Genomic DNA, 57671 nt, shown 5'->3' with positions numbered 1-57671 from the left:
GCGCGGCAGGGAAGATCCATGGACCTGGCAAGCCGCCGCGGCCAAAATGACCCTAAAGAAAACGAGTAGCGCGAGCACAAGCCAGGCCCTTGAATTGTGCCTGGATGCCGATAAATTCGGCGAAGTGTCCGATACTCTGCGCCAACTGTCCGATACTTCCACCGAAGTGTCCGATACCGCGCGCCAAGTGTCCGATACATCGCACGAAATGTCCGATACCCCGCGCAGCCCGGCCGGTTCCTCCTCCAAAGTGTCGGATGTCTGACACAAACCGTCTGGCAGACTGCTGTTCCTCCGCTGAAAGCGCCTGGGACGAAAGCGGGAAAGCCTGCCACATGAGCAGCCGCCAAAATACACATTGTCAAACACGGCGGGCTTGCTTCATAATGGATGAAACCCACCTGACTGGAAGGAGATGAAAACATGCTTGGACAAATCAGAAGGCAGCTGAGCCGGTTTTCAAAAACGGAGCGAAAAATCGCCGAGTATGTGCTGAACCACGCAGAACTCATCCCGACGATGACGACGAAGGAACTGGCCGCGAAAGCGGATGTCAGTGAGGCATCAGTTGTCCGGTTCACGAAATCCGTCGGCATCAGCAGTTTCAAAGCGTTCAAGATCCTGCTTGCCCAGGAACTCGTCAACACGGAAGAATACATCACGGACTTTTCCATCACCCAGAAAAAAGACTCACCGTACGAACTGTTCCAGAAAGTCGTCCATGTCAACCGGGGGGCGATCGACCTGCTGCTTGCGTCCATCGAAAAGAAGGAACTGGAGCGGGCAGTCAATACGCTGCAGAAAGCGCGCCGGATTCTATTTTACGGTGTCGGCGGTTCCGCTGTCGCTGCGATGGATGCACAATTCAAGTTCGCAAAACTCGGCTATCAGGTCGAATACCATGCAGACTTCCATTATATGCTGTCCATCATTCCGTTCCTGAGTGAAAACGATGTGTTCGTCGCCATCAGCATGTCCGGTGAGACGAAAGATGTCGTCGAACTGGCACGGTTCGCAAAACAGCAGAAAGCAGTTTTGATCGCCATCACGAATCTCAATAAGTCGCCGCTGTGCAAGGAATCCGATATCCAGCTCGCGACGCCGAATGTCGAGAAGGATTTCCGTGTCGGCAGCATCACTTCCCGTATGACACAACTGACAGTCATCGATGCGCTCTACATCAGTCTCGTCAACCAGATGGGCGAGTCGATTCTCGATCAGTACCAGAATGCCAGGGAACAAGCGGTGAAGTTGAGAAGATAATCATTTTTGCATAAAGTGAAACTTAGTTTCATATATTTTAGATATTCTATTGACTTGTAATTTCCTTCGTGCGTACAATAGAGTCAGAAAACGCATGAAGAGGAGTGATCGGATGCTTGAGAAACTCGGCACGGAAAAACGGAATCCACTGACGATGCAGCTGGATGAAATGTCCGTGGCTGACGTGCTGCAGGCGATGAACCGGGAGGACGCCTCCGTCACACAGATCATACATAACAAAATCGATGTTATCACGAAAACTGTCGAGGCTGTCACGGATTCCTTCCAGAAAGGCGGACGGCTCATCTATATCGGTGCAGGAACGAGCGGACGGCTCGGTATTTTGGATGCTGTCGAATGTGTCCCGACATTCGGGGTTTCACCGGATATGGTGGTCGGCTTGATCGCCGGCGGACTGAAAGCGTTTACGAAGGCGGTCGAAGGGGCTGAAGACGACCCTGACCTCGGTGTCCAGGACCTGAAGGAGATCGGGCTGAACGGCAATGATACCGTCATCGGCATCGCGGCAAGCGGCCGGACGCCGTATGTCATCGGCGCTCTCCAGTATGCGCGCGAGACGGCGGCCCATACGATCAGCATCAGCAATAACGAGGACGCAGAAATCAGCCGTTATGCAGATATCGCAATCGAGCTGCCGACCGGTGCGGAAGTGCTGACAGGGTCCACCCGTCTGAAAGCGGGAAGTGCCCAGAAGATGGTGCTCAACATGATCTCGACCGCCGCGATGATCGGCATCGGCAAGGCGTATGAAAACCTGATGATCGATGTCCAGGCGACCAATGAAAAACTTCAGGTCCGTTCCATACGGATCATCATGGAAGCGACCGGGGCAGATGAAGAAACTGCCGCACAGGCTTACGAGGCTTCCGGTCACCATGTGAAGACAGCGGTCATCATGATCCTGCTCGACTGCACGAAAGAGGAAGCGGCTGAACGTATTGAAGCTGCCGGCGGATTTGTGAGAAAGGCGGCAGCCCGGTCATAATTCCCGGTGGCTGACCGTACATACCATAAAGGGAGAAAAAGGGAGGGTGCAAGGATGAGAAAAGAACAGCAAATGGCCAATGGGATTCTCGAGCACGTCGGCGGTAAGGATAATATCCGCAAGATCGCCCACTGTATGACACGGCTGCGGCTGACACTGAAAGACGACGGCAAAGCCGACATCGCAGCACTGAAGAAAGTCGACGGCGTCATGGGGGTGGTCGTCGATGAAACATTGCAGGTCGTCATCGGACCGGGCACAGTCAACCGGGTGGCCGACGAAATGAGCCAGATCACGGGGCTCGGCATCGGAGAAGAATCCGAGCCGGAATACGACAGCCTGACATTCGAAGAGCGCGCGGCGGTCGACCGCGAACGCCGAAAAGAGAAGAACCGGACCCCGTTCAAGAACTTCCTGCGGCGGATCGGTAACATCTTCATCCCGCTGATCCCGGGACTGGTTGCATCAGGGATCATCAACGGGGCCGCGAACTTCGCGAAGAACGCAGGCGTCAACCCTGACCAGACATGGATGCAGATCCTTCTGCTTCTCGGTACGTCCGTCTTCACATACTTGGCAGTCATCGTCGGCTGGAACACGGCGAAGGAGTTCGGCGGAACGCCCGTACTCGGGGCGATTGCCGGGATGTTCCTCTTCAACCCGTTCCTTGCTGAAATCACGATTTACGGTGAACCGCTTGTCGTCGGGCGCGGCGGACTGTTCGGCGTCATCTTTGCCGCATGGCTCATGACATTCGTTGAGAAGAATGTCCGGAAAATCATGCCGGCAGCCGTCGATATCATCTTTACACCGCTGATTACGGTTCTTGTGGTCGGATTCTTCTCGCTGTATGCAGTCGTGCCGGTCGCCGGCCTGCTCGCAGACGGGATCACAAAAGGCCTGACGTCTGTATTGGATGTCGGCGGAGTCGTGGCCGGTGCTGTACTTGCAGGATTCTTCCTGCCGCTCGTCATGGTCGGCCTGCACCATGGTCTGACGCCGATCCACTTGGAGCTTATTAACACCTACGGCAACACAGCATTGCTGACGATCCTTGCAATGGCAGGTGCCGGTCAGGTCGGTGCCGCGATGGCGATCTTCGTGAAAACGAAAAACCGCCGTCTCCGCAACATCATCAAAGGTGCGTTGCCGGTCGGATTCCTCGGAATCGGGGAGCCGCTGCTGTACGGGGTCACCCTGCCGCTCGGCCGTCCGTTCATTACGGCCTGTATGGGAGCCGCGCTCGGCGGTGCATTCCAGGCGGTCATGCACACAGCGGCGACAGGTATCGGGGTCTCTGGTATCTCACTCATTCCGCTGATTGACGACGGCAAGTACCTGTTCTACTTCCTTGGATTGCTGATCGCATATGGCGGCGGATTCCTGTTCACGTACTTGTTCGGCTTCAAAGAGGAAATGGCACGCGATATTTAAATGAACAGAGCATTCATCTTCCGCCAATCGGGAGATGAGTGCTTCCTTTGTTTACACCGTAAAATGAATTTATCGGAGGGGTTACTCATGATCGGATGTTCAGTCTATCTTGGTACAGAACCATTTCACATACACGAAGAGCGGCTCCGCGCGATGCAGGCAGCGGGATTCCGCTCGATTTTCACATCGCTTCATGTACCGGAGAACGACGCATCGGCCTATAAGGAGGAAGTCCGGCAGCTCGGTGCGCTCGCGCGTGGACTCGGCATGGAACTGATGGTGGATGTCAGCCCGACCGCTCTCGGAAATCTCGGTCTGTCGTTCGAACAGGCGGACCAGCTGACGGAATGGGGCATCAGCGGACTCCGGCTCGATTACGGGATCGCGCCTGAAACGATTGCAGCACTTTCGCAGACGATGCGCGTTGCGGTGAATGCCAGCACCGTCACACATGATGAAATTGCGGCCATGAAGGCAGCTGGTCTGAACCTGGAGGCAGCGGAGGCATGGCATAATTTTTATCCGCGTCCCGAAACGGCTCTTGGCAAAGAGGAATTCACGCAGCGCAATGACTGGCTGCACGAAGAAGGTCTGACGGTGATGGCGTTCGCCCCGGGCGACGGTGCGCTGCGGGGACCCTTGTTCGAAACATTGCCGACACTCGAAAAACACCGCAGATCGTCTCCATTTGCTGCCTGCCTGGAGCTCTTGCGGGATACAGGAACGGATAAGGTGCTGATCGGCGACCCATCACTGAGCGGGGCATCCCTTGCCCAATATGCGGCTTATGGGGAAGGCATCATTCCGCTGCGTGCCGACAAGGCGGCAGAAGCTGACGGGGAAGCACTGAACCGTGCGGAGACCGTCCATACGAACCGCCCGGACAGCGCCCGGGATGTCATCCGCTCGACCGAATCCCGTCACGCAGCGATGGCATCCGGCCTCAACGTCCCTGTCCGTAACTGCACAGACCGATCCACAGGCTCCATCACCGTCGACAACGAGCGCTACATGCGCTATCAGGGGGAGCTGCAAGTGACGAAACGGGATCTGCAGCAGGACGAACGTGTCAATGTCCTTGGCCGTGTCGTTGAAGAGGATCTGCCGCTGCTCAAGTATATCGGCGGCAGCCAGAAGTTCCGCATCATCTGGCAATGATCATATTTACAAATGAAACCTCCAAGTCAAACACCGCCCGGTCAGATACAGATGACCGGGCGGTGTCCGTTTACAGCATAGTGTCGTCGTCCGTCTTCTTTTCAGTCTTTGTATGAGGATCTGAAAAGTCCGGTTCCTCCCCGAATTCCGTATTGAAATCGGGACGTGTGTACGATGTGTACTCGGAGCCGGTATCTGCCGCATCATCGGTTTCAAAGAGCAAGCCGATACAGACGATGCCGCTGAGGCCGACCAATGTGTAGACGATACGTGCCAGCACGGCATCCTGACCGCCGAACAATGTCGCGACCAAATCGAATTGGAAGAGGCCGATCATCCCCCAGTTCAATGCGCCGATAATGACAAGTGCCAATGCAATCCGTGTAACAATCCGCATGGGGTCATCTCCTTTAGCATAGTGGGATATCTTCCGGTTCCGGAAAACGATCCACCCTTACTATTTGCCGAATCCTGGATTTCATGCATGGAATGAAGGGAAATGCAGAACCTGGATGAAGAACCGTCCTGCTGACTGCCGGTTACCGTAAAAAGCGGCCGGGCGGATGGGGCAGTCTGCGTAAATTGGCCTCAAGGCGTTCCTCTTCTGCACGGAGCAGCAGCATGTGCAGGCGGCCGGCCTGTTGATGGATCGTATGTATGGACGCCGGTGCTTCTATTGAAAGACCGGATGAAAATGTAAGGACGGTCTTCTTTTTCTCCAGGAAGGAAGGCGTAAAGAAGTGATTGAACACCCAGACGCATGTTGAGTGGCGGGAAGAGCTTGTGGGGAACACGCCGATCCCGTCAGTAAGGATGAACGGAAGTTTCTGCCGTGACTTCAATATGGCGGCGGCTTCGCGTTTGCGGGCGGTTTTCGCTGAACCGCCCGCAAGGCAGGCCTGTTTCAGCAGTTCCACAGGCGCCTGTCTGGAAATGTATGTCCCGTGCATCGTCAGAATCATCGATCGGTTCCCAAGGTCATCGGAATATCCGGTCAGTGCTAATGCCTGACTGTCGAGCATGTAACTGTCACAAAGCATGCGGGTCATTCCCTTCTGCAAGTCGATGATTCCATTATACAAGTTCCGGCTCGATCGGACGGGAGATGTTATCGACAGTTTTCGACAGCGGAGCTGCCTGTCTGTCGCCAAGTAGCGCTCTGTCACGCCGTTTCAGGTGCTGGAACAGCGGGTAATTCAAGAAATAAACGAATTGGAAGGAGTCTGCCCGTGATGCCGTTCGATTATGAACTGGATTATAAGGAACTGGACTTGCGCCAGCACCCCGAACTGTACCGGGTCGGAAAAGGGGAACAGGGCGTCCTGCTCGTGGAACCGTATAAAAGTGAAATCCTGCCGTATTGGCGGTTCAAGACGCCGGAGATCGCCGAAGAGTCGGCGAATAAAATCTCCGAGCTGTTCGAAGAGTACAGGAAGGACGATGATTTTGTCGGGATGGACATGGCCCGCAAGTTCATCCAGATGGGGTATACGCGGGCCCGCCGCTATACCAACTACAAGGGTGGTCGGAAGTATAACGAGGACGGCACTGTAAAGCCGCGTCAGGAAGATCCGGAGAAGGCTGCTTCAGCTGCTATCTTCAAGGAACGCTGGGATGCCATCCGGGCGGATGAGGATTATCTCCGCAGGAAGAAAGAGCATCAGCGGAAGTATGGGTGAAAGCGGCCCCGCAGGCAGCCGTTCCCGAATTACAGGAAACGGAAAAAGGAGGAGGAAGTATGTACACGTTTCAGCATGCAATGCTGCTGGTCAATGACAACTCAGGTGCAGAGCGTACGGAACACAGGCTGACGGATGTCGTGCCGTCGCTGTCCAACATGGCGAAACGGCTGACGATCGCCCGCCCCGAGAACGAGGAGGAGTCGCAGGCATTGTGCAGACAGGCCGGAAAATACGACCTGTTCGTCATCATGGGCGGCGATGGAACTGTCCATCACTGCATCGACGTTATCGCACAGCTGGACGAACGGCCGCTGCTCGCCGTCCTGCCGGGCGGCACGTCGAATGACTTCTCCCGTACAATCGGCATGCCGCAGGACTTGGAGGAAGCTGCAGAATCACTCACAGGCGGAAAAATAGTCGAAACGGATGTCGGACGGGCCGGAAGCCGGCACTTCATTAACTTCTGGGGGATCGGCCTGGCCGCCGCCACGTCGAAGAACGTGGACTCCGGCACGAAACGGAATTTCGGGCCGCTCAGTTACATGACGAGCACGCTGCGGACACTGAAAGAGGCGGAATCGTTCCCGTTCGAAATCGTTGCCGACGGGGAACGGCTGATCGGAGAGGCGATCGCGATTTTCGTACTGAACGGTTCGTCGCTCGCGACAACGCCGATCCCGATCGCCGGCATCACGCCGTTCGATGGTGAGCTGGACCTGCTCATCTTCCGGAACACAAACCTGGCCACGCTGCGTGAACTGATGTCCTTGCGGAACGAAGACACCGACAATGCCGATCTGGACACAATTGAGTACGTCAGGGTGAAGCAGCTGAAAATCCAGGCGGCCGGCCAGCAGCTCGCCGATATGGATGGAGAACTGTACGAAGAATTGACGGGGGAGATACAAGTCTTGCCGGGTCATCTCCGGCTCCTCGTCCCTGAGACCGACATGGCGGAAGAATGACTGTCGCGGCTGGTGAGAAGGGCAGGGAAACGATCCACGAAACGGGGATTTTGCTCATGAAACTGTGAAAGTGATCATAAACAGGAATGCTCATAAATGACAACGAAGCGCTCATAACTTCACATATACGCCGGGCAACGGGGCCGCGGCGAAGGAGTTCTATGCCGCTTCGGAGCACTGGAACCGCCAGCGCTCATAAACTGCTGGAAAGTGATCATAAATTTGCAATACCGCTCATAAACCGGCCAAAGTGATCATAAATCGAGGATACCGCTCATAAACCGGCCAAAGTGATCATAAAATCAAATTCCCGCTCATAAATGCTGCCGAAGCGCTCATAACTTCACATATCCAACGGGCGGCAGAGCCGGGTGCCTGTCACAATCCTGATAACTACAAAAGACACACAAAGCCGCCAGCGGCCTGTGTGTCTTTTTGTTATCTGAACAGCTGTGCGGCCTTCACGGCCTTCTGCCAGCCGCCATACAGTGCATCGCGTTCCGGAGCATCCATCTGAGGCGTGAATTGTTCGTCCCGCAGCCAGCGTTCCTGGATCTGCGAACAGTCTTCCCAGAAGCCGACCGCCAGTCCGGCAAGATAGGCGGCTCCGAGAGCGGTCGTTTCCCTGATGGACGGCCGTTCGACCGGCACATCGAGCAAGTCGGCCTGGAATTGCATCAGGAAATCGTTCGCCACCGCGCCGCCATCGACACGAAGCGACTTCAAGGAAATCCCCGAATCCGCCTCCATCGCATCCAGCACATCTTTCGTCTGGTACGCAAGCGACTCGAGCGTCGCACGGATGAAGTGCTCTTTCGCCGTCCCGCGGGTCAGTCCGAACACAGCCCCCCGCACGCCGCTGTCCCAATGGGGTGTCCCGAGACCGACGAAGGCGGGAACGACATAGACACCATCCGATGACGTCACCCGTGCGGCATACGCTTCGCTCTGCTCGGCCGTCCGGATCATCCGCAGACCGTCCCGCAGCCATTGGATAGCGGAGCCGGCGACAAAGATGCTGCCCTCCAATGCATACTCGACCTTTCCGTCAAGTCCCCAGGCAATCGTCGTCAGCAGACCGTGCTCTGAGTGGACGGCTTCCTCACCGGTGTTCATGAGCATGAAGCAGCCTGTTCCGTATGTGTTTTTCACCATGCCCCTATCGAAGCAGGCCTGACCGAACAGGGCGGCCTGCTGATCGCCCGCAATGCCGGCAATCGGAACAGCGCGGCCGAAGAACCGGCTCGGTTCGGTGTGTGCATAGATTTCCGAGGATGGCCGGACTTCAGGCAGCATCCGGCGGGGGACGTCAAGCAGCGCCAGCAGTTCGTCATCCCACTCCAGCTCATGGATGTTGTACATCATTGTCCGGGACGCATTCGAATAGTCGGTGATATGCGCAGCGCCGCCGGACAGTTTCCAGACGAGCCATGTATCGATCGTGCCGAACAGCAGCTCGCCGCGTTCTGCGCGCGCACGTGCTCCTTCCACATGATCGAGGATCCATTTCACTTTCGTGCCGGAGAAATAAGGATCGATGAGCAGTCCGGTCTTGTCGCGGATCAGTTCCGAATGCCCGCCGGCTTTCAGGTCTTCACAAATATCCGATGTCTGCCGGGATTGCCAGACGATTGCATTGCAGATCGGATTGCCGGTCTCCTTATCCCAGACGACGGTCGTTTCCCGCTGGTTCGTGATGCCGATACCGGCAATTTGATCGGGGGAGAGATTCTTTTCGGATAAAACACCCGCGATGACGGACAGGATGGAACTCCAGATTTCAACCGCATTATGTTCAACCCAGCCCGTCTTCGGGAAATACTGCTTGAATTCCTGCTGGGCTGTATAGACAGCTTCACCATCCTGATTGAACAGGATTGCCCGCGAGCTGGTCGTCCCCTGGTCGAGTGCAAGCATATATTGTTCGCTCATCATGAATTCCTCCTATCTTCCGTCTTCCAATTCTTATGCAGCTACATGTGTTCAGTGTAGCACACCCCGTGTCGGAGGATTTAATGAAAAAACCGCATGAAGGCATCGCTTCATGCGGTCTGTCAGCCCTGTTGTTCCAATGGGACACTTATGATCTGCGATTATTCAGGTCCGGATCGATTCCGTGCACTTCTTCGTCCACATCGGATTGCTCCAGCTTTCTTCGGTATTCTTCCTCTTCAATAGCGGCCTCTTCCTCTTTCACAGGGAATGTCTCTTTCGGTTCATGTGTCTGACCGAAACCGGGAGCAGCTGTATCGGAAAGCCCCGAACGTTCGTCGCGCATTCCGCTGCCGCTCAAGGAACCTGTCTCCGTACGGCGACCCAGGTCTCCATCGACATTAACGGACCCCGTCTCACCGCGGCGATTGACCTCGACATCTTCACGGCGCAGCGTTTCATCGACATGCTCCGTATCCGTGACGGTTTTCTTGTTGATGACGATCTCCTCGGTGACGACCGGTTTTTTTGTCACTTCGACTTTTTCTTCAGTGACAGGCACGCGGATCGTCTGGTCGTCGAACGATGCCGATTGCTGTGTACCTGTTTCGTCAGCTCTGAACACATCCTGGCTGACAGGGCGGCGCTCGATCGTCACTTCTTCATGCTCGACGGGGATATCAGTCGACACGTTCCGCTGGCTGACGTTCTTTTCCAGCTCCACTTCGCCTTTCTTGACGGTCTGCTTGTCGACTTCCAGACGCTCCTCATGCAGATCCATTGTTTCCGGCACCTCTTCGGTCGTGCGGTCATAGGCGCCGCTGCCGCTGCGCAGCCGTTCCGTGTTTACGGTGTTTCCGCGGCTATCCTCCGTATGATCATAATCTCCATGCAGATGCGCTTCGTTGTTGACGTCGGACGCCGCCATGCCTGTCAGGTTATCCAATCCGCCGGTTGTATTATTCGCGTGTCTGGCTGAACGGCGCATCGAAGCATCAGCCGTTGTATCCCGGTCGGCTGCACCATAGGCCGGGCCTGTCAGATCTCCGCCGGCAATCGAGGAATCCGTCATTGCGGCGTCCGTCATGCCGGGGTCAGCCATTGCAGCCGTCTCAGGCGGGACGGCCGCCGCTGCTTCATCTGCTGTGAGCGAGTTCGCGCCAAGGTTCGGATCCGGCGCTGTATCTGCACCGGCACTGTACCGGTCCGTATTCCCGCGGTACAGATCCCCCGCTTCGCCTTCATCGACATAGAGCACGAGCCCGCCGTCGTGGATATCTTTTGTATAACGTTCTTTCTCCGCTTCCGAAAGGCCGAGATCATCGAACAGATGATGGACATGGTCTTCGCCTGTCATGAAGTTCATGAACTTATCCACCCATGACTCATCTGTCGTTTTGACTTCCGCATCCGTCCGTTTCTGCACCATTCGGACCGAATCATCGTTTTTAGCAATTACATAGATATTGTCGTCAGGTGTCCCTGATGCTTTCAGTTCCTGGATTTTTGCGTACAATTCTTCTTCATTGTGAAATGTCCCTACAAATCGCTTATCGTCATTCATTTTCAACTTCCTCCTCTGATGTTTTATGATTTTATTAAAATGATGCGTTAGGAAATAGATACCCGGGGTTGAGAGATTGAAAACCTGATATAGGAACGGAAATGAAATTGAAACAGTTCTGTCATGGGAAATTCCGGGCAGCCGGGTATTCTGCAAGCCGGCTGTAAGTCCACGCGCCGGACACGCATTTCCAAGTAGGCACGGGGCTTCCAGTTTGGTACACTTGTCACACATCTGTAAGACTGGCAGAACAGTTTATGAGTTAGGGAGTGGAACTATGGAAAATCTTGCGCTGATCAGTGTGGTGGCCGTGCTTGCGCTCGGCATCTTTTCACAGTGGCTCGCGTGGCGGATCCAATGGCCGTCCATCGTGATCATGTCGATTGCAGGTCTGCTGATCGGGCCGGTCTTCGGGCTGATCATTCCGAAGGCGGCCCTCGGAGACCTATATGGACCGCTCATCTCGCTGGCGGTTGCTGTCATCCTGTTTGAAGGCAGCTCGAATCTCGATATCCGCGAAATCAAGGGGATTTCGAAGTCGGTGTTCCGGATTGTCACGATCGGTGCATTCCTCGCATGGATCCTCGGATCCGTCGCAGCCCATTTCTTCGCTGGCCTTCAATGGGAGATCGCTTTCATCATCGGCGGGCTGTTTGTCGTCACAGGACCGACTGTCATCATACCGCTTCTGCGGAATGCCAAATTGAAGTCACGGACGGCTGCGGTTCTGAAGTGGGAAGGGATCATCGTCGATCCTGCCGGGCCGCTCCTTGCCCTGTTCGCCTATGAAGTCATCAAAGTGCTGAGCAATGACAATCTGACGATGAGCAGCCTGCTGAGCTTCTTCGGCGGTGCCTTCCTCGCGGTGCTGCTCGGACTGGCCAGCGGTCTGCTGATCAGTATCATGGCAACGAAAGGGCAGTTCCCGGAATATCTGAAATCACCGATCGTCCTCGCGTTCGTCCTGCTCTGCTTCATGCTTGCGGAAGTGATCATGCATGAGACCGGAATGCTTGCGGTGACGGTGATGGGACTCGTGATCGGCCGTTCCAAGCAATACGTTTCATCCATCGGGAATCTCGGACATTTTGTCGAAAATGTATCCGTCATGCTGACATCGACCGTTTTCATCCTGCTGACAGCGTCACTTCCGCGGGAGACGATCGCTCAGATGTTCACGTGGCCGATCTTCGCGTTCGTTCTGGTCACATTGTTCGTCGTCCGGCCGCTGTCCATCTGGATTTCCACAATCGGGACGGAATTGGAGCGTAACGAGAAACTGCTGATCGGCTGGATTGCGCCGCGCGGAATCGTTGCACTTACTGTCGCGGGGTACTTTTCCAGCATTCTTGTTGAGGAGGGGTATGAAGAAGCGAGTCTGCTGACGGCACTGACATTTGCGCTTGTCATCATTACGGTGTGTGTGCATGGATTCACCATTGGACCGCTGGCGAAGCGGTTGCGGTTAGCGAGCAGCGCACCACCGGGGATCCTGATGGTCGGCGCAAGCAGTTTTTCAGCCGCACTCGGTGCCCAGCTGAAAAAGATGGGAATCCCTGTACTGGTCATGGACCCGTCGCAGGGCCGGCTGAACCTGGCCGCCGCCAAAGGGGTCGAAACGTTCGAAGGGCAGATCCTGTCAGAGCAGGCGAGGTTCGGCGTCGATATGACACCGTACAGCACAATCCTTTCGCTGACGGGGGATGCTTCGTATAATGCGCTCATCTCCCAATCGTTCGCGCCGGAGTTCGGGTTCAACAATACGTTTTCACTGCCTGTGGCACAGCATCATCAAATGAACGATTCCGAACTGCCGATCTCCTTGAAAGCACATCTGCTGTTCAAGGAAGATGCGACATTCTCCGAACTGAACAGGAAAATCAATACGACGTTCGAGATCGGCGAAGTGCCGGTCGGGGAACTGAGCGAGGACGAGGAGTGGAGGGCGAAGCTGCCTGAACAGGTGATTCCGCTGTTCATCGTGAAGAAAAATTCCGCCGTGGATTTTGTCACACTCAGCAAGCGGATCAGTCTGGACGAGAGCGACCGGCTTGCCGTCCTTATGCCGAAACAGAAAAAGGAGCAGCCCGTCTAAGCGGCTGGCTCCTTTTTTCACACAATGTCGGCAACACGTCCGGATTGTTTCTCGAGTTCCGAGGCCGAGTTGGCCAGGTTGAGGAATTCCGAGATCACGTCCTCCACTTCCTTCTTGCAGTCATCTATATGGGACTGGGCATTCTTTGTCCCGTCACTGATGTGGGCGACTTCTTTCGTCATCGCTTCGATCCCGTCACGGACTTCGACGATGGACGCTTCGACATTGGAAGAGAGCTTGCGGACTTCCTTCGCGACGACGTCGAAGCCTCTGCCGTGTTCGCCGGCACGTGCCGCTTCGATGGCGGCATTCAGGGCAAGCAGGTTCGTCTGTGCAGCGATGGCCCGGATCGTTTTGACAATTCCTTGGATGTTTTCGGAGTATTTCTGGAGAAGTGCCAGTGTGGACGTGTTCTCCTGGGACACTTCGGAAATGGCGGCGATCCGCTTCAGGAGGTTTTCATTGCTCGCACGGCCTGCTTCGGCTTTGTCGGTCAATGCTTCCGCCATCTCTTTCAGCTCGGAGACGACTTCGACGGACAGCTGCTGCCGCTTCGTCACGTTGGTCGCCACTTTGGTCACTCCGAGGACGGTCCGCCCGTCAGTTGCGAAAACCGGCATATAAGTCGCTTCGAGCCAGACGGCACTTCCGTCTTTCGCCTTCCGCCTGATCTTTCCTGATGAGGCGCTCCCTTTCATCAGGTTCCTCCATAATTCTTCATACGCAGCACTCGCAGCATACTCCGGGAAACAGATCCGCTGGTGGTGCATGCCGATCATCTCTTCCGGCCGGTAGCCGACTGCGGACGCGAACTTTTCGTTGACATAGGCGACCCGGCGGTCCGTATCGAAACGGATGATGGCGAGGTTCCCCTCGAGGGCGTTGACGACTAACTCGTCAGAAACGTGTTCAGCTGTGGCGTTCAATGAATTTCCTCCTGCCTGATGTTGTATTCGATGGATAATCTTCCAATCATTCTACCATATGACCTAGTCGGAAAGTAGAAATACTTTCCGAGTCCTTGGATTTATAAGATTTCCATGCATATTATCCCTGTATGATTTACGTTGCATTGGGGAAAATGGATATAAGATGATCATGTGACATTGGATACAAGTCAAAAGTCTCATGCTCGACCTAACAATCTATATACCCGGCTTTCTTAAAACGAAACAAAAACAGGACCTGCCATGTTCGGCAAGTCCTGTGTTGTTATCCGGTCTTCACTTCGTGCCGGGTTTTTCATCCCGTTCGTAGAAAAAGTCTCCGCGCATCGGCTGTTCAGCCAAGCCTTCTTCTTCATGTCCGTCATTCCGGTTCACTTGGTTTTGGAACTCCTGCCGGCGGCGTTCCTGTTCCGGATCCAACCCGAGTTCGCCGGTCAGGTCCGTGATCTCCGCACCGTTCGTGATTGTATCATCAGCGGCTGAACTGTATTCCGGCGGCCGCAGACCCCAATCCTTTTCCGGATTATCGGGCCCTCCGTCCGTATCTGCTGCTGTCTCACCGAACGCCGGCTGTTCAGGCGGACGGCTTACGCCGTCTCCCGGCGGTGCGACCCATGTGTCCTGGCTGCGATCCGGTTCACTTTCCAAGGATGCCAATCCCTCTGCTGTTTCCATCTCCTGATGCTGGCCGTCTCCGTGGATGTGCTGTTCTTCGACGAGGAGCAGCATATGGCCGTCATTGACATCCTGATAGAATCCGGCACGCTCGTTATCACTGAACCCGAGATCATCCAGAAGGCTGCGGACCCGGTCTTCACCGGTCATGAAGTCCATGAATTTGTCCAGCCATGATTCGTGGGTCGTCTCGATCTCCGCGTCTGTCCGCCGCTGCAGCATTTTCACATCATCTTCCCGTTTGGCCACGACATAGATGTCCCGGTCGTCATACCCTTTCGTCTTCAGTTCCTGCACCGCAGAGAGCAGTTCCTCTTCTGTTTCATACATGCCGATGAACCGTTTGCCGTTTTCCATTATGTGATGCCTCCTGTCAGATTACTTGTGTACTGACAGAATACCCTCGGCGGGACTGCGGGAAACCTGGAAGCCCCGTTCACCTGATATTCGGATCAGACATACGAAACGGCAGCAGGGAATGGATTCCTGCTGCCGTCAACGCTGTCAGTAAGCGCCGTACAGTTTCTTTTCGAAGTCTTTCAGTGAGTGGACAGGGGAGATGCCCTGGCGTTTCAGCTCGTACCGGTTGTCGCCGAGCTTCACATTCCCCGGATTCGTTGTGAAGGCCATCCGGATGCCGGAAGCTGCGATCGCCTGTTTGCTCTCGGTGTTGAACTGGCCGAATGGATAAGCAAGGTACCGGATGTTCGGATCCTGCATATTCCAGGCCTTCGAGACTTGGAACCGGCCGAGTTCGATGTCGGCTTTGATATCCGCAGCACTTGAAGACGTCAGGTATGGCTCCCGTGTGCCGGGTCTCCGGAGGTGCATGCCATGCGTATGATGCTGAAATGAAAACACATCCGCTGTTTCCCGGATTTCCTTCAGACCGAAGTACTGGAATGCCTGATCATCCCACGGCTGCGCCTGCTGCTTGATGCGCGACGTGATGAGGAACGAAGTCGCCTGGAACCCATTCTCCGACAGGACAGGATATGCGTATTTCTGAAGCGACAGCAGTCCGTCATCGAACGTCAGCAGAACGGTTTTGTCCGTCAGGTTCTTCCGTAGCATGAGCCAGTTGTCCAAGTCTTCCGGTGCAATGGTTTTCCAGCCGTTCTGCTTCAAATAGTTCATCTGCTGCAGGAACGGGGCATAGTCGATCACCATATTGTTGTGGGCAAATGGCGTGGCGGCACGCTTCTCGACTATATGATGGTACATGAGGACCGGTATTCCCGGATCCGCTTTGACCGTGCTTTTCGGGATGAATCCTTTGCTGCCGCCGAAGTTCACGGCGATATGGGTTTTTGTCTCTCCGATCACCGGCAGCCGCTGTCCCGGATTGACATAGCCGAGCCGGAAACCGCCTTTCAGGGCGCTCGCTACGGACACCCGCTTCTGGGTGATCATTGTTTTACGGCCCTTCGGCAGGGAAGCGCCTTTTTTTACAGCCGTCGATGCGATGACCGATGACGGCACAGCGAGCTTGTCATTGCCGAAGACGAGATATGTATACCGGTCGTCCTGTCCGGCCAGCTCATACGGGACGCCCGCCATGAAGGTCGCTGTGCCTGTCAGCGCCTCTCCTTCTATAGTGTAGGCACCCGAGGCTTTCGATAGTGTGACTTCCGATGAAGCGGCAGCCGCTCCAGGTGAGGCAGCGAGGGAACAAAGTGCGGTGAACAGACCGGCTGCAAGGAGCGTCCGGTATTTCTTCTTAGACACATGCAACATTCCTTTTCCTATATTTCTGCTAAATATTTCATAATACGACTATCATTCAGTGTACCACAATAGTTTCATTGTTTTGGATGTAATTAGAAAATAGGCCGGAAAAAATTCTTGAGATAGTACAGACAGGAAAAACCCGGGAACCGATACCTGACGAATGCGCTCCTATGGTATACTTCTTGTCAGATTGTTGGATCGTCTGTATAGGGATAAGAGCCCGTCTGCGGCGCGGCTGCAAGACAAATTACAGCATTCAACTGCCAACTATTACGTATGCGGGGTACATTATGATCTTTAATTCGTTTGAATTCATCTTCCTCTTCCTGCCCGTCGTCTGGGCCGTCTTCTTCCTTGTCGGCAGGGTGGCGCCGCCGTTCGCCAAAGTCTGGCTGCTGCTGGCGTCCCTGTTCTTCTATGCCTATTGGAACCCAGCCTATCTGCCGCTGATCGTCAGCTCGATGATCGTCAACTACATCATCGGTGTGTTCCTCGGAAAGAACAGATGGCTGCCGACGCGGAAGGTGATCCTCACAATCGGCATCCTGTTCAATGTGGCGCTTCTTGGCTATTTCAAATACAGGGACTTCTTCGCGGAAAACATCAACCTGGTGTTCGGTACGGAAATCGGGCTAATCCAGGTGATCCTCCCGCTGGCGATCAGTTTCTACACGTTCCAGCAGATCGCCTACCTGGTTGATTCGTACCGATTGGAGACGAACGAGTACAATTTCCTGAACTACGGCCTGTTCGTATCGTTCTTCCCGCAGCTCATCGCGGGACCGATCGTGCATCACGGCGATATGATGCCGCAATTCAGCGACCGGAAAACGTATCGCGTCAACTATGAAAATATCGCGAAGGGCCTGGTCATCTTTTCAATCGGCCTGTTCAAGAAAGTGGCGATTGCGGATACGTTCGCTGCGTATGCGAACAGCGGATTCGGCTCACCGGACACGCTGTCGATGATCAGCGGATGGGTGACGTCACTGTCCTATACGCTCCAGCTGTACTTCGATTTCAGCGGCTATTCGGATATGGCGATCGGCCTGGCGCTGTTCTTCAACATCCGGCTGCCGATCAACTTCAACTCACCGTACAAAGCGCTCGATATCCAGGACTTCTGGCGGCGCTGGCACATTACGCTGTCGGGATTCCTGACGAAGTATATCTACATACCGCTCGGCGGGAGCCGGAAAGGCGTTCCGCGGACGTACGTCAATATCTTCATCATCTTCCTGATCAGCGGTTTCTGGCACGGCGCCGGCTGGACGTTCGTCATCTGGGGTATTCTGCATGGCGTCGCCAGTATCATTGCACGAGTCTGGAAACGGTCCGACCGTCAGCTGCCGAAAATCTGGGCATGGGGGATTACGTTCCTGTTCGTCCATCTGGCGTTCGTCATCTTCCGTGCACCTGATATGACGGTCGCCCTGCAGGTGTTCAAGGCGATGTTCGGATTTGCAGGGCTCCATCTGACCGGTGTCTACTCCGTATTCAATGAAAGCCTGCTGTGGCTTGGCTTCTATCTGCTGATCGGGCTCGGCATTGCGCTGTTTGCGAAAAATTCGGTGCAGATCATGCAGACCGAGAAGCGGACGCCGCTGATGATGGCATTCGTCATCCTGCTGCTCTATTACAGCGCGATGCAGCTGCAGCGTGTCAGTGAGTTCCTCTATTTCAATTTTTGAATGTCCCGGAGCCAATTTACTACAGGAAAGTAGGTGTTTCCTCTGTCCGATAAACGTTTTTCCCATACGGTGATCGCTGTGTTCCTCGTTCTCGCAGCGGCCACTGCGGGATTCAATTACTGGATCGATCCGCTCTGGCATTATGGCCATGCGAATGCATACAACAGCATCCAGAAAGTGACGAATGAGCGGGAGCAGAAAATCGCCATGCTCCATTACGGCCGGCACGATTATGACACCCTGCTTGTCGGCAGCAGCCGGTCGACGTACATCCATCCATCCGCATTCGAGGACTGGGATGTGTTCAATTTCTCAGTCGCCAACATGTCGATCCGGGAAGTGCACAGCATCATGCTGTACAGCCAGTCACAGCTGCCCGGCCTGGACCGTTATCTGGTCGGTATGGACTTCTTCAAGTCGAGTGAAAAGGAGGCAGGGGCGCCGCGTTCCCTTGCCAATTACGAGAAGAAGATCGACCAGCCGTTCTATCGCACGAAAAATCTGCTGTCCCTGGATGCTCTCGATGTATCGATCCAGAATTTCATCCATTCGGCTTCCGGCAATGTCGACGAAGAGCGTATGTATAACCGGAAAGGTGAGGCATTTGCGAAGCAGCTGACGAAAGAGGAGGTCGAGGAAAGCACGAGCCTCAAGATCGAGCGTTTCGAAGAGGAGTTCTACGGCAGCAATTACACATATTACAAAGATTATCCGATGATCCTGCAGAAAATAAAAGATGCCGCCCAGCCAGGTGAGCTGAGGGTCTATACGACACCGATTTCCACAGCGCTGTTTTCCTCGCTGGTCAGTACAGGCCTGTACGAGGATTACGAACGATGGATCAGGGATCTTGTGGAGGTATACGGCGGGGTCTGGAACTTCATGTATCCGAACACGGTCACGAATGACATCATGAACTACCATGACGGCCATCATTTCTATCCGGAGACCGGCACACTCATCGCAAAACGCATCCAGCACCCGGAGACAACGGAAGTCCCGGCTGATTTCGGTGTCTATGTCACGAAAGAGAACGTCGAATCCCACCTCCAGCAAGTGCATGAACTGTTGTGGGAAGCGATGATTGGAACGGATAATTCCAAAGTCACTGATTGAGCCTGTATTCAGATTTATCTGAAGTGGGTCTATCGTCTCTAATATAGTTTCGTTGTCTGCTACTTTGGGTACTCTATCAAAGACAAATCGAAACGTATAGGAGAGCTGGGGATGCGCGAGACAATACAGAGACTTCAGCGGACCATCGAGTCGCTTCAGCACCAGGGCAAGTTTGAAGAAATGATCGAATGCTGCTATCAGCTGCTGCAGGCGGCGACAGATATGGGCGACCATCATCTCCGGATGGAAGCCTACGCGAATTACGCCCTCGGCTTCTACAGACTGGGGGCTATCAAGGAGGCATTCCAGTACATCGGCCGGCATGCAAATCTGTGTGAAACCTGGGGGACCAAGGAAGACTATATGCACTCCAATCATATTTTCTGTCTGCTCTATGTATATACCGGAGATTATGAGCGTGCGAAACAAGTATTGGAGATGAGTATCGACTTAGCCGAGCAGCTGGGCAACAGCAGGCTCATCAGTGAGAATAGCAGTGAACTGTGCAATGTCCTGTGCCGGCTCGGTGAGTATGACAGAGCGCTGAAGGCGGGCAGACGCGGTGCGAGTGTTGCCGCTGATCTGGAACCATACTGTCCGTACCTGCTGCTGAAAGCCGCCCTGGCATCTGCGCATGCATACTATGGGTTGGAAGATATGGAGTCGTCCGCCGTGCTGCTGGAAATTGTCCAGCGCGACCCGCTGCTGGATACCTATCCGGCGGAACGGGTGAAAAGCATCCGGCTGAAGGCTGAGATCCAGCTCAGGCAGCGCCATCCGCGTAACGCGATGGCCAGCTTGGAAGAAGCCTCCCGCATGGCAGAGGCTTCTTCGGACCACAAGCAGCTCAAAGAAATCTTGGAACGGCAGGTTTCACTCGCTGAGCACTTTGGTGATTTCAAGCATGGTTTTTCAGTGCAGCGGAGATATATCCGGCTGCTGGAAGAGCTCCACGAGAAGGAAGTCATTAACGCTGTCCTCCAGCTGGATATGAAAGTGAAACTGCGGGAACTGGAAAAACAGGTCAACACCGATTTCCTGACTGGCATCGCAAACAGGCGGTCGGTCGAGGATCTGGCGGGTGGTTGGCTTGCCGAATCAGCAGGCAGTGCAGAAAACATCGTATGCATCGCTTTTGACATCGACAATCTGAAAGTCCTGAACGATCGGTTCGGCCACCCGTTCGGCGATCAAGCCATCCGTAAAGTGGCGGATCTCTGCAGCTCGCTCATGAGGAAAGGTGATACCACTGCGCGTATCGGAGGAGATGAGTTCGTCGCAGTGCTGCGTGATATCACCCTTCAAGATGGCTGCCGGAGAGCCCATGACATGCTGGAAGCCGTCAGATCAGCCCTTCTCCCATGTAATGGGGAAAACGTGATGCTGTCCATCAGTGCAGGAGTCGCAGAGAACCGCCGAGGCAGCATTTCCGACTTCGCCAAGTTGTATCACAAAGCGGATATCGCACTTTATGAAGCGAAGCGCAGCGGCAAAAGCCGTGTCATCTGTACATCTTGAACATCCCCCTCCCAACCGGTGCATACTGGACAGAAGAGGGGGTTTCTTATTGGAGCTGAGATTATGTCCCAGCTTAATAGGGAAAGAGATTTTAGAGGTACATACAGTACAGAGGGGGCGGTAATGAGTGAAACGGCTGAATGGTCTGCTTGGTGTGGGAATTTTGATGCTGTCTGCCGCGTCACCCGCATTGGCTGCACAACCGGATGACAGGGGAATCGGCACGGCGGTTCCAACGGATACTGAATGCTATGAGATCGGCGAGTACGGAAAGGTCTCCGTACAAAAGCAGCCCAATCCAGAAGAGTCCACGGCAGTGAAAGGCGGAGAGGAGGCGGAATCCGCTGATTGTTCAGAAGCGGACGAGCCGGTTTCAGAAAGTGACTGCCTACAGGAGATACCTCACAACGAGTTGGATACCGATGTGGCAACCGGAGAGGGAACGGAGACTGACGCGGACTCCTCTGAAGGGGTTCAGGACGGGCAGTTAGCGGCGGATGTGAAAGAACAGCCAGCTGGTGAGGAGACATACAGCACGGCATCTTCTGCCCCGCAGGAGATTTACTCTCCCGATTCACTTGACAACGCAACTGTCATGGCTTGTGGCGACTCCGCCGCTGCGGATCCATCCGACACAGCGCCGGCGGGTCAGCCTGTAAAAGACGAAGATGGCTCCGGACCTGCAATGACTGGATCCGCGGGACAGACCGAGAAGCCGGTGGAGGAGCAGAAAGAACAGGACTTGACAGAACAGGACGGGGGACAGGCTGCAGGATCGGAAGACGCGAGGCCGGCTGAAGCGGAAGGAACTTCAGAGCTTCCCGAAGATATACGTGGAATCGTAGAAGAAACACCTGAAACTGAAGAAGAGATGGCTGGAACAGAAGCAGCGCCCGAAACAAAAGCGGCGGTGGAGGAGGACGAGGCTGATCCGGGCGGGGAGCCCGAGCAAGCCGCCGTCTCCACGGCAAGCGCAGACAGCAGCCCGGTCATCGATACGGATATCGAGATCGAGACGGTCTATCCGTCAGGAAGCTATACAGGGAACGGCGGTTCAGAGATGGGAGACCGGGTTTTCGTCCCGGACGGCAATTCAGCGGATCGGACCGGTCCGCGGCCTGCTGCAGGAAACAACAGCGGCAATTCCTTCGGCGGGAGTAGACCCGATACCGGCATCAATCGTCCTTCTAATGATTCCGATGCCGGCTACAACAATTCGCAGTCGAAGGGCACAGGCAACAGCAGCCTGCCCAGCCGACTGCCGAAGACCGGGAGCCCTGTAGGCCGATCCGATCTCCTGCTTGGCGGCATTCTGCTCATTGCGGGGGGCGTTCTGATAAGATTTTTGGCCGGATGGAGAAAGCCGGTCCGATGACAAGGAGGGGATGGGAATGAAACATGCTGCCCGCTGGACGGGAAACATTCTTGTGCTCGCCGGGATCGGTCTGCTGATCTGGCAGTTCACCGGGATCAGGGAAACAAAAGGCGTCAAACACGAACAGCTGGATGCATTCGCTAATCTGAAAGCGGCTGCAGAAGAGTCTGGACAAGCGACAAAGGAAGCGGCGGCAGCTGGGGGCCAGCAAACAGGGAAACAAGCGGCGGAAAAGAAAATCGGCGATATAGAAGGAGTCCTCGACATCCCTCAAATCGACATTCACGCACCGGTCGCATATGGAGCGACTCCCGAGATACTGGACCGTGGATTCGGTGCGATCCCGCGAATGGATATGCCGGGGGAGACAGGCGGCAGCTATGCCATCGCCGGCCACCAGTCGCACGTATTCGGCCAGTTCTTCAACCGGCTTGATGAACTGACAAATGGAAGCCGTTTCAGCCTTGAAACTGTGGACGAGGAGCAGACGTATGAAGTGTACGACATGCGGATTGTCGATCCGGAAGATGTCCAGGTGATCGGTCCTGAGCAGGGAAAGGCGAAACTGTCGCTCGTCACCTGCTATCCGAAAAACAGCGATAAGCACAGGCTCGTCGTTATGGCGGAACGCGTGGATGAAGAGGCTGGAGAGTGAGATGAAAAAGAGCAATGGCTGCGGCCATTGCTCTTTTTCATGTGGTCAGAGATCAGCTGCGTTACTGATTTTGTATCCGCCGTACTCATCGGCCAAGATAGTATATTGTTTCCGTTTCTCGAAAAAGTTCTGTTCCCCTCTGCTGTCCGCTACCGAATAAGACAGATACATCGTCACGAAGGACCGGTCATCTTGAATCTCAATCTCCGTGATCTCACTCTCGTAAAACTCATAGATCCGGTCATCGGCAGCGACTTCATCGACAAAACTTGCGAAGGCCGCAGTGCTGGCGGTCCCCGGAAGGAAGTAGTGGGAGATCGGTGAAAATCCTTCTTTATAGACGAGCGCTTCTTCATAATCCATTCTGAAGCTGGACATGAAATCATACAGGCCGTCATCCGCGAAAACTCCGGCTGCTGATTCGTCTTCGTACGTATCGCTGTACTCGTCATAGTCGTCACCATAGTAGCTGTCGGAGTCATCGTAAAAATCGGTGTACTCGTCGTCATACGCGATATCACTGTCAAAGTTGGAACTGGCCGTGTAGCTGTCATAGATGCCGAATAAGGAGGCGACAGCGGATTCACTCATCGGAGCCGCCGCCCACCGGTTCACCAGATCGAGTACACTGTACATCGGTATCGAGAATCCGAACAGGTTATTCTCCTTGTACAGCAGGGAGTTGATACCGATGACTTTTCCAGTCTTGGCATCCAGAAGGGGTCCGCCGCTGCTGCCCTGGTCGATCTGTGCATCGATCTGATAGATTTTCTCGTAGACGAATCCGAGCTCCATATCCCGGTTCAGACCGGTCAGATAGCCGACGGATGCCGAATTCTCAAACCCTTGCGGACTGCCGAGTGCAATGACTTCGGTACCGATCGGTGTTTCCTTCGTTTCACTCACAAGCGGTGCCAGTTTGGAATACGCATCCGAACGTATCAGTGCCACATCATATTTATCGGAAATCCCGATCACTTTGCCAGCGGCGTCTTTTCCATCCGAGTTGCGGACGACGACATCCGTGAAGCCGGCAACAACGTGTGCGTTCGTGACAATGAGACCGCCCTTTTTATACAGGAAACCGGAGCCGAGTCCGTCCCGTGTAAATATCGTGAACACACGCGGCAGCGACTCTTTGATCACTTCTGTTTTTTCCTTGTCAGGCGGTACAGATTTTATTGGCGCAGCAGGCCCCGAACTGACAGGTTTGAGAGGGGACTGGCTGCCGGCTTCAGCCTGCTGTTCGAGTGCGGGAGTCTGTTGTTTACCCTGATTCAGCAGACTTCCGAAATCCCAGTCTGTGTAATAGCCGATGCCTGCTGCGGATCCTGTTAAGATGAGCAGGCAGCTGAGCACGACAGGTATCACCCAGCCCGGGGTCTTTCTGGCTTTCAGCGGTTTTCCGCAGCTGGAACAGTACACCGCTTCCCGTTCGTTCCGAGTGCCGCAATGCTGACAATACATTAAAGGGATGCCTCCTTTTTCAATTGAGCTGTTGCTTTTATAGTATCATAGTTTTAGGTTTTTTGAACTACTATTAGAGGACGGAATTAAAAGAACTTCGAGGATATACATAGGTTAAGTGTTTAATTCAAGAATTTTATAAAAATAGTTTACAGTCGCCGGCATTGATATGTCAGCTGTTGGTAACAATAACGCCGGAATTGACATGTTTATGTGCAAGTGTTGTGGGTAGAGGCGGAATAGCGGAGGCCTGATATCGGGTTCTTCCATCTCCAGTTCGAAAGGAGGTGACTATGTGAAACGTGTATTTGCAGTCTTTTGTACTAGTTTTCTATTGATGTGTCTGCCGGCATTCGTCTATGCGGATGAAACGGACGACAGCCAAGAGCCAGCGAAAGAACGGAAAGGGCTTGTCGGCGGACTGCTGAACCAGGTGAAGAACACAGTGGATGAAACACTCAGCTCAGCCGGAGGGCTCGTGGAAGAAACCGTCCGATTCACGGGAGATACGCTCGACCGGACAGTCAAGTTCACAGAAGATACGGTGAATACGGTCGTTGATCCGAAAGAGAGACGGCCGGTGAAGAATATTGTGGAAAGTACGACGAACTTTGTCGGTGAAACAGTCGAAAGCACCGTCCCAGTTGTTGAAAAGACAACGGAGACCGTTCAGAACGTGACGGAGACAGCTGTGAACGTGACAGAACCGCTGCCTGAAGTGCCGGTCGTGACACCGGTTGTCGACAAAACGACCGAAACTGTCACGGAAGTCACCAAGCAGGTGAAGAAGACAGCGGATGAGACAGTCGGGAACACAGTGAAGACGGTCGCCAAGCCGCTGAAGAAACCAGCAGCGACAGAGACGGCACCGGCAGATAAACTGGACAAACCTGTCAAGCAGCCTGTTCAGCCCGGACAGCCAGCTTCAGAGGAAATAGATCCGTCTGACGAAGCAGAACCGGTTGAAAAGCCGTCGGTGCGTCCTGAAATTCCGCAGAAGCCTGTCGGACAGCCAGAGACCGTAAAGCCGCCAGTCCAAGAACAACCATCGGATACACGGGTTCCTGCCGAACCTGAACAAGAAAAAGCACAGGAACCGGCAGTGACCAAGCCGGAGACTCCGCCAGCGGCTTCCCAAAAGGAACCGGCGGACATACCTGCGGCGCAAGCGGAATCCGGGGACGAAGGCATCCCGGTGAAGGAAGCTGTTCCGGCAGCCGTACAGACGGCTGAACCTCTGGCAGATGAGTTCACGGATGTCCGCCCGGAGACTGTTCAGATGGACAAAACGTCCGAGAGTGCTGAGCGGAAGGCGGATGATCGGAGTCTGGAATCAGCAGCCCGAAATTCCGCTTCAGCTGTCCCTCTGAGACCGGGAACTCTGACAAAATGGAAAGCGGATGTTGAGCTTGTGACAGGTTCTTCTTCCGTCAGTATTTCAACATCTGCTGCTGCATCAGGAAGCGGAGTCACCGCAATCCCGGCAGACGACTGGCGGATGGCTGCGGAAATCGTGCGGCAGAAATGGTACTTGGAAGATATCATAGGATCATTGCAATGGATACACGCGCCACCCGGACAACCGCCCCAATCCGCTCCTTTTTTATACGTCTAAAAAACTATAAAAAAGGAGAGGAAGTATAATGGAAAAGAATTGGATGAAACTCGCAGGGATGATGGTGTTAGCCGGTTCGGTGTTCACAGTGCTGCCTGCTGCAAGTTCGGCAGATGAAGGGGATACTGCACAGGCGGAGAAATCTTCGCATGTGGTGGATCTTCAACTTGATGGACTGCCGATTGTCGGCGATGTCAAAGTCCAAGTGCCGAAGCGGACAGAGCAGAAGGAAGAATCTTCACTAGTGAATGTCCAGGTGAGTGACGGAATTGCTGACAATGTGCAGGCGGAAGTGGCACCTGTCAAAAAGTCTGCAGAAACCGAGAAAAAATCCGCGGTTTCTGTGAATGTCGATACAGCCGTCACCAATGAGGTGCAGGCAGATGTAGCGATGAAGCAGTCCGGCTCTTCAGAGACAGAGGCGAACACGAAAGAATCCCTTGTTTCAGTCGAAGCGGAGGAACTGCCGGCCGCAGGCAAGACGACGGTCGATGCAGTTTCGAAGAAATCGGGTGAAGCAGACGGATCTTCAACAAGCAGCCAAGGGATTGTACAGGCAGACCTGAAAGATTCTGAGTTGCTCGGAAATACGCACGCAGGTGTCGCCGAGACGAAGTCAGAAACGGATGGACAGCAATCTGCCGAGCAGACCAAGGCGCTCGTTGAGGTGACTGTCGACGAATCCCCAATTCTTGAGGATACCCATGTCGGTGTGGTGGATGAGCATACGTCTGTAAATGAAGATGGTTCGTTCACGAAAGATGAAGGTGTCGTGAGTGCGGATGTCGGCGAAGCGCTCAGCGGTGTCGTGGAAAATGTACACGTCGGAGTGGTCGATAACCACGTCACAGCGGACGGAGACGGTTCGTACACACAGGACGGCGGCGTTGTGGAAGCTGTAATACCAGAAGCAGCCGGTCTGTTGGAAGACACGCATGTCGGTGTGCTGGACCATCACACATCTGTAAATGAAGATGGTTCATTCACGAAAGACGAAGGTGTCGTGAATGCGGATGTCGGTGAAGCGCTCGGCGGTGTGTTGGATAAAACGCATGTCGGTGTGCTCGAGAACCACACGGCAGTCAAAAACGACGGAACGGCCAGCCAAGACCGAGGTGTTCTAGATGTACTGATCAACAACGTCCTGGGTCTCGGCGGTCTGCACCTTGGCGTTCTGGATGATCACCGAGCTGAAACGGAGAATGGAACGGATCGGAACAGCGGGGTATTGCAGCTGGGTCTGCTCGATCAGCTGCTCGGCGACACATCTGTCAATCTGCTTGGGAAGAAAGAGCAGACTACAGACAAAGGCACTGCGATCAAAGAAGGCGTCGGCATGATTACGCTTGACCTGCCTCTTCTTGGTGCAGTCAACCTAGACTTGCTGACAAATTCGTCATTCAAACCGGCAGCAGCCGATCCGGATGAAGAAACCAGTGACCCCTCAGAACCTGGGGACACCGGCAGCACGCCGCCAACGGACAACGATGGCAATGGAACCGTACCACCGATGGACAACGACGGTGATGGAACCACCCCGCCAGCGGATGGAGATGACAGCCCGACAGAGCCAGAAGGATCGGATTCGGATGATACGGACAATACCCCCGTACCTCCCGTTGAAAACCCGGATGACTCCGGTAACGAAGGATCGGATTCCGATGAAGGGACAGCCAACCCGGATGATGACGCTGTGACAGAACCGGAAGGCGGAACCGATAATGGTGAAGGCCCCGGAACATCGGACCCGGACACCACTCCGGATAACGGAATGGATGGAAACGATGATGGTGCAACTGTCCCGGAAGGCGGTTCGGATGGCAGTAATGGAACTGACGGAACCGGCCAAGGAAACGGAAATAACCCGGGGATGAATGGCGGGATGGATTCGGTTACCGATTTGAATGGCTCCGGCTCCACGGCTGTGCCGGGTGCTTCATCCGGAAATTCATCGGATGGAAATGCCGGTATGGTGAACGCAATCCCGGCGCTCAGCCAAGCGGGCGGAAGCATGTCATGGCTGATGCCTGCCGCGGGCGGAAGCATGACAGATTCAGTTATGGACACTCTTCCAAAAACAGGAGGACCGCTCGATGCACTCAGCGTGACACTGCTCGGTCTTCTGGCAGCTGGTGCAGGACTAACCATGCGCAAGTGGGCAGTGCAATAAGTTTTCAAGAGACGGGTTCCTGATCAGAATCCACTCTCTGCTGTATATGAAATTTCTGAAAGTACCACCTGAACCGGACGCGGAACAGGTGGTGCTTTTATAATGGGGAGTCATTTGGAAATAAGACATAAGTATGGAAGTGTTGACGGATTTTAGAAATCATTCGTATGACTGGTAAACTACTGGTATACTGAACAGACAAACAGCTTAGGAGGAATGCATATGAAACGTATCTTGACCCTGGCAGCCGCGGCTGTCTGCGCATTGACGATTGCTGTCCAGCCGGCTGCAGCCGCAAGTTTCCCGGACGTCCCGAAAGCAAACCGGTTCAACGATGAAATCCAGTACCTGACGGGCCAGAAGATCATCAGCGGCTATACGAACGGCAGCTTCCAGCCGAAAAAGAATGTAAGCCGCGCAGAAGCTGCCATCATGATCGGCCGCATGCTCGACTTGAACGGTGCAAAACGCAACACAAAATTCAAGGACGTCAATGCCCAGAATGGCGCGAGCGGCTACATCGCTGCGGCGACAGAGAAAGGCATCATCAGCGGATATAAGGATGGTACATTCCGTCCGAACCAGTCCATTTCGCGTGGCGACATGGCGATCATCATGAGCCGTGCATTCGGTATTGAGACTGGCACCGTACAAGAGTTCAAGGATATCAGCGACAATATGAAATCCTACCATGCCATCCGCGGCATCGCCGGTGACTTTATCACGACAGGCTATCCCGACGGCACATTCCGTCCGCAAGGCACTGTGACACGTGAGCAGTTCTCGGCATTCCTGGCGCGCGGCCTCAGCCCGGTCTATAAACAGCGTACTGTGAATAAAGACGGCTATATGCCGGACATGACGAAGAAATATGTGTACGCCACTAATCAAGGCGATCTGACTATGGAGTACAAGAAGACGAAAGGTCAGTTCGCGGAACTCACCTACACAGGCTTCTTCTGGGTTGGCGAGCGTCCGGCCACGAAAGAGGTATATTATATCCACATCGAAGAAACTGACAAGATGCTGGTGACGGCTTATCCGTTCTCGGAGTACTATACAGATCTCGTCTACCCGGTCAAGACAGGAACTACCTGGCAGAATGGCCCGGCTGATGCGGATATCGCCAAAATCACTGGTGTCAATAAAACCGTGAAGACCCAGTACAAAACATTCACCAATGCTGTCGAAGTGACTGAAAAAGGGACGAAATCCTATTATGTCAAAGGGATTGGTCTTGTCCTGTCAGTGGATTCTGCAGGGAAAGCACAGCGGAACCTCAAAGCTATCAAATAAGCCGAAAGCGCCGAAGCAATCTTTCGGCGCTTTTTCCATCTCTTCACGAGTTTGATATAATGAAAGCATGATAGAAACTAGGAGTGATTGCATGAAACGATTCGCCATGTTCGCAGCCGCCATTACGCTGTCGGCTGGGCTCGCTGTGCAGCCTGCCGCCGCAGCCGTCAGTTTCCCGGACGTCCCAAAATCCAGCCGATTCCACGATGAAGTCCAATATCTCGTCTCCCAATCCGTCATCTCGGGCTATCCAAACGGCAAGTTCATGCCGAAAAAGGATGTCACCCGTGCAGAAGCTGCCATATTCATCGGGCGCATGCTGAAGATGGACGGGACGAAACGCGCGACGAATTTCAAGGATGTAGGTAAAAACCAGTCTGCGAGCGGCTATATCGCCGGAGCGGTGACAGAAGGGATCCTGAGCGGCTATCCGGACGGCACATACCGGCCGGATGCGTTCATCTCCCGAGGCGATATGGCCGCAATCGTGGACCGGGCATTCGACCTGCAGTTCACCTCGCGCTTCCTGTTCTCGGACGTCGGACCGAACATGCGGGCATCCGAGTCGATCCGCAAGATTTCAGCAGCCGGTATTACAGCTGGTTATCCGGACGGCACGTTCAAGCCGACGGGAAACGTCTCGCGGGAACAGTTCTCCGCATTCCTCGCCCGCGGCCTGTCCGCTGAGTTTAAGCAGCGTGCCGCCATCGCGGACAGCTTCGCTCATGACAAAACCAAGCAATACACATACACCGGGCCGAACGGCGACCGCCTCCTGTCCTATGTGAATAGCAGCACAAAAGTCAACGGCTCCCGTCTCGGGTTCGTCTGGCAGGAGAAAGACGTCAGGACCGGCGGAACGGAATACTTCGTGGAAGATGAAAGCTACCAGGGCTTCGCGACCGGCCTGCTGCAGTCGGATTATTACATCGAGCTGCTGTATCCGATCGAAACCGGCAAGTCGTGGAGCTACTATCAGGAGAAGAGTACGTACACGGCAGTCCACAAGACAGTGGACACGCCATATCGGACGTTCGCAAATGCCGTGGAAGTCACCACGTCCACCGGATATAAGAATTACTATGTCAAAGGTGTCGGTCTCATCAAGGTCGTGGATAAGAACGGTCACATCGTCTCCGTGCTGAAGGCGGTGAAGTGAGAGTCTCCCTGTACGCGGCGGGCGGCATGCACCCAGCCGGCGCATGCCGCGCAAGTAAGGGTTTGACAAGCCGAAAAGATCTGATTGGTGTGCTCCGCTTAAGCGAAGCATTTTCTGGGGGGAGAGTATGCTGGAAAGGGGACATAGGTTTGCGGAAGTGATCATAAAAACTGGAATGTGATCATAAATTTCTGGAAGTGATCATAAAAACCTGAAAGTGATCATAAAACCGGAGAAGTGATCATAAACCCAGAGAAGTGATCATAAATCCTCAAAAGTGATCATAAAACCCAAATAGCGCTCATAAACCTCGAGCCGAGTCACCGATCAGCTGATGCTTCCCATCCAAAAAAGCCGCTGCACCCTGGATTTCCAGGTGCGCAGCGGCTTTTCCGATTCACTTAACAGCATCTTCACCGTACCGTTTGCCGAACAGCAGGTCATACTGCAGCAGCTGATACTCTTTGCTCAGTTTCTTCGCCTTATCCGGCGTGTCCCGATGGAGGCCGCCGTCAGCGTCGATCTTCAGCTCACGGGTGAACGCAGGGAGCTTGTCCCTGAACTGCTCGAGCAGGCCGTAATAGAGCGGCTTCCGGATTCCCGCCATGTCGAACACGGCCGGGCCGAGCTGGTTCGGACTCAAGTGATCGATGTCCGGGATCGGCGCGTCAAAGTTATTCCACAGCAGGAGCGGTGTCGACCGGGTCTTCTCGAAATCCTCAAGCCCCCATTGACTTTCACCGGCGCCCCGCGGAACGAAATCAGCGACTTTATACAGACGGTAATCCTGACCGATGGCCGGCAGGTGGTCTCCGAAGAAGGCGACGACGGTCGGTTCATCCGAATCCTTGAAATGCTCGAGCAGCTCCTCGAGCGCCTTGTCGGCATCGTACACGCCCTGCGTATAGGAGCGCAGCAGAATGTTGTAGACATCATCGATACCTTCAGGGACTGTCGTCTTCACATCGAACTTGTCATATTTATCCTCCGCATAGCCGGTATGGTTCTGCATCGTCACAGCATAAATGAACATCGGATCATCCGACTGTTCCGTCCGCTCGATGATCGTCTTCGTCACCTGCTCATCGGAGATGAACGGACCCTTGTAGATCGGATCCTTGAACGATTTGTCATCGAGGAATTCATCGAACCCGAAATGCTGGTAGACGGTCTCGCGGTTCCAGAACCACTTCGCATAGGGATGGATCGCAAGTGTATTGTAGCCGAGGCCTTTCAAGTAGTTCGGCATGGCCGCGGGCTGGTCTTCTTTCACATACTGCTGGTACGGAACGGATCCGACAGGCAGGAAATTGTTCGAGAAGCCGGTGAGCACTTCGAACTCGACATTGCTTGTACCGCCGCCGAACGTCGGGGACAGCAGCCAGCCGGTCTGATGATCGCGGATGAACGGCATCGGATCAGGAACGAACTGGATCTTCTCCAGCAATGTGGGATCCCAGAACGACTCGCTCATGACGAAGATGATGTTCGGTTTCCTGCCTGATTCAGCGGGCAGGTCCGCCGCCGTCCTCTTCAGATCCGCAACAATCGATTCGATGGAGGACTTACTGTAGCCGCTCGGCGCCAGGACGATGGCACTCTGCATATTGAGCATGAAGGCGCCGTAGAAGCCGTTCTGCTTGTAATTCCGTTCCTGGTTGAACGTGATGTTCGACATAGCAGCTTCCTTCATGAGCTGGTCCATGCCGGGGAATGTCCGGTAGAAGACGAACGCTGCCAGGCAGACGGCGCCGAGTGCAGTGAATACAAGCCGCACCCACCACGGCAGGCGCATGATCGGCTTCGGCCGCCTCTTCAGCATATAGATGAAGAGACCGATCAGCATAAGCAGCACGACGACAATGCCGGCAAGCGCCACGCCGACATTCGCCTGCTTGTAAATGTTCGGCAGCAGGTTGAGTACATTGTTATACAGCAGCAGATCCCACGGATACAGGTTCTCTCCGAGAAAACTGAACTTGAAGTAGCTGAATACCGCCAGCAGGATGGCGATAATGTTCGCCAGCAGAAAACTGATGACGAACCGGTTGATGATCCCCATCAGCAGCAGGAACAGGGCATAGACGATGAGGACGTTGAGCAGGTAGGCGGTCGTCCGCTCCTGTGCCCACACCGTCGCTTCTTCGAAGGAACCGAGCAGGAACGTTTCAACTGCGATCACGAGAAGCGGGAACCAGATGACGGTGAACCCCATTGCGAGGAACGACTTACTATCGAATTTCAGTTTCACAGGTAGGCACCTCCGGACAATTTCATTCCCCTATTGTAGCATATGTTGGCAGAAAGGCGCTTTCCGGCAGATGAAAACCCTGCAGCCGGGAAGCTGCAGGGCTCGGTCAGTTCACTTTGAATTCGGTGATGCTGTCTTTCACCATGGTGACCCCTTGCTTGTTCTTCGCAAAGTGGGTGACGACAAGACGGTAGTTTTTGCTTTTCGCATAGCCGGCTGCCGGCGCCTGGATGGTCACTTTGCGCGCATCCGAAGCGGCTGGGGTGACGGTAACCGTCTGGCGTGCACCGAATTCATCTTCCAAATAAACATATCGGTCTGTCAGATAGGCCGGGTCCATCGCCTGGGTGAATTTCACGGTGAATGTCTTATCCTGACGTTCTGCCCGTGCGGAAGCGGACGGCTGGAAGGCGCGTTCCTGATGCGGCTTGGATGAATACCGTGCCTGCAGCTGATCGAACAGCAGGAACCCTTTGTCCTTCTTCGCCGATGACCGTTCCGCCAGGTAGATCTTATCGAGTGTCAGCGGAGCCGGAGCGGATGCAGGGATGGCGGCTGTGACGTACTTCCATCCTGTCCAGTCCTGTCCGTCTTCAGCGGTGAAGTTGACGACGGTTTCCTTGCCATTACCGTCCCGGAGCGAGCCGCGGAGCCAGTGCTTATTGCCGTCGCCATAGACCCAGACGCCGAGTTCCTTCGGCCTGGATGCGAGAGGCAAGCCGCCAGTGAAGTTCAGATAGGCGGCGGAGATGCCCTCCTTATTGGCGGTGAAATCGTAGTTCAGGCGTACGGACGCTTTGCCATCACGGGCCTGGATCGACTTTTCGGCAGCAAGTGAAGCTTCGGCACGAATGCCGGTCGCCTTGAGACCTGAGTCCGATTCAAACGAGCTGAGCGAGACAGGCTGATCGGTCACTGTCACCTGTACGGTTTTTTTCGTACGTCCGTATGTGGCGGTGATGGTTCCGGTGCCTTCTTTCGCCCCTGCTGTGAATACCTTCCCATCCAGTGTGCCGATGCCGCCGGAAGCCATCAGGGAAATGGCGTCCGGATTGAAGATGACGGCCTGGTCCTTCGACTTGCCGGACGCTTTCAGTTCGATCGATTCTCCAGTCCCGAGCATGAGGACGGACGGCGACAGGTCGATGTCATCGATGGAATCCGTAACTGTCACGGGGACATCCGTCACAGCATTCTCATAGCCTACTCTGACAGAGCCTTTGCCGGCTTTTTCGCCGATGAACCGGTTGTTCTCAATTCGGCCGATGCCGTTCGAGACAGCGAGAAGTTCCACTTTTTTCTGATCAATGCTGCGGACGACGTTTAAATATTGATCGAGTGCTGCGTTCACTTTGAACCCGACGGATGCGCCGATGCCGACTTGTCCGGGTTCCGCCTGGCTTGCAGTCATCGTGGCCGCTTTGTCATACGGTGCCGTACTGACCGCTTCCAGGATGGCGCTGACGGAACGATCGATGGAGCCGGACGGACGGTTGGCAAGCGTCGGATAGACGTTGCCCGGTTTCCGGGTCACCATCGTCGTCGAACCGCCGCCATCCAGGTTCAAGGCGTTATAGGCGCCGATCGAAACCAAGTGGTTGGCGAACTCCGCCATCGTCATGCCGGAACTCTTGCCGCGTACTCCCGAATCGGCTGTGACGAGGTAGACATACTGGCCGGTCTTGTCGGTTGCGACTGCCGTGCGGGCTGTGCGCTGTTTCGCCTTCAGGCTATTCGGATCGATGGTCATATCGACTTTTCCGTTCTGGACGAGGAGCGGGCCTGAGGCGAGCATGTACCGTGCATCTTTCCAGGTATCATCGACCGAGTAGGCGATGGATACTTTATCGCCCATCTTGATATCCCGGATCTTGGCCGCTTCCGTCCCTTGCGCGGAGAGGACATACCCTTTTCCATTTGCCGGGACTGCAGCAGGGTCCTTTTCGCCGTGCGGACGGATGGCGGTGACGGTACCGGTCACTTTCTCACCGAGCGCAAAGCCGCCTTCGACTGACTTGGTTGTCGTCACGACGACTTCGAGACCGGTTCCGTTCGTCCGGGTAGTCGCATACGGCCAGGTCGATGTGAAGAGGATGCTTTCATTATCATTTCGTACCCGATTGAAAGACGTCATGGTGACAGACTTGCCGTTATGTTCGATTGTCGGAGACAAGGTGAATTTCCCGATTTTCCCCCGGTTGCCGTTCGTCACGCCGAACGCAGCTGGTGTCTTCATGAAATCATTATAGTTGGTGGATACCGCGCCGATATGCTGGATGATGCCATCGTTCATAAGCAGGTAACTCGGATAGCCGTTCTTGAAATGGAACAGGGATGCATTGACTGCCCCGACGACATGATGGTTGATCTGCGTGTGGGCGGTGGCGAGTGAGTTGACCGTGGCCAGTTTGTGGAATGGGTTGTTCAGACCGATCTCGACGGTGGTGTATGGCTTGGCCATATTAACATTCAGCTGGTTGATGGTCTGTGGATAGCCGTTGACCTTGACTGCCTGCTTCGTGTGATAGACCCCTTGTGACACGGACGCCGCGTCCGCCGCTGGCAGCAGGGCAGAGCTGAACAGTGCGACGGCCGCAATGCCCGACAGCAGGGTGCGTTTGAATGACATGGAAAAACTCCTTACTTGTTGGTATGCGTCAAGTATACGTGAAATTGGTCGGATAAGGGAATAGGACTTCCAATCTAAACCAGTGGAAAACATAAAAAAGCCTGGAGACACAGGGGGTCTCCAGGCTTTTTTTCGGCCTCAACAATTCGTGCTATATTCGATAAAACAGGGTTTACCTACACTTACTATCTTACCACACTTTCAAGAGAACACAAACACATTCGATAACTTTTTTTCAAGTGAGAGCAAGTATGTCTTCCGGCTTATTTTTTGTAAGGTTACTCAGGATACTTCTTCCACTTCGGGCGGCTCGATTTTCGAAAGCCCCTCGACTTTATAGATGAAAATCGCGAATTCTCCGCGTGTGATCGGGTCTGTTGCGCCGAACTTGGACGGCGACTTCCCTTGTGTGATCCCGTTTTCCACGAGTGCGCCGACATAAGGGGCGAATCGCGTATTCACATCGCTGAACGGGAGAGGGGCGACCGACAATTTCAGGTCGTATGCGGATGCGATGACCTTCGCCATTTCGTTACGCGTCATCGTATCGGACGTGCCGAATTGTGTCTTAGTCTTCCCGGAAATGACACCGCGGGCTGCCAATGCATTGACAGCCCATGCCCGGTTTTTCGGCACGTCAGTGAACCCGGCATCGGGCAGAGTGCTCGATTCGCTGAAGCCGAGCGCTTTTGCGACCATGACAGCTGCATCGATCCGTTTGATGGACAGGTTTGTCCCGAATGAGGTGCTGCTGACACCTTGGGCATAATTGTGGCTGACGAGGTAGTCGACTTCAGTTTTATAGCGGGACCCGACATCGGTGAAGGCGGCGAGTGAAACGGACGCCTGCAGTGTGAATGCAAGCATGCCGGCTGCCGCAGCGGTAAACAGTTCTTTTTTCAAATCAGTGTTCCTCCTTTGAATCTGTCGCTTTGCCCCAGTTTACTAGTTTTTGCCGGCTGTGCAAAGGGGCAAAGGAATCATGGGTCCGATCCGCCGGCTGCTGGCGGAGGTGTATCGGACAGATCACCGGAGATATCGGACACTTGGCGCGTCGTATCGGACAAATCGCCGAATATATCGGCAGCCTGACACAATTCACCGCAGGCCGGCCGGCTGATCAGGCATGCCGGCCGGCGTTCTGTGCTATACTGCATCTATTGAAGAAGGACAGGAGAGGATCCCATGAAACCAGTCAAGAAAGTGATCATCCCGGCGGCAGGGCTCGGCACCCGGTTCCTGCCGGCGACCAAAGCGATGCCGAAGGAGATGCTGCCGATCGTCGATATGCCGACCATCCAGTACATCGTCGAGGAAGCGATCGAATCGGGTATCGAGGACATCATCATCGTAACAGGGAAAGGCAAACGGGCGATCGAGGACCATTTCGACAATGCACTCGAGCTGGAAGAGAACCTCATGCAGAAGGAAAAATATGATCTGCTGGAAAAGGTCAAAGAATCCGCGGCGGTCGACATCCATTATATCCGCCAGAAAGAGCCGCTCGGCCTCGGACATGCCATCTGGTGCGCGCGGAACTTCATCGGTGACGAGCCGTTCGGTGTGCTGCTCGGCGACGACATCATCCGCAGTGACAAGCCGGCGCTCAAACAGCTGATCGAGCAGTACGAAGCGACCGGTTCGAGCATCATCGGCGTCAAGGAAGTGCCGCACGAAGACATCCATCGGTACGGCGTCATCGACCCGGTCACGACGGATTCCCGCCTCATGCAAGTCCGCAATTTCGTCGAGAAACCGAGCCAGGACGAAGCGCCATCCGACTTCGCGATTGTCGGGCGCTATGTGCTGACGCCGGAAATCTTCAACATTCTGGATGAAAAACAGATCGGCAAAGGCGGCGAGATCCAGCTGACCGATGCGATCGAAAAACTGAACACGCAGCAGGATGTCTATGGGTATGCGTTCGAAGGGCGCCGGTTCGACGTCGGAGAGAAGCTCGGTTTCATCGAAACGACGATGACGTTCGCACTGGAACGGGATGATCTGAAGTCGGACGTCCTCGACCTGATGGAACGGCTGCTTGCAGACTACAAAGCGAAAACGGAATAATAAGCTGCAATAGAAAAACCGCATGGTGTCAGGATCACTCCCCTGATACCATGCGGTTTCTTCATTCCTACAGCACGAGACAGACGGCGCCGGCCATGATAAGCACGACACCTGCAATCTTGCGCTTCGTGATCGGTTCGCCGAGCAGCACATAGGACAGGATGAACGTCCAGATGTACGTGATCGACGTCAGCGGGAATACGATCGTGTATGCCATATAGCGCAGTGCGAAAATATTGAGCACAGCGCCTGCGCCGTAACTGAGCAGCCCGATGATCAGACGGCGGATCAGCGCCGGACGTTCAAACTTCAGATCGGTGCCGGACGCGAGTTTCAGGAAATAGCCTCCGAAAGCGCCGCACCATGTCATGACGAGCAGCATCAATGCAAGCAGCCAGTTAATGACTGTCACCCCCTACGAGCCAGACGCCGGCCAGGATGAGGACCGTGCCGGCCAGCAGCGGAAGGCTGAGCGGTTCATCCAGGAAGGCGACACCGTAGATGAGGGCGATCACGTAGCCGACCGTCAGCAGCGGATGGAGCACGGACAGCCGGCCGAAACGGAAGGCGACGGTCATCAGGACAGCGCCGAGACCGTACAGCACGAATCCGGCCCACAAGTGCCAGTCGAACAGTCCGCCGCCGGCAGCGAGTTTCCAGAAAAACTGTCCGCTCGCTGTGCTGAACGCGGCTGCAATCATCAGTACGATGCCGATCGGTGAAGTCGTGCGGGTCTCAGTCATCGTCAGTCACCTCCATCGGTTCAAATGGCACGAGGCTGATCAGCAGGAATGGCAGCATGATCATCGAATTGGCCAGCAAGTACCGGAAATCCTGTGCCGGGATGCCGACAAACACGGCTCCCGTATTCAATGCGACCGGCAGCAGCAGCAGCCATGCACGCCAGTTGTTGCGCAAGTAGGCGATATACGTGAACAGCAGGGCAAGTGCTGTATAGAAGGCCGGGCGCCACAGGAACGGGATGGACTCATCCGCGTCTTTCAGATAATTGTACGCATGGAGACGGCGTTCTTCATTCAGCACAGGGTTGACGAGCCCATACTCGTTATTCCGGTAGATATGCGTCACGTATTTGCTCGTATACCCGTCTTCCGGCTGGTTGATCTGCCAGACGAGCGATGTCTGTCTGAACAGCGCGCCCGCTGCGATCTCCGGATTCTGTTTCACGAGCTGGAGATACGTCCGCCCGTACCGGCCCCAGTCGTCATAGATCGTGAACCGGTTGTAGTCGCCCCACGAGAACTTGATGGAGTCGACGCTGTACGGGTTGTATTTCTCATGCCACTTGTCGATCGGGAAGATCCGGTTGACGTAGTCCCTCTGTTTGTCCGTGATGTCCCCGCCTTCCGTCACGATGGCCGCGATCTGCTGTGTCGGGATGCTCAGCATCTCCTGCGGGTCGGACGGATGGACTTCAAGTTTCGTATAGACGGGATGGACGACAATCTGATAGATGAGCACCATCACAGCTGCCACCGGGAACAGCTTGAGCCAGTACGGCCGATACATGATGAGGATGAAGGCCGTCACGATCAGGAATACCGGGAAGCCGTTATGACGGAAAAACATCACCATGAAGCCGGTCAGCGCGTACAGGGCGAGGAACGGCCATCCGGCGAGCACCCGTCCGCCCGTCCGCACGATCTTGAACATGAGGATCGAGAACAGGAACAGGGCGGCACTGTAAGCGACATCTTTCCAGAGGGTGATGGAAGAGATCGCATGGACCGGACTGATCGCGAAAACGATCAGCACGAGCCAGATCGCCCATTTCGGCACCCGGGCTTCCTCCAGCGCGCGGCCGGTGACACCGGCAGCCGCACTGATCAGAAGGATCTGGAAGATCGCGACGATGGCAGGCGACTTCCAGATGGACAGCAGAACGCTCAGAAGCATCGTATGGACAACCGGATGCCAGTCCGTATATTTGTGTGTCAGCGCCTGATCCCATTGCGCCAGTGAATCCGGCGTCATCGCACCCGGATAGAAAGCTGCCAGGAAATAGGCGGAGACGAGCAGGGTGGGGAGGGCATACAGCAACACTTTCCAGACGGAAACCCGCTGACCCTTCGGCTGCAGCCGCACGGAAAGCGCTCCGTAAATGATGGCAGTAACAATGGCCAGCACCCCGAGCGTGACACCGAGCCAGACGGCCAGGATGACGACGATATGGTTATCGGTCAGGAACGGCTGCTCCCCGCGGATGCTCGCGGCGATGTAAAGCGGGAACAGTATGCCGAATAGAATGTAGCTGATCCGTTTGGCGCGCGTCATCGCCCGAAGCATCGGCCAGAACCGGAGGGCGAGCCAGACGAACACCGCCATGGCTGCGGATACGAGCAGGATCGCCCATACAGGCGTATTCCGGATCGGTGTGAAGAAGAAGATCATCGAGCCGCCGAGATACAGGCCGAGCAGAACGATCACAGCCCAGCGCACAATCTTCATGGGCATGCGCTCACCGTCTTTCCGCAATGCGGTTCAGCTGCAGTTCATAATTTTTGCGGTGCGTGCCCGCGACAGTATCGAGGATCAGCCCGCATGCGAACGACAGCATCGCAAGCATCACGAAGCCGACAGCGAGTATGGCGGAAGGCACTTTGGCGATGAACCCCGTCTGGATGAATTCCACGATGACCGGCGTGCCGGCAGCGAGTCCGAGCACGAGGAAGACAGCCGCCCACACGGAGAAGAACAGCAGTGGCTTGTAATCTTTGAATAAAGTGAAGATCATACGCAGAACTTTCAATCCGTCCGTGACCGTATTCAGTTTTGACTCGCTGCCCTCGGGCCGATCCCGGTAATCGATCGGCACCTCTTTGATGAGGAACCGGTTATCGAGTGCATGGATGGACATCTCGGTCTCGATTTCGAATCCCGGGCTTGTCACCGGCATCGACTTGACGAACAGCCGGTCGAACCCGCGGTAGCCGGTCATGATGTCCGTAATGTTGCTTTTGTACAGCTTATTGATGAGGCCTTTCACAAGGTTGTTGCCGAATCCGTGGAATTTCCGTTTGTTTTCATCGAAATACGTGCCGTTCGACAGGCGGTCGCCGATCACCAGGTTGGCTTCGCCTGTTTCAAGAGGTGCCAGGATCTCGTGCACGAATTCCGCCGGGTATGTATCGTCACCGTCGACCATGATATAGTAGTCTGCTTCGATATCGCGGAACATGGACCGGACGACGTTGCCCTTTCCCTGGCGCGGCTCGAAGCGGACGACTGCCCCATGCGCTCTCGCTACCTCGGATGTACGGTCCGAAGAGTTGTTGTCATAGACATAGATTGTCGCGTCCGGCAATTCACGCCTGAAGTCATCAATGACATTGCCGATCGTCTGCTCTTCGTTGTAACAGGGGACTAAAACTGCAATTTCCATATGTGCTCTCCTTTATTCGTTGTAGCTTAGTGTGCATTTTACCATGAACCGGCCGGTTAATACAGTGCCGCCCGCCGTTCCGGCAGCAGAGAGCGGCGCTTTGAATCCTTTGCTGTCCGCACGGCATCATCGTATACTTGGGGTAGAATGGCTGAAACTGGCTGCAAGCCGGCTGATAAGGAGAGAAACTGCGATGACAGACATCATGACAGCATACGAACAATGGAAGAATGCCGGATTGGAAGAACAGCTGACGTCCGATTTGGAAGCGATTGCAGGGAACGAGAGTGAGATCACCGAACGGTTCTACCGCTGGCTCGAGTTCGGCACAGGGGGCATGCGGGGCATGCTCGGAGCCGGCACGAACCGGATGAACATCCATACGATCCGACGGGTTGCAGAAGGGCTTGCCCGGATGATCGGGCAATACGGACCGGCAGCGAAGCATCGCGGGGCTGCCATCGCGTACGACACACGCCACCAGTCAAAGGGATTCGCGGTGGAAACTGCGCGGGTGCTCGGAGCGCACGGCATCCGCACATTCGTATTCGCCGAGCCGCGGCCGACGCCGCAGCTGTCGTATGCGATCCGCGAACTGGACGCATTCAGCGGCGTAGTCATCACAGCGAGCCACAATCCGAAAGAGTACAACGGCTTCAAAGTGTACGGGGAAGACGGAGGGCAGCTGCCTCCGGAGAAAGCGGATGCGATCGTTGCTTATATGGGAGAAATCGATGATCTGTTTGCGATCCCGGTACTCGATGAGGATGAGCTGAAAGCCGGAGGGCTGATGACAATCCTCGCCGAAGGGATCGATGAAACGTACCAGAAGCAGCTGAAGCGCCTGAAATACGGCGATTTTCCGCGGGACGATGTCAAGATCGTCTATACACCGATCCATGGGACAGGCAGCGTGCCGGTCCAGCAGGCGCTTGAGAACTTCGGCTATACACAGGTCACAGTCGTGCCGGAACAGGAACAGCCGGATCCCGACTTTTCGACAGTGCCATATCCGAATCCTGAAGAAAAGGAGGCATTCCGGCTTGCCATCCAGCTCGGCGCGAAAGAGGACGCGGATCTGCTGCTGGCAACGGATCCTGACGCCGACCGTCTCGGCGCAGCCATCGCCCTGCCGACCGGCGGCTATGATCTTCTGACAGGGAACCAGCTCGGCGCACTGCTGCTGCGCTATCTGCTTGAACAGCGAAAGCAGGCGGGCACGCTGCCGGACAACGGACTGCTGCTGAAGACGATCGTGACATCCGAGATGGGAAAAGAGATTGCAGCACGATATGGAGTGAAGACGGAAGACACGCTGACCGGCTTCAAGTACATTTCCGAGAAGATCGAAGAATATGCGGACTCCGGGGAGTATGAATTCCTGTTCGGCTACGAAGAAAGCTACGGCTATCTGGCGGCCGATTTCGTCCGGGACAAGGATGCCGTCCAGGCCGCAGTCCTCGCTGCGGAAGCGGCAGCCTACTACAAGAGCCTCGGCAGTTCTTTGCATGCGGAACTGCAGGCCCTCTATAAGGAAGTCGGCTATTACCGGGAAGGGCTGCAATCCATCACCGTTCCGGGAAAAGAAGGGACGGAGACGATTGCCAGGCTGATGGATTCGTTCCGTGCCGATCCGCCGGAAGAGATTGCGGGACAGCAGGTGGCAGCTGTCGAGGATTACGAGACAGGTATCATCCGGAACGCCGACGGAGCCGAAACAACGACCGGACTGCCGCGGGCGAATGTCCTGAAATTCCAGCTCGCCGATGGGTCCTGGTGCTGCATCAGGCCGTCCGGCACCGAACCGAAATGCAAGTTCTATATTGGCGTCTGTGCAGAAACGGGCATGGAAGCCGTAAAAAAGCGGGACGCACTCGAGATTGCCATGGCGGCGCTCACAGAGGAACGGCGCAAGTGAATCGGCAACTGCTGTGTTGGATGAAAACCGTATGGACCGGGCGTATGCACACCGGCTCCCTGCGGTTTTTCTTTATGGAAACAGAAGGAGGTATTTTTGTCCGTATATAGCATTCCTAGATGTTATTTTCTGTGAATTAGAAGTTTTTATATGTATGAAAATATGAAACTATATTTCAGGGGAGTTACGAGTCTGGAAATATTGACATGTACCCGTAATGTTTACCTGTATGCATTTAGAGGGTAGTGTCGTATAATAGATTCCTATTCTTCTTTTGAGGGGATAGAATCGAAGTTCCGCTAAGAAAGGAAGATATTTCATTATGAAAAAAACTACTAACTATTCGAAATTCGTTGCAAGCGCAGCGACAGCGACACTCGTTGCGTCCGCAGTCGTGCCGGCAGCATTCGCACAAGATATGAAATTCACGGACGTAGGCGACCGTTACAAAGAGGCTGTCACCTTCCTGTCTGAAAACAACATCACACAAGGGATCAGTGACACACAGTTCGGCACACAGCAGAGCATCAAACGTGTAGACGTGGCGGTTCTCCTCGCAAAAGCGACACTGACAACAGAAGAAATCGAAAGCGCACCGGCATCAGGCTTCTCGGATGTCCCATCACGCGCAGTGAAATATGTGAATGCATTGAAAGCGAAAGGCATCGCGAACGGGAAGACAACGACATCATTTGGCGCAAACTCTCCGATCACACGCGGTGAAGCGGCAATCATGCTGTCGAAAGCATATGGCATCGAAGGCGATGCAGCGAACGTTAGCTTCAGCGACGTAGCACCGCGCTACAAAGATGCGGTCGCAGCACTGGTCGACAACAATATCACGAACGGGAAAACAGCAAACCGCTTCGGCACTGTCGATTCAATCACACGCGGCGAACTGGCCATCTTCCTGTACAAACTCGAAACACGCGACGAAACTCCGGCTCCTGAACTCAAAGTCGAAGGCGTCGAAGCTGTCAGCGCAACACAAGTCCAAGTGAAATTCACAGACGCTGTCAACCCGGCAACCCTCTTTGCTAACGCAAAAACTGGAGAGTTCAAGGATGGCGTGTTCACGATGTCACGTGTGGGCAATGCCAATGAAACAGGCGAACTGACAGGGATGCTCTCGACTGACGGTAAAACACTGACTGTACAGACAAAGAATGCCCTGGAAGGCAAATACACTGTTATTGCTAACGGATTGAAAACAATGGATAACAAAGATATCGAGAAGTATCAGGAAATCGTTACCATTGCTAAAGATGAAAAGGCACCGACGGTCGTATCTGTCGACAAAGTAAACGCCTCCCAATACAATGTTGTCTTCTCTGAACCTATGAAAGATCTCGGAACACTTCGTTATACTAATGAAAACGGCACAGTATACGGTGATGACAATATAGACAACTCTTTCAATTCTGGTGACAGTGAAGTGCTCTTCACGTTGCCTTCTGGCATGGACGCTGGCAAGAAGGTGAACGTGGAATTTGCAAATGCGAAAGATATGGCGGACAACACCATTGCTGCTAATTCGGCAACTGCCACATTCACTAAAGGTGAAAAGGACGGCACACCGCCGACAGTAGGTAACATCGCACAGACAGGCGCTAAAGAATTCACTGTGGAATTCTCGGAGCAGCTAGCAGGCAAGCCTGAAATTAATCTGTCGGGGGGTACTGTGAAGACTGTCGAAAAAGACGCTTCGAACCCATTGAAATATGTAGTAACTACCAATGAAGTGCTCGATGGATCTCTAACTGTCACAGTTAACAACTACACTGATTTAAGTGGAGAAACAGGCGCAGAATCATCACGCCTTATCACATTCACAAAAGACACTGCTGCGCCTGAAGTGACTTCAACTAAGGTCATCAAAGACAAAGACGGCGACAAAGAATTGCTGGAAATCACTTTCGACAAAAAAGTAAATGTCTCAGAGGATTCAAAAGTGAAAATTGCCGGAACATATCTTCGTACAGACGGAGTTACGCAGAATGTAAATAAATCTGCGGTTGTAGCAAAAGTTGAAGATGACGCTGCTAAAGTAGTTGTGGAATTGGGTACTCTATTAAATGATGCCGATTCAGAAGGCGCAAAATATAATGTCAATCTCTCATTCGAAAACCTGGCATCAGCTTATGACGTAGACGCAGCTGCAAAAGATGTAACGTTCACACGAGGTAAAGATGCTGCAGCCGAGAATGCTGAACTGGTGAAAGTCACAAAAATCGAGCAAGACGCAGTTGACAACACAAAAGTGAACGTTACGTTTGATAAGAAAGTAGACGGAAGCACTGCACTAAACACAGCGAACTATTCGATCAATGGAGTAGCTGTGCAAAGCGTAACTCTTAACGAAGTTGTTAAAGGTAAAGGTAAGGCAGTTACACAAACGGCTGTACTGCAATTAGCATCTGGTTCGATTGCAGACACTGGTGACAGATTCGTGAAAATCAGCAATATTAAGGCTGAAGGTTCAACGAAATCAATGGAGCCTATAACTGAGAAAGTAGAATTTAAAGAAAATGTTGCACCTGTGATCGAGTCAACAGTCATGACCGTTAACGGCACAATCGATCTAACATTCTCCGAGGCCGTTACAGGATCGCCAATCAATATGGAGATTTTGGCAGGCGATAAGACTGTCGCTAAGAAAGTCGAAACAACGCTAAATTCTAAAGATAAAACTAAAGCTACTGCGGTAGTGACTGGCGGTTTCTCTGAAGAAGAGTTAGCACAAACAATTACTATCCAGCCTGCAGCTGGCAACAAACTGACTGATGGAGTAGGAAATACACTCACTACAGGTGCTACAGTGAAAAGATCACGATAATGTGTAGCGATGAATATCCTGCTTAAAACACACTGGTAAAACAATAACAAAAAAAGCGGGCCGGCTCTGTCAACTCAGAGCCGGCCCACTTTTTTTCTTCTTACAACTTATACTTCGCATTCTGATGCTCCACCCGTGCATCATCGAGGAACTTCTCCTGTTCCGCCGCATCATTATGCTCCGGCAGAATTTCACCGGTGTCCATCCGCTTGCCGATGTCCTCGGTCAGATTGCCGGCATCGTGGTCGGCCATATCCCAGAAGTCGCCTTTGTCAACGTATAACAGGAACGAGCCATTTTCAACCGCTGCAATGTAGCGGTCGGCTTCGTCTTCGGTCAGGTCCATGCGGTGCAGCGCTTTGCGCGCTGGCTGCTCGTCACTCAAGAATGACGTGAACCGGTCCCACCAAGAGGCTTCGGTTTCCTGGATTTCCGCATCTGTGCGGCCGCGGACAATGGACACATCCTCCTTGTCCTTCGTGACGACATACATATTTTCCTCTGCAATCCCCATGCGGTGAAGTTCATTGATTTTTTCGAGTAATTCCGTCTCACTTTCAAATATACCTGCGAATTCTCTGTTCATCTATCAGTTCCTCCATTCGTCGGTCTCTCATACTGAGTCCTTGCCCTTTCTCGGAAGACTTGAAACAAATTGAAAAAAGATGCCCATCTGGCAATGGATGGACATTCTGGATTCCGTCAGTCTGCCAGCTGATCCCGATGGTATTCGGAAAACTGGGTGACCCGGACATTGGCTGTATTCAGTTCATGGTAGATCCCCCGGCTGTCCCAGAACGAAATGTACCGGTCGCGTTCGCTTGCGAGCAGCGCCACGACATCCTCGGCATTGTCATAATGGACAAACCGGCGGATGTAATGGTCCTCATCGAAGAAATAGGTGATCTTGTACTCCTGCATACGTCAGCATCCTTTCTACAGGGATTCCATGGCGTTTTCAGCATGTGGTCCGGCGTGTTCTGCGCGGTGTGAACAGCCGGATCACGGTCAGGAAGACGATTGCGCCCGACAGATCGAGCGCGACATCCTGCCAGGTGGCGGTCCTGCCGCCTGTCAGTGACTGATGGAATTCATCCGCAGAGGCGGCAGCGAACGACAGCAGCAGCGCCAGGAAGAAACGGAGACGCATCTTCGGCAGCAGCCAATACAGGACGGCAGCCAATGCGCCGAATGTGAAGAAGTGCGCCGCCTTGCGGATCAGGAACTCGAGAAAGTAATAATACCCGCGCTCTTCCACGGAGATGGTTTTCCCCCAATAAGGAATTTCGAGCTTTGCGAGCGGTTCTTCCAAAGGCCGGTCCGGCAGCAGGCGTTCGAGATCCGGAACGATGGTCTGCTGGTCGTAGGTCTGGCTGGAAGAGATGAAGAGACCGGCAATAATACCGATGAGGAGTATGGCGACAAGTTTTTTCATGGTGCGAGTATACCATAATTGCTGATTCTTTGCAGACACTTCCGGGCCGTCCGCCTGAATCTGCCAAGTTAGCAAACAGGCCGGAAAGGGAATAGGAGGAGCAACTACTTCAACCATTGAAACGGGGAAACACGATGAAACGGCTACTCTATTTCGACTGGCTGCGTATTCTGGCGGCAGTTGCAGTTGTTGTCATCCATGTCTCGGCAGGTGTCGTGACGGACCGCTCGCAAAATTATACAAGTCCCTGGATGGCCGGGAACTTCTACGAATCCCTCAGCAGATGGGCCGTGCCGATGTTCGTCATGATCAGCGGGGCACTGATGCTCAGCAGCCGCAGGGAGATCCCGACAGCCGAGTTCCTGAAGAAACGGATGGGCAAGATCGTCATTCCGCTGCTGATCTGGAGTGTGATCTATTATGCCAATGAAGTCCGTAAAGGGGCATACAGCTTTTCCATGTCCGATTTTGTGGAGAGGCTCGCGACGGGGGATATCATGTATCATCTCTGGTTCCTTTACATGATTGCCGGACTCTATCTCATCACACCGCTGCTCAAGGTGCTTGTCCGGAATGCAAAGAGGACGGATATCGAATATTTCCTGATTCTCTGGCTGATCGCTTCCGTCATCATGCACTGGATGACGTACATGGTCGGCTACCGGATTGAAATCGAACTCTTCTTCGTCTCGCATTACGTCGGGTATTACATGCTCGGCTATTATCTATTCACCTATGATCTGCGTCCCGCCGTCCGGAAACTCATCTATGCCGGCGGACTGGCCGGCTGGCTGATCACATTCTTCATGACGTACCGAGGATCGGTTTCGAGTGATGACCCGCTCGAGTACTTCTGGTATGACGAGCACTCACCGAACGTCTTCCTGATCACGATAGCCCTGTTCGTCCTGTTCAAGTACACGGCAGTCGGCAGGACGCCGCTGCCCTGGGTCGGCAAAGTGATCAGTGAAGCGAGCTTCGGCATTTACCTGATCCATGTCCTCGTCATGCAGACGCTCCATGAGAAGTTCGATTTCGTCTGGTTCAATCTTCACCCGGCAATCGGAATCCCGTATAAGACGGTGCTTGTCGTTGCAATCAGCACGATTCTCGTCTATATCATCAAGAAAGTGCCTGTACTCAGGGGGATGATACCGTAAGTGATTGTGCTGTACATGCAGCAGGCACCCTTCAAATCTGAAGTTTTCCTATGTTTATAGTTTCCTTGAGGTGGGTAGAAACTACCTGAGCGCTGGAATAGGATAACGAACCTATCTGCGAGGCAGATAGGTTTTGTTCTGTTTTATTCGAAAGAAAAGACGCGTCCATAAACCATAGAGGAGCACAATGGATGAAATTCATCGACTATCTTAAAACTAGGCACGAATTAAAACCCGGCGTCCGCCCGTTATCCGACGTGTCGGCAGAGCAGTACGACAACCGGCTGCATAACTTGAAACGGCACGGGATCTATTCAGAGGAACGGGAAATCACGGATGGGATGCTGGAACAGATCGACAGGATCTATAAAAACGGGCAAAATCACTATCCCCGGGCTATGGCATACTATATCGAATTTCTGAATTACCTTGACGATCACAAAAACGAACCGTCACCAAATTAGCCGCACGGTTCTCACCGGTATGCCGTCTTCCTGTCTCACATTTCCTTTAAGCCCGCATACACTGTCAGGGAACAGGCGAATTGGAGGAGATAGCATGACAAACCAGAACTGGGCGGAACCGAATCCATACTGGGCGAACCACTGGCAGAACCCGCAATACCGGAGGATTTCGATGGAGCAGGCCATGTCTGCCGCACTGCAGCAGGTGCCTGGGCAGGTCGTGAAAGCGGAATTGGAATATGAACACGGCACATTGATCTACGAAGTGGAAATCCGGACTGCAGATGGCCACAAATTCGAAGTGGAAGTGGACGCCAATACCGGGCGTGTGCTGCGTGTGAAACCTGACTGATATACTAGTCGCCGATGAGCAATAACTGTTCATCGGCGGCTTTTTTAGTTAATTACATTAATCCACGTGAAGTAACTTATTAAAACCCTATTATACAAAAGTTCAAAAACTTCAATTAAGGGGTTGTAATGAGATTGATTGTGTAATAAAATATTAGAAAATATTGAATTTTGGGAGAGTGGTAATTTGACTGCAGATCGATTAGTCATTGCAGAAAGAGGAGGGTATCAGGAGAGCGCACACGACGGCCACATTGCCGTGGTGGATCCGAACGGAAATCTGCTTTATAGCTGCGGCGATCCAGAGCGGGCGACATTTGCCCGTTCTTCTATGAAACCGCTTCAGACGATTCCTCTTATTGAAACCGGAGCTGCTGACTACTATCAGTTAAGTGCGGCAGATATTTCGCTCGCCTGTGCTTCCCACAATGGCGAAGAACAGCACACATCCAGAGTGAAGGATATTCTGGGCAGACTCGATCTTGAGGTAGAGGATCTGAAATGCGGCACCCACCCGCCTAGATGGAAAGACACTTACGAGCAAGTGATCAAGTCTGAGACCCCTATAACACCTGTGTATAACAACTGTTCAGGAAAACATAGCGGTATGCTGACCACCGCCAAATATATGGGAGAGTCTACCGAGGATTATTATGTTCTGGAGCATCCCGTACAGCAGCGGATCCTTGAAGTGATCAGCGATCTTTCAGAGGTGCCGGTCAGTGAGATTGAAATCGGAATTGACGGGTGCGGTGTTCCGGTCCATGGAATTCCTCTCGATCGTCTGGCGTTATGTTTTGCAAAAATGTCGAAACCGGACACCTTTCCTGAAAAGCGGAAGCAGGCGATTGAAACGATTACTTCTTCTATGATGGCAGTGCCTGAAATGGTTGGGGGGACCGACCGATTCTGTACAGATTTCATGAAAGTGATGGGCGGCAGGATGTTCGGTAAAGCTGGTGCTGAAGGCGTCTACTGTATAGGCGATCTTGAAAGCGGTATCGGAATTGCCATCAAAATTGAAGACGGCAATGGACGTGCTGCCTATCCTGCAGCAGTTGAAGTACTGAAGCAATTAGGATTACTGACGGAACAGCAGGAAGAGAAACTGGCATCCTATCATCACCCTGAACTGCGGAATGCGCGTGAAGAAGTCATCGGGCATTTGGAACCCGCTTTCAAATTGAAAAAGGCAACATGCACTTTATCATAAGAAACCAAAAGGGGAGAAGAAGATGAAAAAGACGTATGGCTGGTTGTCCGCATTTGCTCTGATATTGCTGCTTGTGCTTGCTGGATGCAGCGATTCCGGCAAAGAGGGAAGCGCGGAAGGAAGTGGGGGGGACGGCAAGAAGGCTGTCAAAGAAGGGAATGACCTGGTGATCGCAGTTGCGGATAACTTCACGACGCTGGATCCTCACGATACGAATGACACTTTGTCCAACTCAGCAGAGAAGACCATGATGGAAGGGCTTCTTGGCTTCGATGAAAACATGAATGTAATTCCGCTGCTGGCCGAGGAGTATGATGCGAATGATGAAGCTACGGAGTTTACATTCAAATTGCGTGAGAATGTAAAGTTTCATGATGGGACTCCTTTCAACGCCGAAGCTGTCAAAGTCAATTTCGACAGATTGGCGGATCCGGATAGCGGATTGAAGCGTCACAGTCTGTTTGCTTTGATCCAATCCACTGAGGTAATCAGTGATTACGAAGTTAAATTCACACTGTCTGAACCATTTGGTGCCATGATCAATACATTTGCTCACCCGGCTGCACTGATCCACAGTCCGAAGGCTCTTGAAGAGTATGGAAAGGACGTCGGCAAGCATCCAGTAGGGACCGGGCCTTTCAAGTTTGTCGAGTGGAAACCGAGCGAAGGGCTGAAGATCGAAAAGAATACGGATTATTGGAACGAAGGATATCCGAAGGTCGATGCAATTACATTCAAGCCCGTTTCCGAAAACGGTTCACGGATTGCCATGCTGCAGACAGGAGAAGCCGATTTCATCTATCCTGTACCGACAGAGCAGGTGGAAGGGGTAAACGGGAAAAACGGTATCGAAGTTGAAAGCAAGCCGTCCATCGTCGTCCGCTATATGGCGATGAACACAATGAAGGAGCCATACAATGACATAAAAGTCAGACAGGCTCTGAACTACGCTATCGACAAAGATGCTTTCATCAAAGTCGTCATGAACGGACAGGGCGAAAAGCTGGATTCGGTCATCGCGCCTGATGTCCAATTCTACTCGAAGCAGGAGCTGTATGACTTTAACCTTGAGAAAGCGAAAGAGCTTCTGAAGGAAGCGGGCGTTAAAGAAGGTATGAAAGCGAAACTGTGGGGCGGCAATAGCTCCAGCACAGTGAAAGCTATGGAATTCCTTCAGCAGCAGCTGGCAGCTGTCGGCTTCGATGTGGAAGTGGTACCGATGGAATCAGGTACGCTGTCAGACAAGATCTGGTCTGTCCAAAATGCGGATGATGCGGAACTTGAGCTGTACTATGGCGGCTGGTCGCCATCGACAGGTGATGCCGATTGGGGAATCCGTCCGCTTGTCGGTGGAGAAGATGCCTTCCCTCCGAAGTCCTATAATGTTTCGTACTATGATAATGATGAAGTGAATAAGCTCATCAGTGCAGGCCTGCAAACAGCGAACGAAGATGACCGGGCAAAAGCATATGAAGATGTCCAAAAACTTATTTGGGATGATGCTCCGTGGGTGTTCCTGTCAGCGGACAATACGCTTGCCGGCAAGAAAAATTATCTGAAGGGTGTATACCTGCTTCCAGATGGCTCTTTGAGCGTCTCTGAGGCTGAGATCGAGTAAGGATGGATACGGGGGGCGCTGATGCTCAGCGCTCCTTCTTTATCTAAAAGGGAGGTCTGTACATGCTGCGGTTTCTTGGTAAACGATTATTGCAAGTCATCCCGATACTCATTCTGGTTTCGATTTTCATCTTCTTGTTTGTACATATGATACCCGGCGATCCGGCAAGACTCGTGGCGGGGGAAGATGCGACGATCGAAGATGTGGAAATGGTGCGGAAAGAACTCGGACTCGATAAACCGGTCACTGAACAATATTTCACCTATATGAAAAACCTTTTCAAAGGTGATTTCGGAAACTCCCTCAAAACGAACCGATCCGTCAGTTATGAAATTGGTGAACGATTCATGCCCACTTTCTGGCTGACCGTATGGAGTATGTTATGGGCAGTTGCAGTCGGACTGTTCATCGGCGTGGTTTCTGCCACCAAACGCAATAAGTGGCAGGATTATCTTGGTATGTTCGGTGCTGTATCAGGATTGTCACTGCCTTCTTTCTGGCTCGGTCTGATGCTGATCCAGCTGTTCGCAGTTACACTCGGCTGGCTTCCAAGCGGCGGGATGGAGTCGTGGAAGAGTTATATTCTTCCCGCATTCACACTCGGAACAGGAGTGGCTGCGGTGGTCGCGAGGTTTACGCGGTCCTCGCTGATGGACGTATTGAAAGAGGACTATATCCGTACCGGGCGTTCGAAAGGATTGAATGAAAGAAAAATCACATGGGGGCATGGATTACGGAATGCGCTGATTCCCGTGGTGACGATGACAGGACTGCAGTTCGGATTTCTTTTAGGTGGTTCCGTCGTCATCGAATCTGTGTTCAGCTGGCCGGGGCTCGGCAAATTGCTGATCGACTCCGTCGCATATCGTGACTATCCGGTGATCCAGGCTGAAATGCTGATCTTTGCCTTGGAGTTCATCCTGATCAATCTGGTGGTCGATTTGCTGTATGGCGTTTTGAATCCGCAAATCCGCTATGAATAGGAGGGTGCTTTGTGATAGATGTCAAGTTATCGAACAAGGAAGCGTACTATCAGCAGACGCTTGAAAATATCCCATCCAAAACACCTTTTTCTGAGTTTTGGAGGAAGTTCAAGAAGCAGAAATTGGCTTTCCTGTCGTTTTTCTTTGTGATTTTCCTCATTATTATCGCGTTTGTCGGTCCTTTCATCACGCCTTACGATATTACAGAACCGGATTATGAGAATGTACTGTCCGGTCCGTCTGCCCAGCATTGGGCAGGGACCGATGCCTATGGGAGGGACATCTTCAGCCGGGTGCTGGCGGGAACGCAGATTTCCCTGTATGTCGGTCTCACATCGGTGCTTCTTGGTGCAATCGGAGGCACGTTCCTCGGTATCGTGGCAGGATACTATGGAAAGAGGATAGATTCAATTATCATGAGGATTTGTGATGTGCTCCTTGCGTTTCCCGGAATTCTGCTGGCGATAGGAATCATTGCTATTCTCGGCCCGGGCCTAGGCAACGTAATCATAGCGGTCGCTATATTCAGCGTGCCGATGTTCGCACGTATTGTGCGAAGTTCGACACTTGCAGTGAAGTCCACGTTATACATTGAAGCAACAAAATCTATCGGAACAAAACCAAATCGGATTATCTGGAAGCATATCTTTCCCGGAACAGTATCCAGTATCATCGTCTATTTCACGATGCGGATCGGCTCTGCCATCTTGACAGCAGCAAGTCTTAGTTTCCTAGGACTGGGCGCGCAGCCCCCTTCACCTGAATGGGGAGCAATGCTGAGTGGGGGACGCGACTACCTGAATATGGCTCCTCACGTGACGATTTTTCCAGGGCTCGCTATTTTCGTGACCGTTCTCGCATTCAATCTACTTGGTGACGGTCTAAGGGATGCGCTCGATCCGAAGATCAAAGAGTGATCACTCTATGCGTGAGGAGGAAACTGCTAATGAAGGAAAAAGTACTGCAGGTAAAGAATTTGCAGACGCATTTCAAGAGCGATGAGGGAACTGTAAAAGCTGTTGATGGTGTGTCTTTTGAAGTCGGCAAGGGTGAAACGCTTGGAATAGTCGGCGAATCGGGAAGCGGAAAAAGTGTAACCTCCCTGTCTATCATGAGGCTGCTGAAAGACACTCCGGGACAAATTGCCGGAGGGGAAATCCTGTACGAAGGAACAGACCTGACCAAGATTAGTGAACGGGAGATGAGAAAGATCCGCGGGAATGATATTGCGATGATTTTCCAGGAACCGATGACATCTCTTAATCCGGTTTACAAAATCGGCAGGCAGCTGGAAGAGTCCATCATCCTGCACATGAAGGTCTCCAAAAAAGCGGCCAGGGAACGTGCGGTCCAAATGCTGAAAGCCGTCGGGATTTCAAGACCGGAAAAGATTGTCCATGAATTTCCCCACCAGCTGTCAGGAGGGATGCGGCAGCGTGTCATGATTGCCATGGCCATGGCCTGCAATCCGAAAGTGCTGATCGCCGATGAGCCGACGACCGCCTTGGATGTCACAATCCAAGCACAGATTCTGGAACTGATGAAAAGTCTGACCAAGACAACAGATACGGCGATTCTCCTTATCACCCACGACCTTGGGGTTGTTGCGGAAATGTGTGACAGGGTGGTCGTTATGTACGGCGGCAGGGCAGTGGAAGAAAGTGATGTCGTTACGATCTTCACCAATCCGAAGCATCCATACACGCAGGGACTCTTGGAATCCATCCCTAAAATCGGGGAGCGTGTGAACCGGCTGCAGTCCATTCCGGGTAACGTCCCAATCCCATCACACATGCCGATGGGGTGCAAGTTTGCACCAAGATGCCCGTATGCCATGGATATTTGCTGGGAGAAGGAGCCGACCTTGGACAAAGTGACAACTAATCATTCCGTACGCTGCTGGCTGCATGAGGAGGTGCCGACAGATGAACCAGACCTTGTTGGAAGTACAGAACGTTAAAAAATACTTTCCGCTCCCATCGCGGCTGTTCAGCCGGAAAAAAGAGTTCGTCAAAGCAGTGGACGGCGTTTCGTTCACTGTTAACAAAGGCGAGACACTCAGTATCGTAGGGGAAAGCGGATGCGGAAAATCCACAACAGGCCGCATGATCATGAAACTGCTGGATATAACAGAAGGGAAAGTGCTGTTTGAAGGTCAGGATATAACCAATATGACGGACGACCAAATACGTCCCTTGAGGAAAGAATTCCAGATGGTGTTCCAGGACCCATATGCTTCGCTTAACCCAAGGCTCACTATAAAAGAAATTCTGGAAGAACCGCTGATTGTCCATAACTTCCACAAAGAGAACCGAAGCCAGCGGGTGACGGAACTCTTGGAAACTGTTGGGCTCAGCCGTTATCATGCAGACCGGTATCCCCATGAATTCAGCGGCGGGCAGCGGCAGCGGATCGGCATAGCACGAGCACTTGCAGTGAATCCGAAACTGATTATTGCAGACGAACCGGTATCCGCACTGGACGTCTCCATTCAGTCGCAAGTATTGAACTTGATGAAGGATCTGCAGGAAGAGTTCGGACTGACGTATGTATTCATCGCTCACGACTTAAGTGTAGTGGAGCATATTTCCGACCGGGTGGGTGTCATGTATCTGGGGCGTATGGTGGAATTGGCGAGCCGTGATGCACTTTTTGAGAAACCTCTCCATCCGTATACGAAGGCTCTTTTGAGCGCTGTTCCCATCCCGGATCCTACTATAAGACGAGAACGGATCATCTTGAAAGGCGATATACCGAGTCCGGCGAATCCTCCATCAGGCTGCACCTTCCATACACGCTGTCCGTATGCCCAGGATATGTGTAAACTGAAAGTACCGGAATTCCGCGAACTGCATCCGGAACATTATGTGGCCTGCCACTATGCTGAGGAGCTTGAGAAAATATAACATGCAGAAACTTCATATTATCTCCATTCAAAAAGAATACTTAGACATCGTAGCCTATCAGCTGTTTGATATATTTGGCGATAAAATGGAGCTCTTTCCGATTACCCTGCAGCAACTGACAATGGAGACGGCAGCAGCAGGGGATCTGGTTGTTCTTTCCAAAGAAGTACTCAGAGGAATCACATCCCCATTCATCCCTGAATCATGTAAAGTGATCGTGGCGAACCGGGAGGTCAATATTGCCGCAGCCGAGAAATTGACAGAGCTGCCGAATGGCCAGCAGATCTTGATTATCAACGATACGATGGAACATTCAGAGGAAACCGTCGAATCACTGAAGCATATCTTTTATGAACATAGTTATCGAACGTACGACCCTTCTGGCGCAATACCGGCGAATGTGGACTGGATTGTTACGCCGGGCGAATCCGAACTGGTGCCGGCGGTGTTCGAGAATGTCATCGACATCGGCCCAAGAACGCTGGATTACAGGACAGTCAAACAAATTGCTATGGAGCTTGGCAGTCCAATTCCGGAACTGGTGCTGATGAACCGGTACTTTAAATCTCAAGTCACGATAGCCCATAAGGCAATCAAAACGGGCACACAGCGGGAGAGGAAACCATCAGGCGGCATCGAACCTGATTCATGGAATAACTCCAAAATCGTATTCACAGCTGAAGATATAGAAATGATAAAAGAAAAGATCGAACGTATCGGATTTTTGGATGAAAGTCTGATGATCCTGGAAATCTACAAAGATGGCAAGGATGCATTTGAACTGTTAGGCCGGGCAAAAGTGAAGGACCGTCTTGCTGAAAGAGGGATCAGGCTTTCTGATCAGCAGCTGAGAGTCCGCCTTGAAGCGATGCAGGAAGAAAAATTGATAAACGCGCGTATCGGAAGAGGAGGAACAAGGATTTCGGAAAGAGGTGAATCATTCCTCGAATTTTTCAGAGATCCTAAAATAGCAGATTCATGAAAGAGCATGCGGGGAAGCTGTGACGCTCACTTCAGATGATTGGCTGAATTGCTGCCGTCTAATACGGGATCGGTGCTGTGTTTGCCAATTCAATCAGCGGAGGGGCTTTCGGAAAAGGAGGAAATGGACGTGAAGCCTTTGATCGGCATTACTTGCCACAATGACCTGGAATACCGCTATATGCTGAACCATGCGTACGTCCAGTCGATTACAGAAGCAGGCGGGGTTCCTGTATTGCTCGCTATGGGAATGAAGACAGAGCCTGAACTGCTCGCTGAACGGCTGGATGGCTTGCTGCTGTCAGGCGGATTTGACGTAGATCCGCTATGTTATGGTGAAGAACCACATGGAATGCTTGGGGATATATCACCAGGCCGGGACGCGCAAGAGCTGGAGCTTGCCCGAAAGTTCTTGGAAACTGATAAACCGGTCCTCGGTATCTGCCGCGGTCACCAAGTGCTGAATGTTGTACAAGGCGGGACACTGTACCAGGATATCTATTCGCAAAGGGATCGGGTACCGCTTCAGCATGCCCAGAAAGCGACGAGAGAGCACCTATCCCATAAAGTCACGGTCACGCCGGATTCCAGACTTGCCCAGATTTTCGGAGCACAGACGATATTGGTAAATTCGTTCCATCATCAGAGTGTCAAGGAGGTGGGAGAATCACTGGCTGTGACAGGTACCGCAAGTGACGGGATTATCGAGGCAATTGAAAGCAAAATCCATGCATTTGCGGTCGGTGTCCAGTGGCATCCCGAAAATACAGCTTGCGCAGGTGACATCTATTCCAAAAGGTTATTTAAAGCATTCGTATCGGCCTGCTGCAAGTAATTTACAGCGTAGTGAAATTGGGCACTCCGCATTCCTTAACATGAATATGGATGGTTAGTAACAGAATAACCGCCGATGGGCCATTACGGCTCACCGGCGGTTTC

General features: G+C 53.2%; 49 protein-coding genes. 31 read left to right on the top strand and 18 right to left on the bottom strand.

Annotation, left to right across the window (positions count from 1 at the left end; translation table 11 throughout):
• The first annotated feature begins 46 nt into the window (after positions 1-46).
• The 5 genes from BN1190_RS14875 (at position 47) to BN1190_RS12500 (ending at position 4861) form a co-directional block, all read left to right on the top strand.
• On the top strand, positions 47-265 hold the full coding sequence (locus tag BN1190_RS14875; protein WP_144036100.1) for a hypothetical protein: 219 nt from the start codon (positions 47-49) through the stop codon (positions 263-265).
• A gap of 158 nt (positions 266-423) precedes the next feature.
• On the top strand, positions 424-1263 hold the full coding sequence (locus BN1190_RS12515; protein WP_040287356.1) for a MurR/RpiR family transcriptional regulator: 840 nt from the start codon (positions 424-426) through the stop codon (positions 1261-1263).
• A 112-nt stretch (positions 1264-1375) separates the two neighbouring features.
• Positions 1376-2269, top strand: coding sequence for an N-acetylmuramic acid 6-phosphate etherase (murQ, locus tag BN1190_RS12510; protein WP_040287355.1), 894 nt, complete (start codon positions 1376-1378; stop codon positions 2267-2269).
• 54 nt (positions 2270-2323) lie between these two features.
• Positions 2324-3703, top strand: coding sequence for a PTS transporter subunit EIIC (locus BN1190_RS12505; protein WP_040287354.1), 1380 nt, complete (start codon positions 2324-2326; stop codon positions 3701-3703).
• Between the two features lie 87 nt (positions 3704-3790).
• Positions 3791-4861 (top strand): DUF871 domain-containing protein, encoded by a 1071-nt coding sequence (locus BN1190_RS12500; RefSeq protein ID WP_040287353.1) that lies wholly within the window; start codon positions 3791-3793, stop codon positions 4859-4861.
• A 70-nt stretch (positions 4862-4931) separates the two neighbouring features.
• Here BN1190_RS12500 and BN1190_RS12495 read toward each other — a convergent pair whose 3' ends face one another.
• On the bottom strand, positions 4932-5258 hold the full coding sequence (locus tag BN1190_RS12495) for a DUF378 domain-containing protein (RefSeq protein ID WP_040287352.1): 327 nt from the start codon (positions 5256-5258) through the stop codon (positions 4932-4934).
• A 142-nt stretch (positions 5259-5400) separates the two neighbouring features.
• Positions 5401-5922, bottom strand: coding sequence for a competence protein ComK (locus BN1190_RS12490; protein ID WP_082023401.1), 522 nt, complete (start codon positions 5920-5922; stop codon positions 5401-5403).
• Positions 5923-6093: 171 nt separating this feature from the next.
• Between BN1190_RS12490 and BN1190_RS12485 the strand changes: the two genes are divergently transcribed.
• Positions 6094-6540 carry a DUF4385 domain-containing protein gene (locus BN1190_RS12485; RefSeq protein ID WP_040287350.1) on the top strand — a complete coding sequence of 149 codons (447 nt, stop codon included), beginning with the start codon at positions 6094-6096 and terminating at the stop codon, positions 6538-6540.
• Positions 6541-6599: 59 nt separating this feature from the next.
• Complete coding sequence (locus BN1190_RS12480; protein WP_040287349.1) at positions 6600-7508, top strand: diacylglycerol/lipid kinase family protein; 909 nt, start codon at positions 6600-6602, stop codon at positions 7506-7508.
• Between the two features lie 438 nt (positions 7509-7946).
• Here the strand turns inward: BN1190_RS12480 and glpK are convergent, their stop codons facing one another.
• Both glpK and BN1190_RS12470 read right to left on the bottom strand, forming a co-directional pair.
• On the bottom strand, positions 7947-9440 hold the full coding sequence (gene glpK, locus BN1190_RS12475; protein WP_040287348.1) for a glycerol kinase GlpK: 1494 nt from the start codon (positions 9438-9440) through the stop codon (positions 7947-7949).
• Between the two features lie 148 nt (positions 9441-9588).
• On the bottom strand, positions 9589-11004 hold the full coding sequence (locus BN1190_RS12470) for a YsnF/AvaK domain-containing protein (protein WP_052461859.1): 1416 nt from the start codon (positions 11002-11004) through the stop codon (positions 9589-9591).
• 277 nt (positions 11005-11281) lie between these two features.
• Between BN1190_RS12470 and BN1190_RS12465 the strand changes: the two genes are divergently transcribed.
• Positions 11282-13099, top strand: coding sequence for a cation:proton antiporter (locus tag BN1190_RS12465; protein WP_040287347.1), 1818 nt, complete (start codon positions 11282-11284; stop codon positions 13097-13099).
• A 17-nt stretch (positions 13100-13116) separates the two neighbouring features.
• Here BN1190_RS12465 and BN1190_RS15325 read toward each other — a convergent pair whose 3' ends face one another.
• The 3 genes from BN1190_RS15325 to BN1190_RS12450 all read right to left on the bottom strand — a co-directional run bounded on the left by BN1190_RS15325 (position 13117) and on the right by BN1190_RS12450 (position 16449).
• On the bottom strand, positions 13117-14025 hold the full coding sequence (locus tag BN1190_RS15325) for a methyl-accepting chemotaxis protein (protein ID WP_040287346.1): 909 nt from the start codon (positions 14023-14025) through the stop codon (positions 13117-13119).
• 297 nt (positions 14026-14322) lie between these two features.
• Positions 14323-15078, bottom strand: a complete 756-nt coding sequence (locus BN1190_RS12455; RefSeq protein ID WP_052461858.1) for a general stress protein — start codon at positions 15076-15078, stop codon at positions 14323-14325.
• Positions 15079-15225: 147 nt separating this feature from the next.
• Positions 15226-16449, bottom strand: a complete 1224-nt coding sequence (locus tag BN1190_RS12450; protein ID WP_179860785.1) for a polysaccharide deacetylase family protein — start codon at positions 16447-16449, stop codon at positions 15226-15228.
• A 293-nt stretch (positions 16450-16742) separates the two neighbouring features.
• Between BN1190_RS12450 and BN1190_RS12445 the strand changes: the two genes are divergently transcribed.
• The 5 genes from BN1190_RS12445 (at position 16743) to BN1190_RS12425 (ending at position 22807) form a co-directional block, all read left to right on the top strand.
• Positions 16743-18143 (top strand): MBOAT family O-acyltransferase, encoded by a 1401-nt coding sequence (locus BN1190_RS12445; protein WP_040287345.1) that lies wholly within the window; start codon positions 16743-16745, stop codon positions 18141-18143.
• 33 nt (positions 18144-18176) lie between these two features.
• A complete protein-coding gene (locus BN1190_RS12440; RefSeq protein WP_040287344.1) occupies positions 18177-19259 on the top strand; it encodes a hypothetical protein in 1083 nt (360 codons plus the stop codon).
• Positions 19260-19370: 111 nt separating this feature from the next.
• Positions 19371-20777 carry a GGDEF domain-containing protein gene (locus BN1190_RS12435; RefSeq protein ID WP_040287343.1) on the top strand — a complete coding sequence of 469 codons (1407 nt, stop codon included), beginning with the start codon at positions 19371-19373 and terminating at the stop codon, positions 20775-20777.
• Between the two features lie 127 nt (positions 20778-20904).
• Positions 20905-22152 carry a hypothetical protein gene (locus tag BN1190_RS12430; RefSeq protein ID WP_040287342.1) on the top strand — a complete coding sequence of 416 codons (1248 nt, stop codon included), beginning with the start codon at positions 20905-20907 and terminating at the stop codon, positions 22150-22152.
• Between the two features lie 16 nt (positions 22153-22168).
• A complete protein-coding gene (locus BN1190_RS12425; protein WP_052461856.1) occupies positions 22169-22807 on the top strand; it encodes a class D sortase in 639 nt (212 codons plus the stop codon).
• 45 nt (positions 22808-22852) lie between these two features.
• Here the strand turns inward: BN1190_RS12425 and BN1190_RS12420 are convergent, their stop codons facing one another.
• The gene (locus tag BN1190_RS12420) at positions 22853-24274 is read right to left on the bottom strand and encodes a trypsin-like peptidase domain-containing protein (protein ID WP_040287341.1); all 1422 of its coding nucleotides are present in this window, start codon (positions 24272-24274) and stop codon (positions 22853-22855) included.
• A gap of 295 nt (positions 24275-24569) precedes the next feature.
• Here BN1190_RS12420 and BN1190_RS12415 point away from each other — a divergent pair, with 295 nt between their 5' ends.
• The 4 genes from BN1190_RS12415 (at position 24570) to BN1190_RS12400 (ending at position 30514) form a co-directional block, all read left to right on the top strand.
• Complete coding sequence (locus BN1190_RS12415) at positions 24570-25889, top strand: hypothetical protein (protein ID WP_144036099.1); 1320 nt, start codon at positions 24570-24572, stop codon at positions 25887-25889.
• A gap of 28 nt (positions 25890-25917) precedes the next feature.
• Entirely contained in the window at positions 25918-28059 is a 2142-nt protein-coding gene (locus BN1190_RS12410) for a hypothetical protein (RefSeq protein ID WP_040287339.1), read from the top strand.
• 222 nt (positions 28060-28281) lie between these two features.
• Positions 28282-29355, top strand: a complete 1074-nt coding sequence (locus BN1190_RS12405; RefSeq protein ID WP_052461855.1) for an S-layer homology domain-containing protein — start codon at positions 28282-28284, stop codon at positions 29353-29355.
• A 91-nt stretch (positions 29356-29446) separates the two neighbouring features.
• Positions 29447-30514 carry an S-layer homology domain-containing protein gene (locus BN1190_RS12400; RefSeq protein ID WP_052461854.1) on the top strand — a complete coding sequence of 356 codons (1068 nt, stop codon included), beginning with the start codon at positions 29447-29449 and terminating at the stop codon, positions 30512-30514.
• Positions 30515-30911: 397 nt separating this feature from the next.
• Here BN1190_RS12400 and BN1190_RS12395 read toward each other — a convergent pair whose 3' ends face one another.
• The 3 genes from BN1190_RS12395 to BN1190_RS12385 form a co-directional block, all read right to left on the bottom strand.
• The gene (locus tag BN1190_RS12395) at positions 30912-32765 is read right to left on the bottom strand and encodes an LTA synthase family protein (protein WP_052461853.1); all 1854 of its coding nucleotides are present in this window, start codon (positions 32763-32765) and stop codon (positions 30912-30914) included.
• A gap of 106 nt (positions 32766-32871) precedes the next feature.
• On the bottom strand, positions 32872-35394 hold the full coding sequence (locus BN1190_RS12390; protein ID WP_040287338.1) for a phosphodiester glycosidase family protein: 2523 nt from the start codon (positions 35392-35394) through the stop codon (positions 32872-32874).
• A gap of 282 nt (positions 35395-35676) precedes the next feature.
• Positions 35677-36297, bottom strand: a complete 621-nt coding sequence (locus BN1190_RS12385; protein WP_052461852.1) for an S-layer homology domain-containing protein — start codon at positions 36295-36297, stop codon at positions 35677-35679.
• Between the two features lie 282 nt (positions 36298-36579).
• Between BN1190_RS12385 and galU the strand changes: the two genes are divergently transcribed.
• Positions 36580-37464 carry a UTP--glucose-1-phosphate uridylyltransferase GalU gene (galU, locus tag BN1190_RS12380; RefSeq protein ID WP_040287337.1) on the top strand — a complete coding sequence of 295 codons (885 nt, stop codon included), beginning with the start codon at positions 36580-36582 and terminating at the stop codon, positions 37462-37464.
• A gap of 67 nt (positions 37465-37531) precedes the next feature.
• Here the strand turns inward: galU and BN1190_RS12375 are convergent, their stop codons facing one another.
• The 4 genes from BN1190_RS12375 to BN1190_RS12360 are packed head-to-tail and all read right to left on the bottom strand — an operon-like array spanning position 37532 to position 40867.
• A complete protein-coding gene (locus BN1190_RS12375) occupies positions 37532-37876 on the bottom strand; it encodes an EamA family transporter (protein WP_244898712.1) in 345 nt (114 codons plus the stop codon).
• Positions 37863-38207 carry a DMT family transporter gene (locus BN1190_RS12370; protein WP_040287336.1) on the bottom strand — a complete coding sequence of 115 codons (345 nt, stop codon included), beginning with the start codon at positions 38205-38207 and terminating at the stop codon, positions 37863-37865. The genes BN1190_RS12375 and BN1190_RS12370 overlap by 14 nt, the downstream gene beginning before the upstream one ends.
• Positions 38200-39939, bottom strand: a complete 1740-nt coding sequence (locus tag BN1190_RS12365) for a DUF6020 family protein (protein ID WP_144036098.1) — start codon at positions 39937-39939, stop codon at positions 38200-38202. Before BN1190_RS12365 ends, BN1190_RS12370 begins: the two co-directional genes overlap by 8 nt.
• A gap of 4 nt (positions 39940-39943) precedes the next feature.
• A complete protein-coding gene (locus tag BN1190_RS12360; protein WP_040287335.1) occupies positions 39944-40867 on the bottom strand; it encodes a glycosyltransferase family 2 protein in 924 nt (307 codons plus the stop codon).
• A 193-nt stretch (positions 40868-41060) separates the two neighbouring features.
• Between BN1190_RS12360 and BN1190_RS12355 the strand changes: the two genes are divergently transcribed.
• Positions 41061-42785: a phospho-sugar mutase gene (locus tag BN1190_RS12355; protein WP_040287334.1), complete on the top strand. Its 1725-nt coding sequence runs from the start codon at positions 41061-41063 to the stop codon at positions 42783-42785.
• 322 nt (positions 42786-43107) lie between these two features.
• Positions 43108-45621: an S-layer homology domain-containing protein gene (locus BN1190_RS12350; protein ID WP_052461850.1), complete on the top strand. Its 2514-nt coding sequence runs from the start codon at positions 43108-43110 to the stop codon at positions 45619-45621.
• A 100-nt stretch (positions 45622-45721) separates the two neighbouring features.
• On the opposite strand, the gene BN1190_RS12345 is transcribed toward BN1190_RS12350, so the two are convergent.
• The 3 genes from BN1190_RS12345 to BN1190_RS12335 all read right to left on the bottom strand — a co-directional run bounded on the left by BN1190_RS12345 (position 45722) and on the right by BN1190_RS12335 (position 47056).
• On the bottom strand, positions 45722-46207 hold the full coding sequence (locus BN1190_RS12345; protein WP_040287333.1) for a general stress protein: 486 nt from the start codon (positions 46205-46207) through the stop codon (positions 45722-45724).
• Positions 46208-46323: 116 nt separating this feature from the next.
• Positions 46324-46542 (bottom strand): hypothetical protein, encoded by a 219-nt coding sequence (locus BN1190_RS12340; protein ID WP_040287332.1) that lies wholly within the window; start codon positions 46540-46542, stop codon positions 46324-46326.
• A gap of 37 nt (positions 46543-46579) precedes the next feature.
• Entirely contained in the window at positions 46580-47056 is a 477-nt protein-coding gene (locus BN1190_RS12335; protein WP_040287331.1) for a VanZ family protein, read from the bottom strand.
• Between the two features lie 134 nt (positions 47057-47190).
• On the opposite strand from BN1190_RS12335, the gene BN1190_RS12330 reads away from it, so the two are divergent.
• The 11 genes from BN1190_RS12330 (at position 47191) to BN1190_RS12280 (ending at position 57567) form a co-directional block, all read left to right on the top strand.
• On the top strand, positions 47191-48216 hold the full coding sequence (locus BN1190_RS12330; protein WP_040287720.1) for an acyltransferase: 1026 nt from the start codon (positions 47191-47193) through the stop codon (positions 48214-48216).
• Positions 48217-48407: 191 nt separating this feature from the next.
• Positions 48408-48680 (top strand): hypothetical protein, encoded by a 273-nt coding sequence (locus BN1190_RS12325; protein WP_040287330.1) that lies wholly within the window; start codon positions 48408-48410, stop codon positions 48678-48680.
• 94 nt (positions 48681-48774) lie between these two features.
• The gene (locus BN1190_RS12320) at positions 48775-49032 is read left to right on the top strand and encodes a PepSY domain-containing protein (RefSeq protein WP_040287329.1); all 258 of its coding nucleotides are present in this window, start codon (positions 48775-48777) and stop codon (positions 49030-49032) included.
• Between the two features lie 186 nt (positions 49033-49218).
• The gene (locus tag BN1190_RS12315; RefSeq protein ID WP_040287328.1) at positions 49219-50244 is read left to right on the top strand and encodes an asparaginase; all 1026 of its coding nucleotides are present in this window, start codon (positions 49219-49221) and stop codon (positions 50242-50244) included.
• 22 nt (positions 50245-50266) lie between these two features.
• Positions 50267-51862 (top strand): glutathione ABC transporter substrate-binding protein, encoded by a 1596-nt coding sequence (locus tag BN1190_RS12310; RefSeq protein ID WP_040287327.1) that lies wholly within the window; start codon positions 50267-50269, stop codon positions 51860-51862.
• A 62-nt stretch (positions 51863-51924) separates the two neighbouring features.
• Complete coding sequence (gene gsiC / locus BN1190_RS12305; protein ID WP_040287326.1) at positions 51925-52845, top strand: glutathione ABC transporter permease GsiC; 921 nt, start codon at positions 51925-51927, stop codon at positions 52843-52845.
• Between the two features lie 14 nt (positions 52846-52859).
• On the top strand, positions 52860-53762 hold the full coding sequence (locus tag BN1190_RS12300) for an ABC transporter permease subunit (protein ID WP_082023437.1): 903 nt from the start codon (positions 52860-52862) through the stop codon (positions 53760-53762).
• Positions 53763-53791: 29 nt separating this feature from the next.
• Positions 53792-54805: an ABC transporter ATP-binding protein gene (locus BN1190_RS12295; protein WP_040287325.1), complete on the top strand. Its 1014-nt coding sequence runs from the start codon at positions 53792-53794 to the stop codon at positions 54803-54805.
• Entirely contained in the window at positions 54771-55751 is a 981-nt protein-coding gene (locus BN1190_RS12290; protein ID WP_040287324.1) for an ABC transporter ATP-binding protein, read from the top strand. The genes BN1190_RS12295 and BN1190_RS12290 overlap by 35 nt, the downstream gene beginning before the upstream one ends.
• A 1-nt stretch (position 55752) precedes the next feature.
• The gene (locus BN1190_RS12285) at positions 55753-56733 is read left to right on the top strand and encodes a winged-helix domain-containing protein (protein WP_040287323.1); all 981 of its coding nucleotides are present in this window, start codon (positions 55753-55755) and stop codon (positions 56731-56733) included.
• Between the two features lie 123 nt (positions 56734-56856).
• On the top strand, positions 56857-57567 hold the full coding sequence (locus BN1190_RS12280; RefSeq protein WP_338066439.1) for a gamma-glutamyl-gamma-aminobutyrate hydrolase family protein: 711 nt from the start codon (positions 56857-56859) through the stop codon (positions 57565-57567).
• Positions 57568-57671 lie beyond the last annotated feature (104 nt).

The organism is Sporosarcina koreensis (assembly GCF_000826145.2).
Lineage (GTDB): Bacteria > Bacillota > Bacilli > Bacillales_A > Planococcaceae > Sporosarcina > Sporosarcina trichiuri.
This window is presented reverse-complemented; position numbering and strand designations above follow the sequence as displayed.

Coding starts and splice junctions, on each gene's coding strand:
- BN1190_RS12390 (WP_040287338.1), bottom strand. CDS start 35,394: ATGTCATTCAAACGCACCCTGCTGTCGGGCATTGCGGCCGTCGCACTG.
- BN1190_RS12500 (WP_040287353.1), top strand. CDS start 3,791: ATGATCGGATGTTCAGTCTATCTTGGTACAGAACCATTTCACATACAC.
- BN1190_RS12350 (WP_052461850.1), top strand. CDS start 43,108: ATGAAAAAAACTACTAACTATTCGAAATTCGTTGCAAGCGCAGCGACA.
- BN1190_RS12485 (WP_040287350.1), top strand. CDS start 6,094: ATGCCGTTCGATTATGAACTGGATTATAAGGAACTGGACTTGCGCCAG.
- BN1190_RS12290 (WP_040287324.1), top strand. CDS start 54,771: ATGAACCAGACCTTGTTGGAAGTACAGAACGTTAAAAAATACTTTCCG.
- BN1190_RS12495 (WP_040287352.1), bottom strand. CDS start 5,258: ATGCGGATTGTTACACGGATTGCATTGGCACTTGTCATTATCGGCGCA.
- BN1190_RS14875 (WP_144036100.1), top strand. CDS start 47: ATGACCCTAAAGAAAACGAGTAGCGCGAGCACAAGCCAGGCCCTTGAA.
- galU (WP_040287337.1), top strand. CDS start 36,580: ATGAAACCAGTCAAGAAAGTGATCATCCCGGCGGCAGGGCTCGGCACC.
- BN1190_RS12340 (WP_040287332.1), bottom strand. CDS start 46,542: ATGCAGGAGTACAAGATCACCTATTTCTTCGATGAGGACCATTACATC.
- BN1190_RS12330 (WP_040287720.1), top strand. CDS start 47,191: ATGAAACGGCTACTCTATTTCGACTGGCTGCGTATTCTGGCGGCAGTT.
- BN1190_RS12320 (WP_040287329.1), top strand. CDS start 48,775: ATGACAAACCAGAACTGGGCGGAACCGAATCCATACTGGGCGAACCAC.
- BN1190_RS12465 (WP_040287347.1), top strand. CDS start 11,282: ATGGAAAATCTTGCGCTGATCAGTGTGGTGGCCGTGCTTGCGCTCGGC.
- glpK (WP_040287348.1), bottom strand. CDS start 9,440: ATGAGCGAACAATATATGCTTGCACTCGACCAGGGGACGACCAGCTCG.
- BN1190_RS12505 (WP_040287354.1), top strand. CDS start 2,324: ATGAGAAAAGAACAGCAAATGGCCAATGGGATTCTCGAGCACGTCGGC.
- BN1190_RS12455 (WP_052461858.1), bottom strand. CDS start 15,078: ATGGAAAACGGCAAACGGTTCATCGGCATGTATGAAACAGAAGAGGAA.
- BN1190_RS12345 (WP_040287333.1), bottom strand. CDS start 46,207: ATGAACAGAGAATTCGCAGGTATATTTGAAAGTGAGACGGAATTACTC.
- BN1190_RS12480 (WP_040287349.1), top strand. CDS start 6,600: ATGTACACGTTTCAGCATGCAATGCTGCTGGTCAATGACAACTCAGGT.
- BN1190_RS12515 (WP_040287356.1), top strand. CDS start 424: ATGCTTGGACAAATCAGAAGGCAGCTGAGCCGGTTTTCAAAAACGGAG.
- BN1190_RS12470 (WP_052461859.1), bottom strand. CDS start 11,004: ATGAATGACGATAAGCGATTTGTAGGGACATTTCACAATGAAGAAGAA.
- BN1190_RS12365 (WP_144036098.1), bottom strand. CDS start 39,939: ATGCCCATGAAGATTGTGCGCTGGGCTGTGATCGTTCTGCTCGGCCTG.
- BN1190_RS12435 (WP_040287343.1), top strand. CDS start 19,371: ATGCGCGAGACAATACAGAGACTTCAGCGGACCATCGAGTCGCTTCAG.
- BN1190_RS12425 (WP_052461856.1), top strand. CDS start 22,169: ATGAAACATGCTGCCCGCTGGACGGGAAACATTCTTGTGCTCGCCGGG.
- BN1190_RS12400 (WP_052461854.1), top strand. CDS start 29,447: ATGAAACGATTCGCCATGTTCGCAGCCGCCATTACGCTGTCGGCTGGG.
- murQ (WP_040287355.1), top strand. CDS start 1,376: ATGCTTGAGAAACTCGGCACGGAAAAACGGAATCCACTGACGATGCAG.
- BN1190_RS12295 (WP_040287325.1), top strand. CDS start 53,792: ATGAAGGAAAAAGTACTGCAGGTAAAGAATTTGCAGACGCATTTCAAG.
- BN1190_RS12280 (WP_338066439.1), top strand. CDS start 56,857: ATGGACGTGAAGCCTTTGATCGGCATTACTTGCCACAATGACCTGGAA.
- BN1190_RS12335 (WP_040287331.1), bottom strand. CDS start 47,056: ATGAAAAAACTTGTCGCCATACTCCTCATCGGTATTATTGCCGGTCTC.
- BN1190_RS12370 (WP_040287336.1), bottom strand. CDS start 38,207: ATGACTGAGACCCGCACGACTTCACCGATCGGCATCGTACTGATGATT.
- BN1190_RS12285 (WP_040287323.1), top strand. CDS start 55,753: ATGCAGAAACTTCATATTATCTCCATTCAAAAAGAATACTTAGACATC.
- gsiC (WP_040287326.1), top strand. CDS start 51,925: ATGCTGCGGTTTCTTGGTAAACGATTATTGCAAGTCATCCCGATACTC.
- BN1190_RS12310 (WP_040287327.1), top strand. CDS start 50,267: ATGAAAAAGACGTATGGCTGGTTGTCCGCATTTGCTCTGATATTGCTG.
- BN1190_RS12325 (WP_040287330.1), top strand. CDS start 48,408: ATGAAATTCATCGACTATCTTAAAACTAGGCACGAATTAAAACCCGGC.
- BN1190_RS12445 (WP_040287345.1), top strand. CDS start 16,743: ATGATCTTTAATTCGTTTGAATTCATCTTCCTCTTCCTGCCCGTCGTC.
- BN1190_RS12405 (WP_052461855.1), top strand. CDS start 28,282: ATGAAACGTATCTTGACCCTGGCAGCCGCGGCTGTCTGCGCATTGACG.
- BN1190_RS12355 (WP_040287334.1), top strand. CDS start 41,061: ATGACAGACATCATGACAGCATACGAACAATGGAAGAATGCCGGATTG.
- BN1190_RS12360 (WP_040287335.1), bottom strand. CDS start 40,867: ATGGAAATTGCAGTTTTAGTCCCCTGTTACAACGAAGAGCAGACGATC.
- BN1190_RS12410 (WP_040287339.1), top strand. CDS start 25,918: ATGGAAAAGAATTGGATGAAACTCGCAGGGATGATGGTGTTAGCCGGT.
- BN1190_RS12420 (WP_040287341.1), bottom strand. CDS start 24,274: ATGTATTGTCAGCATTGCGGCACTCGGAACGAACGGGAAGCGGTGTAC.